Consider the following 57,671-nt stretch of genomic DNA (forward strand, 5'->3'; position numbering starts at 1 on the left):
AGAAGTTGGCCACCTTGTAGGCCACAGATATATAGTTGTAAAGAGGTTAGGTATGCACCCTTCCATTCCTTACGGGCTATACGTTTAAAGCCGTTGGACTTAAACTTTTTAGCTCAACGAATCGCACATCCTGTAGTTTGTGTTTGTACCTCCTGTTCTGGCTGTGTTATGTTATCGGCAGCCTCCGCAATTCCTGCCATTAATCCCACAGCAATATCACTACCCAATCCCGGTCCAGCATCCGAGCCTTTGATTTTTTTAGCAATCAATACGTTACCTTTTTTGCCTCGAATTACCAAAGGAGTTGTGGGAGCATCATTATATCCGGAATTTGTTGTAGGAATAGTTTCCTGGCGTCCGTCGGGATGCACTACAGCCACCACCGATTGAAAAACTTGTCCTGCATCAGAGATAAATGACACCGACACAATTAGCTGACTGCCCTTTTTCAGAGCATGAGTACCATCCGATGCCACAAGAGGTTCAGTTAATTCCACCAAAAACAATCCATCTGTACCATCGATTTCCTGATTCCAGTGCAGAGGTACAACCACCCTACCTTCTGCAGTTGTACCAATAGTAACCTCAATATCCTTGTAGCCTGTAAACTCCGAACTCTGATTAATAATGCCTTGCATTCCTGGTGTCAAGCCTTCCTTGATTGATGCTCCCACAACAACCGAGGCAATAAGATTATTTGTCGGTGCAATTGCGGGGGTTGGTTTTGCTTGTGTTTGAGGAGTTTCAGATTCAGAAACTACTTCTTTCTCCTCAAACTCCTTTCGCTGAACCTGACCAAGTGCTGCTAGTTCTGTCCAGGCGCTCAGATCGTCAAACTTTTCGGGTTCTGGGGCCGGAGTAAGAACCGGAGTAGGTTTGGGCACAGGAGCAGGAGTAGGAGCTGCTCTAGGAGCAGGAGTAGGTTTTGGCACAGGAACAGGAGTAGGAGCTGCTCTAGGAGCAGGAGTAGGTTTTGGCACAGGAACAGGAGTAGGAGCTGCTCTAGGAGCAGGAGCAGTTCTAGGCACAGGAGCAGGTCTAGGAGCTGCTCTAGGAGTAGACTTTGGAGTAGGGGCAGGCTTTGGAGTAGGGGTAGACTTTGGAGTAGGGGTAGGCTTTGGAGTAGGTTTTTGAGAAGGAGTCTCCTCAGTTTTTTCAGCCTTTTTAGCAGTCCTAGACCTTTTAGGTTTCTCTTGGTTTTCCTGTAAAGGTGACTGAAGATTCCTCACAGCCACAGCAGCTCTTTCTTTATATAATTCATCTTGCAGTCGCTTAATTTCTTCAGCACTAGCATCAGTCTCTCCTGCTTCATTCGTGGAAGTTTTGGCTATTTGTTTGTTCCCCGTGGAATTGAATAGCATCACAACAAGGGAAATAGCAACTACCACAACAGCAAACAGCCCACCCACAAATACTGTTTTTGCTAGAGGATTCTTGGTAACGTCCGCTCGTGGTTCTCCCCGTATGGGATGATGTAAATCCTCTGGACTCAATAAAGTGTCAGCATCAGATTCTAATTCTGATACCGAGCTTTTTGAAGTGTCCGCGCTTCCTGTGGTATCTGCAAGCTCTTCTATCGACAGACTATCCTCTTCTGTCCCTGAGATAACTTGAGTCGCATTTTCTTCTTGAATTACACTCACGTCCACTTCTCCTTTTAATCAATCTTCTTTAAAAACTATCTTCAACAACACTCGTGACCATAACTTTATTTCTAAGCAACAACCGCAGACTCTCTCGAAAAGGGCTAGTTTGATCGGCTGGCAATAATACTGAAAACTGTTCTGGTATAGCCTTTAGACTGATACGCCTACTGATAATAACCTGCCCTTGTTCACCTTGATTATTGGTCTCAAAGCGTGCAGCAAGAACTCTTACTTCCCACCTACCCGGGGCAATTTCCACAGGCTCAGAAACCTCATAAATAACAACCGAAGACTCTAGAAATCCATCAAGGACTGCCTTTGGGATTATCTGACTTCCCATTAACTTCAGGAATTCGGTGCGAAATCGAGGTTCCATTAAAAAGCTTCCCATGTATACTTTTGAAGGAACTTTCACACCCACAACTGATACACCCGCATCCTCCTCACCATTCGGCAATTTATTATCCCACTCAAACATGAGCTGGATAAATGATTCAGCCGTAGATTTAAGAACTCCTGGCTCCCGATGTAGTGGATCTACCTGTACAATGTCGTGTGCAGTACCATCACTCATCTGCACATAAGTCCTGTCCATCGTAGCTAAGGAGCGATTATTCAAAGCTAAAATCAAAGCTCCCATAGTACCAAAACACAGGCTGCCTGCGAGCATTAATAATGCTATCAGAAATTTAGGGGTATCTTTTTCTGGAATAAGTATGTTGGCCATGATACTAATTAACAATTAATAATTAATAATTAATAATTAATAATTAATAATCACCTATCCTAAATAATTAACAATTAATAATTATCGCTTGCCGGAGCATTAACAATTAAGCAATTTACCAAATTAATTACACATTTTGTCTGACTAAATTCCTTATATTGTATGCCTAACATCAAATTAGAGTGGGTAAACAATTTTTTCAGCAAATCAACAATTAACAATTAATAATTACCTCTACTTTTTAGGGAGAGGATTGAGGATAAAAGAAAACAATTTCTTTTTTTTTTCAAGGGGGAGGCAGAGTAAGCTAAATTATTTAATTATTAATTATTAATTATTCATTATTAATTATTAATTATGTCTTGAATGCCTGACGGATTCTGCGAGCAAACGCCTTCCCCCTTTTTGATTTAGCTGCTGCTTTTAGCATCGAAACGCCCACCCCCGTTGCAAAACTCCCCACCCCGGAAACAACAGCAGCAGCTTGCTTACTAATAGCCTGGAATAATGCTACACCACCCATCTGCCCTAGATAGACTGCTAGTACAGGACTAGCAACAGCAATGAAAGCAGCAAAAGCAATATCTCGGAAGCTAGTCCCACCCATATCTTGCCCCGCTGCAACTTGAGCTTTTTTGACAACGATAGCCGTTAAACCCACAATAATGTTGTAACTAAGCATGGTGGCAAACATACCCACCATTGCAGAAGCCCAGGCGAAGACAGTTTTGCCTGCCACTGGAAGGATACTAATACCCAAAGCAGGTGGAAATAACAGTGCTGTCATTAATAGTGCAGCTTCCATACAATTAATAAATGCCCACTGAATGGCATACAAAAACATCATCAGGAGGGTAATCAGAGCAGAGCGCAAACCATTTGTCAAGGGATTTCCACCACTCACAGTAGGGGAAGGTACATCAACCCCCGCTTCGTTCGCTGCCTCTTCCCTAGCTGGATCTTCCATACACTGTTGTTGCTCTGCGGGTGGTAGATTCATACAATCCGCGTATATCTCTTGCTCGATCGCCTGTTCGGCATTCTCCTGTCGTATTTCATTTAGGGCAGTTTGAGCATCCAGTGAAGAAGAGCCAATCTGTTGAGTAAGGACAAACTGAACATTGTAAGAACCAATACCGTAAAAGGTTTGCACCACCCCCGCTGCTAAAGAACCATTACCACCTAACAGAAAAACTACTATGAGTGGCATAATCAGCAAATCCGCTAAAGCACTCCAACTTTGTTTCTCAAGCAAAGGCTGAATCTTTTCAATAGCTAAGTACAGTAGTGAGATTCCTGCCAACAATAATCCCAAATCATTCAAGGCTTGCCAGAGAGGACTACTGGAGGAAATAGCTTCACCCCATAGTTCACCCCAAGCTTGAGTGGTGCTTTGGTTCAGTTCCGAACCCAAGTTAATTAGATCGCTTCCGGTTAAATCAGCCATTTTTCACTTACTCGGGTTCCTTGAAAGTGGAAAATTGAGAGCCGTTGGCCAAAGCTCGAATATTGGCAGATTTTTCAACTCGATTTCCAGCATTGCCACCCTGCAAAGTTGTCGAAATATCACTGAGGATTTGATTTCGATAAGCATTATCAATTCGGTTTTGCTGAGTTTCAGTAAATATTGCAGCTTGTTGGGCGGATAAGATGGATAGCTGATTAGATTGAGCTGCCTCTGCTTGTAACTTCAGCCCCATTGCATCTAATTGAAGTCTCTCCAAGTCTTGAGTAACATCCGTACTTTCTCCTTCTGATACCAAAATTTGGCCTTGCTCGGCTAGTTTTTGTGTAGCCGCAGCCATAAGAGCAGAAGTTTGAGTAGTTTGATCTCCAAATTCTATTTTTTCTTTGATTTTTTCCTGAGCGTCCTCTCCCAAAGCTGACGAGGACGCCACAGCTTTTGCTAGTTTTCCCGTCAACTCGACACTTGCTTCATTAAGGAGTAGCAAATTATCCTCGACGCTAGATCCTAATTGCATTCCAAAAGTAAAATCTTCAGTCCCTGCGTTTTTTAATTCCTCCAATAATTTATTAGGATCGGGAATATTCATGTCTCCATAAATACCAGAAATCTCTAAATCCGGAAGATTTAATTCGTTCAAAGCATCATCCAAAAAATCATTAGGATCGATCGCCAGTAATTCGGATATAGGGCCAATTAAATCATTAATCTGATCTTCTATTTTTCCTTGTGCATCACTCAGAATATCTTCAGGATTCGATCCCAAGATATCTTCAAAGCTGAAAGATGCAGCAAATGTTGGTTTGGAAATAGCTATAGTAGCAAATATAGCCCCGCTAACTAATAGTTTGAATATCCGTAGAGTTTTCATCCTTTTCTCCTTTTATTCAAAAAATACTAATTTCCAATTTCTTTAATAGAAATACCTCCTCTTAATACCTTGATATAAGCAGCAGCAAAATCTCTGGTTCCTTTAACAACACCCACCTGATTTTTAGGATATTTATCGATAAATCTTTGCCGAGCAGCTTTTTCATCCTCAGAATTAGCCACCGCAGCTAAAATCATCGCCCCGGGATAATACCTCAAAGGACTCCAATAGCGATCGCCTACTTTTAACAACCACTTAGTAAAATATTCCGACGCATCAGGATAAAATGCTTCAGTCGCGTTTACTCTGATAATATCGGGGTCATACTCACAGTATTTGACATAAGCGGAAGCAGCAGCAGCCGTAGTTTTTCCTACCATCTCAATAGAAGTATTTTGAAAAATTTTACTTGCAGCAGAGCAAGCAGCAATGGCATTAATATCCTGCAATATCAGCAACCCGGAAATTCCGTCTTTACGACCAGTAGCCCAAATTGTCCCTACCATTTCGGCAAACCCCGGCTTACTCAGCAATACACTCAGCTCATCTCCTACAAACAAACTTCTCGGATGGGACAATCCGTTGGTAACACAAGCCATAGCTGCCAACAATGACATAATTTGAGCATTACTGTCATTATTTAAACCTGACAAAGCAAAGATTTTTACCATAGGGTCTGGCGGAATTGTGCTAGGGCGACCAATAGCTTGACCAATCTCTGGATCGTCCAGCTTTGCTGAAATTTGGTTGACAATTTGATTAATTGCCAGTCTGTCGATTTCCTCAAAAGACTTCAATCCCAATTTTTCCTTAGAACAGAAATTAAGCAAATCGTGCAGGGTTGGGATGTTTTGCCAGGCATTAGAATGAAAACCTTGCTCAAAAGCAAAGTTGTAGCGATCGATAATTTGAGGATTGGTGGTAAAAACCTGAATCATCTTTACTACTAAAGCGTTAACTCTTTCTTGCAACTTCGGGTCGTGGATAGACCCCATAGCAATGCCGACTAATGCTTGTTGAAGAAACTGTTTCCAACGATTGAGCCGTTCGGCCACCGTTTTCTTATCCATCCCTCTCAAATCTGGTGGCTCGACAAGGTTGTAGCTTTGATTAGCCATATTGAAAAAAGCAGCCTTGTCCCCCAACATCCGACAAGCAGTTGCAAAGGTAGAATCGCCACCAGTAGAAATATCCATCCCCACTACTGGAATACCTTGAGCAAGGGCATCAACAATAAAGCGAAAACCCAAAACCGACTTACCTCCTCCAGAAGTGGCAGTAATAATAGCCCGCTCTGTCTTCCGAAACAAATCTACATAGATAGGTTGTCCGCCTTTGTCCGTAATAAACTCCACACCACAACCACCTTTGTGAAAAGGTCGATAGCAGGTTAGAGGTAACAAACCAGCCACAGTATCTGTATCCAAGATAATCCGTCTGTTTGAAAATAAACTGGTTTGACACAACAGCTTTAATCTATTAATAGGCAAAGTTTCTACCCACAGCCTCCATGCAATATTAGTTTCTCGAATTACACTTGCTGTGCCAAAACTCCTGCACATCAAAGCACAAGCCTTATCCAATTGAGCTTCTGTATCTCGGTAAATCACATACAACGGAGCGCACATCATAGGTGTAGCACCCGTTACCAGTTTTCTTTGAGCTTCAAAACTTTCCTCCTCTCGGACTACCGAACCTACGTCCAAACCACCACCCTGCTCAACAGTATGCTGATTGCTAGCCTCAGCTTGTTTTGCTATTTTTTCCAAATTATATCGCATCGCTGCCTTTGATCCAGGCTCCATTTCTAGCCAAACTTCGGTGTCGTAAACAAAAGAAGCTGCCAAGCAATCAAACTGCCACCGGAGTTGTGAACGACGATCGCGCCATCCAGTGGGAGCTTCTTCCATTGTTAATACCGCCCCGATAGTATGATTTAAGTAGATATACTCCCGACTGCCATTATGTTGTGGGCAAGATGTTTTTCCGTCAAATCCAGACAGCGCCACTGACAACGTGTCTTTTTGAGTATTCGTTATAATTTGACGCTGAAGACCTTGGCCCATTTCTGAGACTTTAATGATTTGGGGGATTTCAGGAGCAACAGTACATCTTCCATTGAACCTATACCATAGCCAATGCCATAAATCATCATCGGCTGGATTTTCAAGAGAAAGTCCGACTTTTGTCTCTAGGAGTAACCGCCAAGGCAGATACCCATTTTCATAAATATCTTTAGCTAGCTGGCAGTACAGATTTTCTTCCCATTCCCCTTGAGTTCCCATGAAAGTTCGGGTTGTTTTGCCAATTTTCATCGCCACCGAGCGCAGGATTTTATCTGTAAACCCATCTTTCTCGCGATAATTTTTATTGCCAGTCCAAGTACAGAATACCCAAATTTCCCAAAACTTCCGATTACCTATTTCATCTAATTCATCAATCCTAATTTTCTCATTATTTACTAAAACCGATATAGGTAACATTTCATTTTGTAATGCCTTTTCCGCAAGTCGTTCGAGTTCTTTTTTTCGAGGAGCTTTATTTCGGAAGCACCCCATGTGAAATGTGATTTTTTCATCAGAGGGAAATTCTTTGAAAGCTTCAGCGATCGCTTCCGAATATTCGACTATTTCCTCAGTATGAAGCTGTGGATGAAATCCCTGAAGCCTAAATGGAATCACTGCTGACCATTTATCTCCGTCCTCATTCAGCAGCCAGCAGCCGAAACTTTGTCCACCTATGGAAACCCGAAGCGGAACATGAAGATTACTTTCAAGTTGAAAAGGGCGATAAGTTGTAGTTTTTTTTCCATCTACAGAAGCAACCGCTACTTTTTCCTTCATCATCATTTTACATTTTTGCTCAAATTGCTTTTCTTCCGCAGATACCCACATGGTTGGTAAATTTACCCAATCTTTTGAAGGGATAATCCACAAATCGGTATATTTATAGCTCTTCTTGCCAGTCAGGAACCACCAGGAGGCAATCAGCCAGACCGAACTTGCCCCCCATACAGCCAATCCCAGATCCAGCAAGACTTCACAAACGAAGAAACTCGCACCAATTAAGACCCCCCAAGGAACTAACTGATCTGCGGGGACTGGACCTATGGATGCCTCTTGTTGGTAAATTTTAGAGACTTTGACAAAATCTGACTGATTCTCCATATTCAGAAACTCCATAGCTATTTTTTTCAAGAGAAAGTAAGAAATTTCTTGCTTTCTCTGTCTGACAAGAAAAGTCTTGAATAATAAAGCTAGGCACTACCCAGTATGAGCTGTGTCATTACCTCAATCGCCAACACGAAGCCAACACCTATAGCCATCATGTTGCCGATGGGTTTCCAGTCCCCACCCTGCATAGCTTGTGATACCAAAAATATACCCCCTACCAATATCCCCAAAATCACGATCACCCGCAACACAGTAAAAATCAGGGTAACTGTTGCAGGATCGACTGTCGAACCCGAGCCTGTAAGAATCTCATTCACCTTGGCCTCTATTGCATCGAATAATAGAGCATGAGCGGGCATCCCTATGCTGGAAAAAATCATGCAACAAATCAAGACAAGTGCTGCTACATGATGGGCTTTAAACCTTACACCGATTAACTTGCCTAGTGGCGGGAAGTAATCAATCATCATTTTTACACTATGCGCAATTAAGCACACGAATAAATACACTGTCATCATTCCTGGGTTCTGAATACCAACAAAGACAAATCCAGCAATAACAAACGCAAGCAACCATAAATCTCCTTTTTCGATTTGCATTCCCAATGCTTTACTTAGTTTTGATTCAAAAGTTTCTGGGCGACGACGGTAGCTTATAGGATAGTCACCGCTATTTTGTTGTAGGTGCATACATTTACTCCGTTTTCAAAGTTAATTTCACAAGCTGTCAGAGGCTTGACTAACGCTCCATTTGTGGTTTGTTTCCCCGATATTGAGGCTCCTGTATCAGCAAATCATCTACATCTGAAGTAGGAATTTCACACTGAGAGCATCGCACGGAACTATCAGCTTCAATGGAGGCACTAAAAATTTTACGGGGATTACCCCATTCATCGGTTTGCTTTAAATCAAATCCTTCTAATTGATACGATTTGTCTGGCTGCTTTGAAATTTCAAAGACACGATCAAATTCTCCATTAGTATCCGTCCAATGGATAGAGCCTACCTCCGTATTGAACTGTTCTGGGGCATGGCGTTGGAAGTAATCAATTAAATCCTTACTGTCAACATTTTGGGTATACTCTGACTCTGTTTGAGGTAACTGAAGAATGCGATTTTGTTCTTCCGACGATAGAGAATTATCGGAAATCTGCCAACCATCATCGGTTTGTTCAGCCCGAAACCGCACCTGTTTATAAGTGATGGTTCGTTCTTTTTCCTCTGAAGAAAATTGATATCCTTCAGCATCAACTGCCTGATTATCAAGCAATCGTGCCACATTTGCTTTATGTGCCTCAGATAACTCGCTATCGGCCTGCCAGTCCTGTAAATTTTCATCCCAACTTGCTACAGTAACGTTTTGAGTAATACTAATAGTATTCTCATCAGAGTTGAAGTGGAGGACACCTAAGTTAGTTTCAATAGGCTCATCCTGATTCAAGTCATGTGCAGTGGCCCGTACACGCACAAACTGGCTTAATGACTCTGCTACAGCTTGAGGACTTTCCTGAATGTTGGTTGGGACATCGGAGCTTGGGGTTTCAGTGTCAACTTTTACTTGAGCTAACCGTTCATCAAAATGACGTAAGGCTTCCTCGTCATGGAGCCAATCATCATCACCCTCAGATTGAGATATTTCTACTGAAGGCCGAGAATTCTCCTCCAATTGCGTTTCTGTCTCTTGCTCTTGCTCCTGCTCCGAGCCCCAAACTTCTCTGCCAATTTCAACGACTTCTGCCAGGTGCGCCGTCACATCAAGAAACATCCCCGCATAGAACCTGCCATCTATATAGTCACTTTGCTCAAGATGATTAGCCTGTTGCTTCATCCAGACGATTAAATTTCCAGGAGCTACCTCTACATCTATATCTTCTAAACTAAACTGTTCCTCATTTTGAGACGTTTCATCCTGTTCGGAGTTCAATTCAGGTGAATAATCTTTGCCTAAAGAGGGTTCATCGACAGTAAATACATCCTTCATTGACGAAATAGGTGTACTTACTGACTCACTCCTTGGCTCCCAATCTTCAGATTCATCCACCTGTTTAGCCTCCAAACGTTTCAATATAGAGGGTTTCGTGTATTTGCGACCTAGTTGATATCCGGCAAAAGGGATACCTTCATATCGCATCCACCACCCCTGTGATGTAGTATGTACCTCTACTCCTAAAGATTCCATCGCAGCAGTCAAATCTTCAAAAGAGCTTCCCGGTTCTAGGCTTTCATCAATAATATTCTGAAGCTTTTGCCGGATACTGCGCTTAGTTGGCTTGATAGTATTTGACTGCTCTTCAAGTTCTCCAATATCTGGAACAGCTTGCAAGCCATACTTGCGCTCCACAGTCCGCAAGATTTTTGGAATCTTATAATAATCCCAGCTAGTATTAGCACACTTGCCACAATCATCCACCAAATTAATCAATAGATGAGCATGAGTGCGAGTTTTTTCAGAGTCTGGATACTTTACATCGTTATGCAAACCCACCAACACCTGGTTCTTATCAAGATTTAGATCGTCAATAACTTGGCTACAAATTGCTGCCCATTCACCCCGGCTCAAATTATCTCCGGCTGAGGGAGACAAAGACAAGTGATATGCCGGACGTTTGACTCTGCCATTACGACTCGCCACCCATTGCATCGCCGCAGCTTTTTCTGCTACCGTCTTGCCTTCAAACACATTCTCAAGAAGTGCTTCGGCTCCCGGCTTGCCAAATATATAGCTGGCGACACTATGAAAATTAGTGTTTCGTGTGACTTTACCAATCATGATGCTCATCCAACAAGCATTGAATATCTTGAACAACCTTAAGAGTTTGGGGGGAAAACTCTTCAGTAGAGATTAAATCTCGTACCAGATGAAGTAGAGTTTGCAATTCTACTTGCTGTTTCCTAAATTTCACCCTTTGCTCAATGAAATCTGTGAGGCAATTAGGAGTGAACAACTTTTCTCGAGCTACCGAGCTAAGACTCTGTTCACTCCTTTCTGCCAATGCCTGTAGGGCATTGTATTCGGAGAACGTCAACCGAACCCTCAAATGACGATTTCTTTTCATTAGTTAGATTAAATTTCTCCTGAATCATGGAGAGACCTCACACAGTCTTTGAGCTTGTGTTTAACTTAATCGCTGATTTTAGAAATTGCAACCCCTAGAACAGGTCTAAAAAAAACTTGCAAGCAATGGCAAAAGTATTACACGTTCTTAAGTACATCCTGATCACGGCGATTTGAACACAGATTGACCCCGGATTGACCCCCAATAACCGCGATTTGAACACGGATTGACCCCGGATTTTTACGCCTGTTTTTTTGTTTCTTCAGATTTTATTTTCAATACCGATTTACTCACGGCGATTTGAACACGGATTGACCCCGGATTGACCCCCAATAACCGCGATTAAAACACGGATTGACCCCGGATTTTTACGCCTGTTTTTTTGTTAATTTTCATAAACATATTAATATTATTTAACAATGCATTTATTTTTTCGATAGCATTTGCTATCGAAAAAACTGGTTACTTATGCGTCAAATAGCGTTGAACATTAAAAAAAAGTAAACACTATTTCGCTAATCTTTTTTTTGAGGTATCAAGAAATAAAATAAAGACATAAAATCAACAAATAATTAAAAGAGGCAATAGTGGTAAAAGGAATCACGGGGACAAGTGCAACGATCTGTATCGATCTCGGTAGCAGCTTAACGAAAGTTGTTTGGAGTTTGGATTGCTCCGAAGAAAATAATTTTCTTACTATGGAACCGGAGATCATGCAATGCAACGACCAACATTTAGATATATATCGTTCTAGACGCATCAATCTATACAACGCAACTAAGGATGATGCCTGGGTCAAACTTGAAGACAACGAATATAGTTTTGCTATTGGCTTCTTAGCTTCTGGTTTGCTGGCAGAAGCAAATCTAAAGGCCCTCAAATATGAATCGGCTTTGTACAAAATTATGGCTGTATTAGGGGTTATTGCCGAGCAAGTGAAGCCTCAAATGAAGTCTCTAGTGCCCATTAATCTAACTACTCTGTTGCCACGGTCTGAATGGAACGATCAGTCTAAATTAAAAGAACAAATCCAGAATGCAGCTAAATCATTCTGGTTTAGAGGACAGCGGATGAGATTGCGCATTCGGGACTGTAGGTGCTTGCCGGAGGGAGCGGGCATTACCTTAAATCGGTATACTAGCTTAACTCAAAGTACAGCAACCATAATCACATTGGTATTTGGGCATCGAAACACAAGTATCCTCATATTCCAAAGAGGTAGGCTGATCGAAGGCGACACAACCAATCTAGGTTTTCACCGCCTAATTGACAGGATTGTCGAGCTAACTTCTGGTCAATCACGGAAACAATTAAATAAGATAGTCTCTCAATTAGGAGACCCCATAGACACCGATAATCCCCTCCTGAGCCAGTTATGTATGTCACAGTTGGCAGAAAATCAGCAAAGAGAAAGAGAGGAAATTATTGAAGCTATACGCACAGCTCAACAATATTATTGGGAGCTAATCAGCCAATGGTTGCTGGCAAAAGCTCCCAGGCAAATAAATGAAGTTGTAATAGCTGGAGGAGCGGGGAAATACTTATACAACCGACTGCAAGAGCGATTTTGCAACGTTCCTACCTATTGGGGGACTGATTGGCAAGAATTAATTGAAAATTCTCCTCAATTTCAGGAACTAGATTTACATGAAGAATGTAGAGGAATTTTAGCTTTCCGATTAGTAGATGCTTATGCTGCCCATTACTACCAGTCTAAGGGCATACAGCACTCACAGGCTCAAGAACCTGTTTCTTCTCTCGTCTAAAATTCTCTAGACAATACATAGTAACCATTTGCCATGACCAACAACCAGAATACTATAGGTAAGATCAAACTTGAGCGAAAAATTTATGGTAACAGGAGAAACTCTCTATACTATGCCTATCTATATTGTACGCACAATGATTATGTAGGCAATATCAATAGTGCTATCATGGATGCTTTCCAATTGATACATTCTCCTCTTGGATTACATAAATACGGCCCCCATGAGGAAACCATACGCCAAACTATACAATCTATATCGATACTAGAAGGTCATATTAATTACCTTAAAGAAACAATCGGATTAACGTCTCACCATGACAATCCCCCTTCTCTACCACCTGCAATAGTCACATCTCAAAATACTGAGAATACTACCGAAAACACTACCGGGAACACTACCCAGGAACTCTCAAAAGAGGAGGAATTGGCATTGACTTTATTTGATAATTTTAGTCTTGATTAAGGAAGAAACCACATGACATATATCATCCTCGTAGGAGGAATCAAAGGCGGTGTAGGCAAAACTCTCGTATGCCGTACCTGTATAGAATATCTTGAATCAACTGGTAAGTCTGTTATTGCAGTAGATTCTGATAGAGAAGTCCAGGATGTTTCGGGGCTTTACGAATCAGAATCAATTGGATTTTCTGATGACTTGAGACGGGCAATGGAGCCCGATAGAATCCTAGAAATGGCGGAACAAAAACCTGACTACATAGTAGTCAATTTACCTGGTAACACATATCAGCCACTTCAAGAATGGCTGATAACAACCGGGAGTATTCAAACTCGAAAAGCACCTGAAGGTCAGCCACAATTCGTCCAATTTTTTATTACGGATGGTTGTTGGTCTTCTATTCAACTACTCCAAAAATCATTAAGCGATCACAATGACAACCTTCCTCATGTCCTGATCCGTAATTCTGGGCGATTAATGAGTTCCCCGGATTGGAGTTATTTAGATAGTGTACCTGAGTATCGAGAAATGTTTGAGAAGCACTGTATATTAGTAGCTGATTTCCCTTTGGTAGCGACACCCGTACTATTTGAATTAGATCGTAAAACTCTAACATTTCGACAAGCGATAGATACTGCAAATAGTTTGCTAGCAAGACGAGCAAGATTTTTTGTCAATCAGTACAACCAAACCTTTGACCAGATTTTTGAACAGTTACCGAATCTTGTTGAGGGTAAGTTAAAAGTCCCTAAAAAAAGTCAGAAAAAGGTTACTTTAGATGATTTAGCCAATCAACTCAAAAAAGATATCCTATCTATTGAAAAAGCGATCGCCAATACCAAAAATCTGAAAGAATTAGCAGCAAAATTAAATGTGTCTGAAGAGACACTTAACCTGTCCAACGAACAGTATCAGAAGCTTCGAGACAAAATCCCGGCTGAATCTGGATCTAAATCTAACTAATTTCCATACTAAGAGAAACAGCTTATGTCAACCCCGAGTCAGTGGATTGAGCAGAACCAGAAAGCCTTGAATCACCTTTTGGATGGCGAACCAGAAGAAGCAAGACAATGGGTCCATAGTTTTCTTACTCAAAGTGGTTCTGCGCTTGAAGATCCGTTTTGCAGTCAGATTGCAGCAAACGCTTATTTAGCCTATGTAATACGAAACAAACCTGATGAGATCCGTTCTGCTTTTGAAATAGCTGAATCAAATATGTTTAAACGGATTGGGACTGAATTTGATTCAAAAAGAGAAAGTTACCAGCAAGCTTTATCCGCAGAGGTAGAGGCACGAATTAGTCGGATGGCAGAACGGTTGATTGCGGAGCGTTTTGACAGTCCTTCTGAAACAGAAGATAAAGAAGATAAGTCTGTACAGGGTCTCAAAACTGCAACTCATAAATTAGCGCATAGCGCGATTGTTGCTTCAAGTGGAATTATTGGCCTAGTGTTGGGCCTTTTTATCAGTTCTTTTCTGGGCAGCAAAAACCCCATTAGCCCTACTGCTGCTGACAATCATCTTCTTAATTGGGCCAAATCAAAGCAGGGGGAATTCGCCCGGCAATTGATTGAATGGAATGGCGATCGCTTAGTTTCTCTAAAATGTGAGGCTGAAGCTCAACGCGATGCCATAACTCTAGCTATACGAGGTGTTCAAGCTACACGGGGAGTATGTGCGGTTTTTGTCCGCGACCCCCGCGAGAGCAAACCACAGCAAGTTTCCGAATAAATTTTCATTACTGAAGGGAAAATCTAATAATGACGAGGAGACATTATAAACATTGGCCTTTGCTAAGGAGTCAATTAACAGCGATCGCCGTACAAGCTTCCGACCGTCAGTGTTTTTTCAGACAATTTGAGCAGTGGAGCATAGAAATGGGATTACCCCTATACCTATGGAACGCTGCATATAAATCCATCCAACAAATCAAATCCAGTAGAATCACGCCAACGGACCAAATAGTAGAAAGAATATTATTTGAAACTATCTGTGAAACATCTCTGGAGGGCATCTTCTTAGTAGAAGGAATTATTCAGAACATTGACTCAGATAAGGATTTACAACTGAAAAACATCTACGATGCTTTATTTCAGAAATCTCAAAAAACCTTTATTGTGCTGTTTGACGAGATTCTGGATGTACCCATGCATTTGTACCCCTTTATTCCACAACTGGAGAAGCCATTTCCTTCACCAGAAGAACTTGAGTCACTAATAATTCAGTTCTGTCAGGGGCATTCTTTTTTGCAAGAATCCGACCCTCTACCACTACTCCAGGCTTGCACTGGGTTGCCAGAAGGCGAGATTACCCTTATTCTGAATCGCTTGGTGTGTGAAGTGAAAACCCTAGAAGAGTTGGCAGATTCTGTTCTGGAATATGCCAAAGAGAAGTTGGCAGGTAAGGGAGTGAGAATTCTCCCCCCTCCTGACGTACCCAAGGCTGCTGGCTTAGATTTACTCGACAAAGATATAGATAAAATAGCATCACTATTCGATCCTCGTGCATCTTCTTGGAAATTACGCAATCCTAATGGTGGCTTACTTTGGGGATTGCCAGGAACAGGAAAATCCTTGGTGGCAAAGATGATTGCCCAACGCATCCGAGCAAAGATGATAGCGGTTGATTTTAATCAACTTGTAGGATCTACTGTATCAGAATCATTGCAGAATCTCAAGCATCTCATAGATTTAGCAGATAATTCTGGCAATGTAGTCTTATTTTTTGATGAATTTGAGAAAAACTTTGTGGGTTGGGAGTCTGGCGGGAGTGGTGGGGCGATGGCCAAGATGACTGGGGAGTTATTATCTTGGCTGCAAGACCATACTACTCCCGTGTTTATGCTGGCAACAATCAACAGATTAGGATTGCTCCCAGCAGAATTAGTCCGGCGCTTCAAATATGTGTGGTTTTTGGGGAATCCCCATAATGGAGCATTGTATGAAATCTTCAATATCCACCTGGGTAAATATTGCCCTAACTTACATTTCTCTGATTCACAATGGCGCATCTTACTTGATGAGTATCGAGGCTGTTCTCCAGACGAAGTGGGTAAAGCTGTGGAGCGTACCTTAGAAACCAACTTTCACTCGCTAGTTTCTCAAGCGAAGGAGCAGGGGAAACCTTTCAATCCCCGGAAATATTTACCTCAGATTTCTCTAGAGGATTTGTTATCCGAGCGTCGGAATTTCACCCCGGCATCTGCCAATAAAGCCATCAGCGACCAACTTTATGCGATTAGGCAGGATGCCGATTTTGCTCGCCCGACTTCAGGGAGAGATACATCTCGTTTTGCTCGAATTAATCGAGGTATGTTTGAGCAATCTGGAGCGAAAAACCAGGGGACAGGTACGACAAAGCTCAACCGTAAACCTAACTCACTCGAAGTAATTTAATCATGGCTCACACACAAATAGCAACCATATTTACTTGGCTTCTACTACTAACCACAACAGCTGCTTCTAGTATCACAGTGCAGCAGGTGGGGGAGCAGCAAGTGGCTATGCCGGACATAGAGAGCTGGACATTCAATTCTATGCCTAATATAGAGGGTATGGATGCCCCATCCCAACTCCTCAAATTAGGCTCACTATCTTCCCTTGGAGCTGAAGAATTTACTTTAGAACAAACATCTGCTTTTTTAGGAGTGGATATAAATCAACTAACCCTGAATCAATTACCACTAATAGGAGAACAAACCCTTGGTAATTTAGTTTTGGGTGATGGCATTTCATCAGCCGGGGTTCCGTTTTTAGACCAGTATAAAATCAAGCAAATAAAGCCCCTTGCTACTTTTTTTAAGAACAATCCTCAATTTCAAGATATCCAACTTTCACAAAATTTAGGTCAATTTGTGGCCAACAATCCCACTGCTGCCAATATAAAATTAAACGAATTGGGGAACCTCAAAATAGGCAGCATCCCCAACCTGGGAAATACTCCCCTTAAGGATTTTGTTGATTGGGAGAATTTTAGTTTAGACAGCATTCCCGGAATCTCGGATATTCCACTCTCTCAGTTTCCCAATCCTTTGAATTTGAGCAGTATTAGCATCATTGCTAGAATCGACACAGTGAGAGGTCCCGCTGAAGCCAATTGGGGGCGGACTGTTACAGGTAGTTTGGAGGTAGGTTTTGAGTTCCCATGCAATAAAACTTCGGAAAATACAGAGTCCTGTTCTCACATAGAACTCGACGATCCAGAAAACCTGGGTGCGACTGTCTCGTCTCCATTCGAGGGAAAAGCTTGGATTAATGGGCAGCAACAGTGGGTTGATGGTGGTTCTGGATTACTTAAAATGGCAGTTCTGTCACCCGTCGCTAAACCTGGATTAGAACCTACCGGACGATTCCCATTTGGAGCATTTGCAAAGATGGTATTATGGGAGGTTGATGAGACAAACGACTCGGCACAATTTGTTTTATTTTTACGATATTGTAACACTGGAGGCTGCACACCATACAATATTGGCCCTATACCTTTCATGGAGTATAAGCGGGATGCCATGATTCCTATTGGTAGCTTGCGCAGTAATCCTCCAAGTAATCGGCTGCCTATACGGACACAACAACGGTTGGCACAGCAGCAGGTGAGGAGGCAGCAACCAAGTATATCAATGCGAGGCAATATCATTACTGGGGAGGAAGTGGCAGGTGGAATTTCTCCATCTATTTTGGCAGAAGGAATTATCAAGATTCTAAGTGTGGGTAAAAGCAATAGTCAATCTGATTTTCCCCCAATCACTTGTTTGGGCGATCGCTGTGGGAAGTCACTTGGCAAATATTACCTACACTCTACTAATCAAAAAGTAATAGAAAGTATTGCTCTGCTTGATGGGGGTGATAACTTTCTAAGAGATTTAACCAAGCCCAACTATCCTACCCCCGCAAGTTTGCACAATTTCTTTCCTTCAACTAGACAAGACGAAGTAATGCGGTTAGTTATTGGTGAAGCTGCTCTATTAGCCCGCAGCGAAATCGATCCTACTACAAACAAGTATTTTTGTGGCGATCGCTTAATAGAAAGAACTGCTCAAATTTTTGCTGGTGGGTTGTTCACCCCCATTGACTCTAGGGTAGCAAATGCTGATAATAGCCTAACTATACTGAAATTGGGCCAGAAAGTAAGGACTTATTACAACTCTCATGGTGGCACTGTAGTTAGCTGTGCTACTAACTAATTTGTTGAAAAATCATGACACCCTCACAATCAAAAAAATATATTTACCTTATAGTCCCTTTCCTTAAAGGATTTGCTCTGTTTCTCATCCTGAGTGGATTATTCGGAATTATTGGGTGTGGCTCCCATGCTCAAGCTATTAGTGGTTGGAAACCTGCTACTAAAGTCGTTTCTGAAGATACAGCAAAACAAATTATTGCTGATAATTCGTCTCAAAAGGCTGACGGGAACACTTATAAGCAACTAGAAGCAATTCGTCTGACTAATAAACTTACTTTATTTAAGATAAATTCACCATCTTTTTGTGGATATTTTGGATGTCTACATCTTGCCTATCTAGAAGAAACTCCGGGAGAGTATAGACCTATTTTGAGGCGATATATCAATCCGCTCCTTCCTAAAAATACTACTCAAATCCAATTACTGAAAGAGCCACCTAATGGTGTTGTTGCTAAAAGTTCCCTACCTTGCTTGCGATTTTTCCAAGCACATCCCACAAACAATACCCTGCAACAAATTACCGAATGTTTCGACGGACAAGTTTACAAGATTGTGGAAACCAGAAATAGTGTTATTGGTAATTAATAATTAATAATTAATAATTAATAATTAATAATTAATAATTGTTGATTAAATATTTAATAATTATTGATTTCAAAAAATCAGGTTAAAAGCCTCCCTTTTCGATTGAGATTAATAAGTAATAATTGAGTCGCGGATTCATGGGGGGTAATATAGAATCCGGTTGAATAGTTATTGTATAGTTGGGAGTAGGGGAGTGGGGGAGTGGGGGAGTGGGGGAGATTAAATATTTAAGTAATTATAGAATTATCAACATATACTATATAACCGAATTCTATATAATACCAATAAAAAAGTAATGCTATACTTAGCTGATACTTCAGTTGTTAAATAATTAAAACCAACAAATAAATCATTGCCTAATTAGATTTTTTTCATCTAATATTTCTGTTTTTTTCTGCTTTACTCACTCATTTACTTGTTCTTTTAAAAGTATAAAAAAAAATCATAAGATAGTATAACTTATGATTTATTGTTGGCATCATCATTTAATTCTAGATTTTTGTAATTAATTTATTTATTTTCATACAGCGAAATATAAATTTCCTAAACCTTGAAAAACCTTGTTTTATTAATACATAAAATAGCACAGTTAAGAATGAAACTACCCTGCATTGTTGGTTAATTATTTATTGATCAGAGGTGGTTATTAATTGTTAATTATTAATTGTTAATTATTCAGGAGGAAAATCCTAAATTGAAAATCTTAGCACAAACTACTCAACCACCACCATCTAACAATATTGCAGGCGATATAGGCAGCGCCTTTGGCAATGTCTTTGGGGGAGAAAATCTACCTCTAATTCTGACTATGGGAGGGATACTTTTAGTAATGCAACTTCTCGGTGGCGACAAGAAGCAAAAGCTCACCACCGCACATTGGGCAGGAAGAGGAGAAAAAGCTTCTGCTATTGGCAAATTATGCTCCGAAATTGAAAAGCGAAAAGTTTCTGAAATTGGCCTTTACTGTGGGGACTGGAAACGCAGGAAACGGAGTTCTATCGGTACTTTCTTTTCGGGCAATCCTCCTACTATTCCCGTGTGTACAATCAATCGAGGTGTAATGGTTGTCGGAGGTGCGGGTTGTGGTAAAACTTTCGGAGTTTTGAATCCTTTGGCCTCAGCAGCGATCGCTCAAAATCTTGGTTTTCTTCTCTATGATTATAAGGGAGAGCAAAAGTGGGTTGTAGCGACTGAAGCATTGCAGAATGGTTACAAAAACGTGAGGGTTTTTGCCCCAGGAAAACCTTATAGTTGTTGTATCAATCCTATCAAGGATTTCATTCGTAGTGCTACTGATAATTTTGGAGCTAAACAATTAGCAGAAGTCTTGTATCAAAATGGCTCTAAAGATAATTCGGGAGGAGACCCGTTTTTTGAACCCGCCAGTCAACAGTTACTACAAGCTTTAATCCAACTGGCACGGGCTACGGAGTATCCAGACTTGGCTATGTGCTATGCTTTAATTCAACTTTCTGACTTGGAAAAAAGACTATTAGAAGCAACTCGCAAACGGGAAAAATACTCTCCTTTTCTTTGGTATCAATTCAATCAAATAGCTTCTTTAGCTAAGGAGGATGCAGGAAAAACCACTGGTGGAATTATCGCAGGGGCTTATAATTTATTACAGCCTTTGGTACAACCTCAGTTAATGGCTTGTACTATTGGTGATTCAAGTATTCAGACCTACATCGATGATGGCATGATGCTTGTGGTTGAGAATGATATTGCCCGTCAAGATGCTCTAGCTCCCGTACTGGCAGGGACTATCCACATGATTGTTTTGCAAAACTTTGCCAAGCAGCGCCAGAGTGGCTTAGTTTTGATGTTTGATGAGTTACCTACCATAAAAGTCAATGTAGCGCAATATGCAGCAGAGTTTAGGTCTAAGGGGTGTGGTACTATTATTGGTTTCCAGAATAATAAACAGCTAGAACAAAGGTATGGAAAGGAAGGAGCCACAATCATACAGGCGAACATGGCGACCAAGTTTTTCTTTAATCCTGGCCATGTGGAAACGGCAGAGGAGATTTCCAAATACTTAGGAGAGTCGGAAATCACCTATACTACCCAAAATGTTTCTCAAAATTACGGTACTGGTGCTGCGGGGGGGTCACGTTCTAAAAATCAGTCTATTCAGATCGTGCCGTTGATGAGTAAGGAAGTCCTGCTCAAGTTTAAGCGTAGCTGTGTTTTTATTAATCCGGCCGTCGGCAGCTCTCAAGAGGGGAGCGTTCCCTGGCATATCAAACCCGAAATCAAGTTGCCACTACAGCAGGTTAAACGCTTTCAGTCAAACGAAAAGATGTGGCAAGAGAAAATAGAACCTCGCTTAATTGCCTCTGAGTTCAAACGATTAGAAATTAGCAGTTATGATGAGTTGGATGAGCGCATGGCTGAAGAAATGAATAAGCGTATCGCTTTAGCAGAAGAGCTTCTACCTTTGCCCGACGATCCAAAATCTTCCGCAACAATTAGTTCGCGTCGAAGTAACCCTTTACCTATAGATATTTAAGTAAATTATGAGTGAAACAAGCATCGAAATACCTGATACTGTTCAGCGTGCTGTGGGATTTGAATTGACAGCCACAGCACTAGAAAACTTTGGGGATGAATGGGCTGTTTTTGCCCAACAATATCGCGGGTTTTCTGAGCAAATTAAAGAGCAAAGTCTTTCTGGAGGAATGTCTGAGGAATTATGGAACAAAACTCGGCAAACCTTACTTAATGAGCGTGAGGATTCCGCCACAAATTGGGTGCAGATTGATTTTTTTCCTTCAGTTTCGGGTGATAAGAATTCTACTGCTAGTAGTAGTGATGCTGCTAGTGGAGTCACTGTTAATACTATTGATACAGAAACACATCATAAACCTATAACAGCAAATCCGGCAATAAACAATGCCACTGAATTTAGGGACAAAGACGAACCCGACATTTCGGATACTAAGGAACTGGTAGATCAAGAGGAATCTGAGATTACGGAGCTAGTAGACGACGATCCTTTGCAACAAGACTTAGTCCAACGAGCAGTCCCTATCCTTTTTGCTGCCCTAGACCGTTATGGAGCTGTTTCTAATATGGGCCTTGACATCCGGATCGAAGGCGAACGCAATTCTGTTACTTGGTCTATCCTTGATCGCAAACTAACTGTAGAGGGAGAGGAGAATATGGAGATTTTGTTTGATTCACACAAACAAGTAGAATCCTTCAATTCAAGCCTGAGCAAAGGATATGTAGAGCATCTGGAAAATCAAGTCGCTCCACAATTAGAAGCACCAGAACCCACTAAAGCTGTTAGTAAGAACATTAGTCGTTGATAAGAGGAGATATTTTATGATTGATATAAATTTAGATGATATTGATTTTGGTTTTCAAGAAAAGCTTATAGATGAGGTTTCGATTGTAGCCAACAATATACTTAATATTCACGGTACGAACACATTTGATTCGCCTACACATCAAATAGTGTATGAACCAGATCACGCTACCATGTCCATAATAGACCGCAGGACTGGCCAGACTGTGAATAGTGTTCGTGATGGTGATGGATGGATAGATAACGGTTCAAATGCTTCTGCGGATATGTTGCACGAGTTTTTGAGACTGCAAGACCGCTTGGAAAAAGAAGCTCGAGAACAAATGAATTCAAATAGAGGCAGAGAACAACTTAGTAGATAAAGATACTCTCTTAACGAAAAGTAAAATTGTGCAATAGGGAGTAGATATTGCCTATTTCCTTCTCATAACGACCATTTTTTTTTCAGCCTACTTAAGAATATATTATGAGCGAATGTTACCCCGTCTTAAAAATCCCCAAAAAAATACTTGATATTGATGTACACATACCTGAGATCAAAATACCTGAAGCCACAGTACCTTTGCGGACAAAAAAACCTGTCAAACCTTTGATGTCTAAACTAATAAAACCTAAAAAACTCAAATTTATATTAATTAGTTTGGGTGTGTTTTTTCTTTCTATTTTTATACCTATGCCTTATGGAGCAATTGTGCTAGCATTAGGATTTATATTAGGGGTGTTTTTTTATTTTTATAATGAGTTCAATTATACGACAAAAAAAACTGAACATGACTCGGCTTTAAGACAATATGAACAGGCATTAAAGCAATGGCAAAATCAGGAATTGGCAACTACTAATAGCCACAGTCAAATTTTAACAAATCAGATTGATTTTATTCAAAGGAATAAAGTCATTGAACACTATAAACATCGGTTCAACCAGCTCGAAGTATTGTCTCCTACTCCGGGAAGCTCTGCACCAAAAGGTCGCACTGAATTTAGTTTTTATGATAAATTAAATCGTTATTTTCCTGGGCAAATACTAATAGATTACAAGATGGTAAAATATGTAGAATATCCATATACTCCAGACTTTATTTTACATTTGCCAGCGTGGAACTTATATGTAGATATTGAAATAGATGAGCCTTATGATGCAAAGAAAAAGAAACCTACTCACTGTATTGATGTTCCGAAAGATACAAATAGAGATGATTTCTTTTTGGAGAAAAATTGGATTGTAATTCGTTTTGCTGAGGAACAAATTGTAGAATCCCCTAAAAGTTGTTGTAAATTTATTGCATCAGTTGTAAGCAAATTAACTGGTCAAACTTTACCTGGAGAATTAAAAGATGTGCCTAGATTAAAAGATGTGCCTAGATGGAATACAAAAAAAGCGAAACGGATGGCTCGGAAAAAATACCGCAATTATTATTAAATATTTCCAACGCTCCACACATTTTATATGCAAGGAGTCCCATCAAATTATAGCGATCGCATTACATCATATCAAGACCTATACGGCATCATGCAAACCATAGTTTATCCTTTTCTGCCCACTCTCAACATCATAATATTTTACTCCCACCATTATTTGGTGCGATTCTATAATAGGCCATCAACTTTTGACGAAAGCTATAACACGCCTACTAGGCCAAAACGTATCCCCTAAATTTATTTCCTCATTGAACCTGATGATAAATTCAACAAGTCCAATAATTTTCGTGGCCTTTTATTTCATTCAGACTTTTCTGGCTAAAATTTCAGTAAATATAATTAAGCTATTACTAACTAATTTATTTTTTATACAAATTGCTAAAATTAAAGTAATCGTGCTATGATAAAAGATATAAAGCAGTAAAAAAGAAATACATAGACACAAAAAAGTATTAAAAATCTCTCAAAGCCGAGAAAATTCAAAGGTAATAAAAAGAGGATAAAAACTGTGACAAAATAACTCTTGAGAAAAGCGTACTTTTGAAGAGCTATTACATTAATCATGGAAAATCTCTCTATGTGTGGCCCAGACCATCTCGGACTCACTGCCCCTGTCCCTCTTAACCAACATCCTGTGGGGGTCTATTTGGCCTCTTTGAGTCCTGGTTCTGTGGTCACTATGAGACAGTCTCTCAACACTATGGCCTCTCTCTTGACGAGGGGTGAGTGTGATGCTTTTACTCTAGATTGGTCTAAACTCCGCTACCAACACACCACTGCACTCAAAGTTGTCCTTAGACAAAAATATTCCCCATCCACTGTCAATAAAATGCTTTGTGCTTTGAGGCGGGTATTAAAAGAGGCTGTTCGTTTGGATTTAATCGACCCAAAAGACTATTCAAATGCAATTGATTTATCTAATATGAGAGTTCGAGGAAAACCTAGAGGTCGCGCCCTCACCCGTACCGAAATTACACGCATCATGGAGGTCTGTCAGTCGGACTCACCAATAGATGTGAGGGATACTGCAATAATTGCTATCCTACGGGGTACGGGTTTGCGTCGAGCTGAAGTGGTTAATTTAGACTTGGAAGATTTTGACCCCACAACCGGAAAGGTGCAGGTACGTCTGGGGAAAGGAGGTAAGGATAGAATGGTTTATTTGCCAGAAAGTGCGATCGCACTTGTGGAAAATTGGTTACGGGTAAGAGGAGAAATGCCTGGGCCATTATTGTGTCCGATTAATAAGGGTGGCAATTTACAGATACGCAGGATGTGTCCTGATGCTGTGTTGAAGATTTTGAAGAAGCGCGCTCTACAGGCGGGTGTTGAGGAGTTTAGTCCCCATGATTTTCGGAGAACGTTTTGTTCTGACTTGTTGGATGCTAATGTAGATATTGTGACGGTTCAGAAATTAGCAGGTCATGCTTCACCCGTTACTACAGCGAAATACGACCGACGGGGTGAAGAAACTAAAAAACGGGCTGTGCAAAATTTGGAGTTTTAATAATCAACAATAATATGAGCTTTATCAAGCATCTTATTTTTCTTAGCGGGCTAAACCTTTTAAACGACTTTCACCTCGATTAAGTTGCGTGAGATTTCTCCGGCAATAATCTTCTTCATCCACATAATTAATTTATTAAACATAATAAAACTTTTAGATAGTTTATAGTACTTTCTTTGCTATTTCAGGAATTGTTATTGCAAATATTATTATTATTGTACTTGCTCCAATTATTTCTACTAATTTAATAGTTTTTTCTATATCTTCTAATTCTTTATCTATTTCCAATAGCCATAATATCAAATTTCTAAACTTTGTGTTTTCCCATTCTAAGATATCTAATATATAGTTTAATTTCTTGTATAATTCTAATCTTTTACATATTTCTATTAATACTGCTCCAGGAATTTTAAACACTATTAAATCACTAATTACTATAGGTACTATTAGTATATATTTAAAAAAAATCATTACGTCGCTGCTCCAAGTCTTTACATATATTATATTAACGCCAAAATAATTTAGTCAATTCTTTGGTCAAAAAAAATACAATTAAAAAGCCAAGCTGATCACCGATTATTGAATATAACTCTGGTTGAGGTGACTTAGCCACTAATAGTTTTATTGTTTCATAAACAACTAATACCAATATTGCTATAAGTACTATAAGTACAAAAAATGCAGTAGCTCGAGCATATACTAAAGTTATCTCACTAGCTAGCTCTGCTTCCTCTACATATCCAGTTATTCCAAAAAACAACACAAGAAAACGTCCAATCTTTTTACTTTGCCATTCTAATATACACAATATCCAGTCTGATATATACAATATCCAACCTGATATATATACTCCTATATATTGAAATAATATTGATAAGATTATTCCAGGAAAATAAAGCACAAAAAAACTACACACTAAAATAGGACTAACTAAAATAACTTTGAAAATATTAGTTAAATTTAAATTCATTGACTACGTGGCTGCTTCAAGTCTTTACATACATCATATTAACGCCAAAAAATGCGTGCGCGTATTACTCATTCAATTTGCTACTAACTAGAAATAGTATAGTCGGCGAACACATTTCAGGCCGCAAGCTAAACTTTTTACCCAACACGACCGCAAGAAAACATAATTGCAAAAATACAAAAACAAGTTAGTGCGGTGTCGGTTGGGTCGCTGCGCTAAAAAGTTTGCCTGAAATGTTTAGTATTGTTCGGAATATTTAAACCATTTAAAAAATAATATCTACATCTATTTCTTCATCATTGTTTTCAGTTTCTCCCCATAATTTACGATAGTCAGAAGGTAGCCATTTGGGATAACTAAATTTATCCTGTTTCTCTTCCAAAATCAACCACAAAATCCCACCTTTTGCACGAGCTAAACACCGAGTTAGTGCAACATATATCATGTGTTGTTCCTGCTCCTTTTCCTCTTTAGATTGCTTTTCATATTCAATCGGCATCTGTTCAGGATAAATAATAAATGTATAATGACCTTCACCACCTTTTCCACTGTGAATGGTATATAAATCAATAATTTTTTTAGTAGTAATTGATTCATCAAATATTTGATCTATTTCAGTCTTCCAATCATTTAAAGATTTTGGCTGAAATTTAGCAAATAAAGCTACTAAACAGTCTCTATAATCCCTTAACTCAGTTAATTTTTGCTCAATTATCTTTTCTGGTAATTTATTAATAGAATTAGCCTGAAACAAAAACCATTCTTCTACTTTGTTCAAGAAGTTATCAACATGATATTTACCTCGCACAACTTCCTTAACTTTATTTAGTAACTTTGCTCCTAAATTTCTATCTTTAATCCGTGCCGGGTAGCCAGCAGTTAGCAGCCTAATAGCAAATATTAATAATGGGGCATTTTTACGGCTAATACCAAAAAATGATAAACTTCTATCAACTTCCTCAAATATATCTAAAAATTTACTTTCTTTGATGATTCTAATCTCACCATCTGGAGCTACTGGGGATGGTTTAATGTCTATATGTGCGTAAATATTTCTGACTAACTCTAGATGTTTTTTGCCACACCTCCAATTAGTAGTTAGGGGCATTTTATCACAGTTAAATTTTTTACCTATTACATCAATTCCATCTGTTAAGCAACCGCGAAAGTTGTAAATTGCTTGATTTTTATCACCACAAGCAATTACAAAATTTTTAGACTGGTTGTGTAGCAACTTAATAAATTCTATTTGCAATAAATCTGTATCTTGACACTCATCTACACTAATTACTTTAAACTTATTTGACCATTTTTTAAACACATCTTTATACATATTTTGGTCGTGCCAGAGTAGCCAACTTTGGTCGAGAAAATCAATATGTAATTCCTTAATTCCTTCGTCCAAACCCGCTTCTAATACATCGCAAGCAGCTTCCGTTATTTCCGATAGCCTATTCTTGCAGATTTTAATACCGTATTTAGAGGAAATTTCCCATACATTATCTTCGGTTATCTCATCTAGGAAATAACAATGCAACCTCATTTTATCAATTAAATCTAAAAAATCAGTCTGAGTTTCGACGGCTATTTCTTTATATTGATTTTTAGTTTGTAATTGACCTCTAATTTCTTCTCCCCATTGATTGCAGGAGTTTAAATACTTTTTTTGTTGAGCAATTTGTTGATATTTTCCATTATTTAATCTAAATTGTTTGTGAGACTTGCCTAAAGCATCTCTTAGTATTTCATAGCCTAAACTATTTAAAGTTTGTACCGACTTTTCCCATTTTATTTCACTTAATTTATTAGCTAAATCTTGTTTATTTTTCCGACCAAACACAACAAATCGACATTCTAATGGGGATAGCTTTTCGGACTTCAAAACCTTAGCTATTTCAGCTAACATAGTACTTTTTCCCGTCCCGGCAAGTGCTTCAATTAATAATCCTTTCTTCTTAGTTTGTGTGAGGCGAAGGCGTACAGATTTTAGAATATTATATTGCTCTTTGGTTAAGAAGTTACCGTCTGAAGTTTTATAGTCGGAAAACTCAACTGCTGTATCTAGCTTTTGTGGGGTTACATCGGACGTAGATTCAAACTCTGAAATGCCTGGTGTATCTTGTTTTTCTGAGGTTATAGGCTCTAGTACCGACTCCTGGAATTGAAATAGAGGCAAATCTGCTATAATCTCCTGTATGTCTGGCTTTTGAGGTGTGGTATTTAGTACAGGTTCTATTTCTGTTTCGGTAAGATCGATATCTTCCCAATAGCTAATAAAATCATCAGGAGAAATTTTTCCAAATATTTTATCTAATAATTTGATTAAAGAATCATTTAAGAACGCCTTAGACAAGTTATCAGGTAAATTATTGTGTTTTTCTTGCTGCTCTAGAGGTACATTATACAGCAGGAATTTTTCCACACTCTCCCATTTACTGAGGATATAATCAGGCTCTAATTTCTTCGACAAATCATTAATTTTCTCCCCTAAATTTTCTTCAATTCTTATCGTTTTTGTAGGAGCTTTTGCTGGCCTTCCTGCTCCGGTTCTAGCCCCTCCTCTACTATGAAATGTCATGACTTTAGAATGTTGTGACGATTATCTAATATCAGTATATCATATATCATAGACAAGTTTTTCGATAGCATTTGCTATCGAAAAAAAAGATGCAAAAAAAGAGCGATCGCTTTAAAACTAACTAGCCTGATGTTGTGAAAAAAACCGCACCGCTTCTCTGATTAACTCATTTTTTGTGCAACCTCTACGCTTTGCTTCTACGGCCACCCATTCATCCAAATCTACAGGTAATCTAACACCCAAAGTACCAGCTAAAGGTGTGTGATTAGGACTGGCAAATTTACCCTTGTTTCTGGTCTTAGCTACTGTCTCATATCCTATATTTTTAGTCTTTGTGGCCATACCTTCCTCCTGCATTATCTACATTTTTAGTATACCGCTCAACCGTGGTATTAGTTGATATTTTGGCCACAAAAATATTTGCTCTAGTTCCTTGACAAAACCGCTCAACCGCGTTTATAATAGTAAGTATAGAAGGTAATAAAAACCATCTATAAAACAAAGGACACCACCTAGTTACGCCCTGAGAAAGCTCTAGGTGATGTCCCACCCCCTAAGTAAATAGGAAACTGACCTAAGTAAATAGGAGACTAATATGTTACTGAAATCCCAAACAATTATCAAGCAAGAAGAGTTGGTGTCTATCTTAGAGGCTCAACTCAAGAAAGCAAAATCCAGACTGACTGAGCTAACAAAAGCTGATACCAAGATTAAATCAGTTGTTGCAGAACTAGAATCATTACTGACTGAGCATCCAGACTACAAACTGCTGGTAAGCGATCGCCTCAAGCTCGGAGAGAGTGAAGCAGACCAAACAGGGCCAGTGCGAATTGAAATTGAATCAGTAGGCAAAACAGCCGAATATACTGAATCAGAAATAGAAGCTTATGACAGTTTATTCGGTGACGGACCACCACAAACCGCACCCAAAACTGAGGAAATAATTACTGAGCATACCGCACAAATTTTAGAAAATACTCCTGAACCAATTGAATCGCCATACTCATCTGAAGCAGAAATAGCTCCATTAATTGAAGCACATGACCAACTCTCTCAAAGAAATCAGCCTACGGAACAAGAAATTTCCGCATGGGATTCTGGACATGAGCAGGTACAATCCGTAGTATCGCCGATTCAATCCGACGAAGAAGAAAAAATTGCTCTGGTTGAAAAAGTATTGTCAGAACTGGATACTTTTGAGTTTTCAAAGACCCGAGGCATTCCCAAGATAGCTATGTACATAGAAATTAAAGGCAAATCTTTGGGGATGATTTTTACCGACAAAGGTAATCTGTTAAGCACTATCGAGCTTGAAGAAAACTTGATTAGGACTTACGCATTAGATTTGCCTTTACTCCTAAAGGATGTAAACGAAGGTAAATCTATCACTCTTGATAATTATTGCTTATCTAAAAAATCAGAAGTAGGCAAAGTTCAGCAGCAAAACAAGCCTACAGCTAAGGCTACTGTCGAAACTTTAAAAGCTGCTGATGTTGAGCAAGTAGAAGATGAGTCAATGGTTCAAAAACCTGAACCCACGCTCTCGCAACTGAAGGAACAATTGTTGAGCAAAAAGAACAAATCAGAATTAGAGGAATTTAAAGCATCCATAGGTGCACCTATGGCTCTTAAGATTTGGGAAAGCTGCACCCATGCCGAGCGGAATCTCATAAAGTGCATCAACGTCGTCGCGGATTCCAAGCGAGCTGCCTTACCCTTTGACTTAGTTGGTTGGCACAACGCTCTAGGGAAGCTAGAAATAGCCCGGTATGTAGGTTTTTACTTATATGGCAAGCAAGTAGAGGATTCCAAGCGGGTTATCTACTTAGTAAAGCATGACACATTCAAGATAGTAGATAAGCGATCGCTTAAAGGAGTAGATGCAAAGTCTCAAAAACCTTGCCCGACTGACCTTGTGATTAAGTTAGAAGCTGCATTACAAGCACAACCAGAACCAGAGCAACCTACAGCAGAAGAAATAGCATCTAATAACTTTACTGGACTTGAACCTACCCCAAAGCAGAATGGTTCCGAAAATGGAAAACAGCAAGACTTCAGTCAATCAGAGCAAAGCGACGTGGTACAAACAGAACTATATCTTAAGGTTGAGCAACCAGCACCATCTAAAAAGACTGAAGTTATTCCTACACCGTTGTTAGAGACAGTTGCAGGTGAGATCAAAAAAGTCAACCCTGAATTAACTTTTGGCTATGACTCCAATGGTAAATCAACCTTTCTAACCGTTTACCATGGGACATCCTATATAGGTATCTTTGAGGACGACGGTGTGGATTTATATTCTTCTAATACCGCAAAGATGTTGCATCACGGCTTCACAGAAGAAATGATTGATGCCTTAATTGAGATTGAATTATCCCCAAAGGTATAGCATCGTCTGAAGAAGTACTGTCCTCTCCTACTACTGGGGAGGATTCAGATGATAACTATCGGTACAATATCCAGTGGTCAAAAGACTTGCACCCCAATTACGGGTACATCAACGGGCATTATTTTGGATACCACCGGAATGATTACCACGGTGACTATATCCAATTAGTATATCGTAATCAGATTTATATGTCCTTCTCTTGTACTACTCCAGACCATATAAAGCCATACTTTGATAAGATTTGGCAGGAGCTCTTGGAGACTGAATATATACGTCATCCCAAGGAAATCAGGATAGGTTCAAAGGTAGCAAATTATTTACCGGATGGTTTTAAAGCCTATAAAACTGATGATGATAGTCAGTGCAAAGTAGCTCGAAGTAAGGAAAAGTATTGCTACATAAAGCGTTGGCGCGACAATGAATATTACACCAGTTTCTCCACTAATTGGGCACTACACCCTTCTGAGAAAACTAGCAGCTTGACTGAAGCAGTGAGAGCTGCTTTAAGAATGATAGCAGAAATGTAAATAAAAACGCCCCTATCCATTGCAAATAGGGAAGAACAAACAGAAAGAATTAAGGAAATTATACAACAATGACAACAACACTTAATGTATTCGGAACTAAGCCAGAAAATGCAATCCTAGTCGCAGACGACATCCCTAACCTTCGCTGCAATTGCCAGGAAGGCCAATGGAAGCTAGGAGAAGAGGCTCTAGGTAATAAATTAGAATGTAGCATCCTAAAATTCTCTAAGTGGTTTGGCACTCTTGGCCAAACCAAACATACACTTTGGGGACAGATATTTATGATTGCTGAGAACTCCGGGACTAGCCCTGATATATTCCGGGAGTGCCTTATGGTTACATACCAAAAAACACGCTCGCTGAGTAGTTTTTTAAATTTGGTTACTAAATTACAATGTAAAGGGGTTGAGGCTGCCGAGGGAGTATTCATCGCCTCTTTTAAAAAACACTCCGGGCAGAAACCCGATGATACCGGAGTTGTTAAACCTATCAACTATTACTCAATAGAGTGGAGCTGGCGAGAACGGGCAAAGGAAGACAATTCAATAGAACAGCTTTGTGCAACATTGGACGATTCTGGCAAATTTGTCGATCCTCAAAGTACTGCAAAAATGCAATGTTTGGATGGTTTGTCTGCTCCTGAAATCCAGCAAATTATCAGCGTCCGACAGCAAGAGAAATTATTAGTTGGGACTGACTTCTAGTTTGATTCGGGGGTTTGTGAAACCCCTTGAAATTTCCTGATTTTCTTGATAATTACTAGAAAAAAAATGGTTACAGCTATTGGCAAAATCAGTAATATTTCCTCATTTCAAGATTGGTGTAAAAGCAAGCAACGCCTGATGCGTCGGGGTCGATACAAGTTAGATTTTAAAAGAATATTTTTGACTTTAGGTTGGAGTGTGACCCTGGATAAACCTCCTCTCTATCTACCCGCGCACAAAGATGAACGGATGGATAAGCTAGCGAGTAAATATTGTCCAAACTGGAAAATCTCCTTGCTGTGCTATTACGAAAAGGGAGGTGGTATTAAACCACATCGGGACGCAACAGGATACGGAAAAATCGGATATTCTTTAAGTACCACCGATTTTATCTTTCGGCATGATGGTACACCGTACTCTTGCAAAGCTGGTACTATCTATCAGTTTGAAACCAAGAAAGTGCATGAAGTGCCACCACTTCCGCAATCCAGGTATACTCTAATCTGGTGGGAGCCGGACTGGCAGTATTGGAACAAGTACTGGAATCAAATGCAACAACTTGAATTACCTTTGTAAGTAGACAATTAAGTAGACAATAGATGATTGCTAATATTCCTAACTTATCGTGGGACTAGGAGATTTCGATAACTGGCATTATGGCGATCGCTTGCCTGTACATATCGGGAAAAGATAAATTATCAAAAGTATGTAGCAGCAGTGAAATCTAAGATATCTTATTCTGAAAGCTTTCTAGTTCAATCAGAGCAAATTAAATTATACCTAGAGAAACGCCATGACGAATATGCTCCTATAGAATACAATTAGCCTGCCTGTAGCGACCAGCAATGTGCTCTTGCTGTGGCTGATTTAGCTAAGATTTTCTATGATATTACTCAGCCGTTTTTAATTAATTTTTAGCTTTTTATACGTTTATAGAAGCTAAAGAAATCTTCTTTAAACTCAAAGCTTGAAAACTTGAGGGGTTTAGACTTATACAAAACTCCAGCCTTGCAAATAGCAGGAGGCCCAAATTCAACCATAATATTAATATTTTTGTTGTGTGGCATAGCTACTTTGAATGGTACGTTTTGTCTAGAAAATAGTTCCAGATAGAAATCCGACAAAGCTATTGATGCTTGAGATTTGTCCTTGGGAATTTTAAATCTACAGTAATCAATCAATCCTTTTTCAAGAAGAGAAATACACCATTTATTTATTTCATCCAAATAAGAAGTTTTTATTTCTGAATGTACACTTTTAACTTTATTCACTTACTTATCCTGCCTTTTTTATTGATTAAATCCTAACAAGCGCATCTCACACGCTTCCCCTTGGTAATCAAGCTGAACTCTATTCTAACATCCTACCATTACGCAAATAGTAAAATCTATGAACAATATCATAACCAATGTCCTTGACGACATCGATCTACGGCAGTTGGGAGAACGCCTCCGTGAGCTTCGTAATAAATGCGGTATGACTCAAGAGTCGGCTGCAAAAGTCATTAATGCTGCAAGGACTACGATGGTTGCTATTGAAAAAGGAGAACGCCGTCTGAAGGCAACCGAACTAATCAAACTTGCTCGTACCTATGGAATATCTGTAAGTGATTTTGTCCGCGAACGTCCAGTAGTCCAACCTTTTAAAGTTAAGTTTAGGAAAGCTTATCGGCAAAATGAAGTACAAAAATCTCAGATTGAATCTGAGATTCAGGAATGGGAAAAGTTTTGTCAAAATTACCTAGAACTTGAGGAAATTATGAATGCACCGCTTCCACAAAACTACCCTCGTGAATATGAGGTGAGTGGGATGCCCATAGAACGTACTGCCGAAGCTATTGCACTTGAAGAACGTCAGCGACTTGGACTTGGAGATGGGCCTATTCCTTTACTTCGGGACACCTTGGAGCAGAGTGTCGGACTGCGCATTTTCTACTTGAAGATGCCATCAAAATATTCGGGGGTCTATACTTACGATGAAAAGCTTGGTGGATGTATGGCAATTAATGCTAATCATCCTGAAGAAAGAAGACGTTGGTCTCTAGCACATGGATATCTACATTTTCTAGCTCACCGACGTAAGTCTGTGGTTGGCTTAATTGAGGGGCAATACAAAAAAATACCCGAAAGTGAGCGGCTTGCTGAAGCTTTCCCCAAATATTTCCTGATGCCAACGAGTGGTTTACTGAAGCGGTTTTATGATATGTATCGGGAGAGTAAAAATTTTACACCGACTAATTTATTTATTCTGGCTCGTTACTACGGCGTATCTGTGGAAGCGATCGCTAATAGGTTAGAAGAAATAGAACTTCTGCCTTCTGGAACTTGGGAGAGATTGCACTACGGTGGTTTAAAAGTTAGAAAGGTACAAGAAGAACTTGGTTTAGAAGCAATTCTACCACACGCTGATACAACACCCGTTTATTACCAACATCTGGCCATTGAAGCACTAGACCTTGGTCTAATTACAGAAGGTCGCTTTGCTGATTTTCTGAATGTCGATCGCCTAGAAGCACGTCATATTGCTAATACATTACAAGAATATTTAGAATGATTGAACACAACCCAAAACAATTTGTAGATTTGTCCCCAGAGGAACAACAGATGCTTCTATTAGTGTCATTTAGTGACAAAGGTGGATTAGAAGTTATTGAACATATTACTAAGCAAAGTAATGGAGAAATTTGTTTCAAGCTACAATCACTTTTTCTTACTTTAAATAAATTAGAAGATATAGGTCTTGTAGAATCGCATTCTAGAGAAGAACTACTCGTTGGGGATAACAAAATCAAGCTTAAATGTTACTACAAAATTACAAAAGATGGCAAGTGTTTTATTTAAGAAGATACTATTTGATAGCTATCTAAATTTTAGATTACAACTTGAATATATGGACAATTTATATATTGTTTTTGCTTAATTCGATATATATATATGTCCCTATTTAAGCATAACATTATTGTGTTTATCTATATACAGTACAACTCTAACATTAAACAATACTAAAATAACCAAAATAGATTAACTTCTATTTATAATTTCTATTGATAATGTTGGTAAATTCTATATTTGCAACACCTATAATTTGTTCTATATCATTATCAGCATTAAACTTTATATAATGTGTTGAAAATATTATAGTAAATCTGTTATTTGAAATATTGTGATTCCCTTTTATCATCTGAATTATTTTAGTTAAAATAGATGACTTGATTTCAAAGGTAATAGATATGCTGTGTGGATAATCCTCTAAAGAGTAGCATTTACATTTGTAGAATATTTTTATTTCCCTAGAATAAAAAATTTTTATTTTCTTTAATTTTCTGAATAAACTGTTGTAATATATTTCATCCATTGCATAAGGCTTGCCATATTTAGCAAACATTTCTATTGATACAGATGACTCTACAGTTTTTTTACTAAAATTATTGATAATCGACCTTACATAATTTGTATATCTTTCAATTATTTCAACAAAACATAGAATGTTATATTTAACTTTTAGATTAAATAACCTAATCACCTCAAACAAATTGTCAATGTTCATAATTGATAAGTATGAAAACAACATTGCAAAAGGACAATTATATTACAAAAAAAGAGTCACAGTAAGCACTTTTACTCGTGAAAAATTTAGTCACAATTTGTAATTAAATTAACTTCATATTCGATCTGGGTGATGTTCCCAGAGTTTTTCTTCAAAATCATCTATTTTTCCCCTGGGAAAAATAAACTCTTCTTGATTGACAACTATAGTTGCTTTGTCTTCTTTTCTGTTTAATATCATCTTGATGGGTTTTGATGGTTTTTTTGAATTAGTTAATATAACTCCATAATCAGTATGCTCTTGCACTCTCCAGTCTCCTAAAACTTTTTTGATTCTTCCTATCCATATATCAGTCGGAATTCTTGTTTTTCTAATCATTTGTCTGTTGTCCCTAATTTTTCTAATTGCTGTTTTGATTGCTATGCCCGGACTTGAGCTTGTTTGATTGTTCGGCAAGAGACGGTTGTAATCCATTCAGAATGGTCTGATTTATACTTCACTCTGGCAGCTTGCCTTCTGCTATAACTCAGCTAATACAACTCCTTTAGGTTTGACTGGCATTGTTTTTTTAGTCCTTCTGCGTCATTTTTTGAACTTTGCGTTTTTTATCCAACCAACCCTCCCTCAATAGTTTATAAAACCGTGGTGAATTTTTATTACCTAAAACCGGATTTTTTGAATCTTTCCTGTAATTAAAAGGATGATGAGCTATCTCATGACAATCATCACAAAGCGGAAACAAATAACTACCAATCCCCCGAAAATCTGCAATAACTTTTCCGTCACGGTAGGTATACAAAGCATGATGAGTCTGTGTAGCTTCACTTCTACATAAACAACATCGAAAATTTGTTGATTCACGACATTTCCAAGATATTTCTGCCCAATTCTCAGGATACCTGATACTCCAGTCTACATCTTGAATATTGTTCTTACTTTGACTCATAATTAAATTTATCAATTAATTCGTTATACTACAATTTTTTTTTCGGTCGGATGCTCCCGTTATTGTCCCTACAGGAACGTTATAGCAACGGGCTAGCGCGATCAGGTTTATAGCTGTAGCGGGTAGACCGTCTTCAATGCTACGAATATCAACCGTAGCAATGCCTGTAATTGCACTTACGGACTCGATGGACTGTCCTTGTTGTCTCCGTAGAATGCGGAGCCTTTTTCCACATGGAGGCACAAAAGCCAGTAGAGCTATTTCTACGTTTCCTGAGTGTGGATGTCCATAATTGGCTTGCCATGCTGCTAGTAGCGCTACCTGAAAAGTGTAGTAAGTAAAGCAACTTTCCCTAGATTTCAGTTGCTGATAATGACGAAAGTCAGTCTTTTCAAATCCAGGTCTTAAATCCCCGTACACAGGAATTACGTTTTGATACAGGTAAGAGTTACCATATATCTCATGCCGTTTTACACTGTAGGCTTTAAACTCGGTGTATGTGTACACACACACTGAGTTTAGTGCAATAACACTACCGTATGTAGGTATAGTAGAGTACAGTAATTGAAGTAAACTAGCCTGGAAATGTTCTGAATGTGGGATATTCTCAATTAATCGGTTTTTTAATTGGTTGATACCTATATCCATAAAACTTGAGGCGACGCGCTCGCGTTACATTATTTTGATTTTAATCTACAATCAGGAAATATACTACCTGCTATATCACTCAAATGTTCCCTAGCTTTCCTCCACTTCCTAGCACTTTTTTTACCCTCTTTAGTCAGCACATTCCAATCAGCATAAACTGTAGCTACTAACTGCTCAATCCCAATATTAGGATTGTTTTCTCTTAACTCTTGAACATGGTCTAACCTCCTGGCATCATCAGCTAATTTATCGATAGATTCTACGCTGGGAACCGAAACTGAAAAACTTGGAGCTTTTTGCCCCATAGGAGATTCCAGCGGAATCTGGTTTTCTATCTGTTCTCCCTTAAGTTCTGGGTCACTAAAACAATTCGGAGGAGGCAATTTAGCAATGAAGGCTGGTTGACCTCGCATTTTTATTAACCCAATATATTTGTTTGATGAGTCTTGTTCTGCTAAAGCTTCCCATGCTTCTAATTGTTTTCTCAGCCTTTTTTTTGTGCTTAAAATATTATTAGAAACTTCATCTATTCCTTTTTTAATATTCTCTGCACCTAGCCAAGCAGCTATACCAAAATTATCTAAATCAGTCTCTAACATTCCATATCTTGAACACATTGGAGACTGTCCTAGCATAATCATAATATTTCTGGTAGAACGTCCTACCTTTAATGTTTGCAGTATAGGATCTACTGCATTAGGCCCTTTGTTTTTAGCGTTCTTCGGATTTTCAGCTATTAGTCTTTCTGTTTCATCTATTACCCATAGAATAGTATGCCTTTCTGGCTTCTCTTTACCTAGATATTCTGCTTCCCTAGCCTCTTCAAGCCTGTTTTCGACAGACTCCTGCATATCCAGTAAGCCATCTAGCGCACAAGGCTCCTCAATTCCATCTGGATTTGTCCAGGGCTTAAATCCTTTATACTGAGGGATGACTTTTTCATCTTTGATTCGCCATTCTGTATCAGGATATTTAGGATCTATAATTCTTAAATCTATCACTCCTATTTTTCTGAATGCAAAATCCAAAAGATTACACAAGAACGATGATTTTCCTGACCCTGTTGGACCACAAACAAATAGATGGTAGCCACCATGTTCTTGACTAGAAATTTCTCCTAGTGAATTTAATATCCAGTCTTTTGGCGCTGGTTCAATTTCTATCCCCTTGACTTTTTGTGGTTTGGTTACACTAGGGTCAAACAAACTACAATCTATTTGAAATTTCCCATCTTCCCAGGTTAGTTGTGCCGTATAATATCCTTCTACTTTTCCTGGGATATTTTCTATAGCACGTTGTACTTTATATTTCGCAATACCGTAACGAAGATGAAACCAATGGGAATCAAATTGACTCTTAGGATGTGCCCAAGAGTCTACCCAATCTGCTGCCACTTCATGTTCCAATAATATTTCCTGTACTTGCAGCGCAGCGTGATGAATACGTTTTGAGCTTTTTGGTGGTGTCTTGCAGGCGTTACTTTCTGCAAGAAGCTCCCGCAGTTGAGCGATCGCTTCATCCTTCAGATTCAGTTCGTATGTATGCTGCTCTTGTAACTGCTTGATTTCTTGTGCGGTTTGTTCAGTTTGAAGATCGAGTTGCTTCTGCAAAAACTCTTGAGCTTCTGAAATACGGTCATTGACGGATTTATTCTCATCGGAAATTGCCTGGAGTAGTTCATTTTGTAGCTGCTCCTCTTTCTCCATCAAGGCCGTGTATTTTCCTTGATATTCTGTTTCGAGAGCCGCCAATTTTTCTTCAAACCCTGCTGAGAGGATCGCCAATTTTTCTTCATACTCTGCTTTTTGGGCAGTAACTTCTTGGAGTTGGATAGCCAACTCCTGCTCTTGGGTAAGCAATTGTGATTCTACTTTGGTGGTAAGCCTCTCGCAGGAAGCCATACATTTTATGCCTGCAAGGGCACCTAGTATTAATATGGGAGGTGCTAGCACTACAGTCGAAGTAGCCGCGATTATAGTCCCACTTGCCAGGCCAACTCCTGCAATACTTAGGTATAGATATCTGGCGATTGCTGTAGGTACTCCGGCACCAAAGTATTTGGTGTCGGTACGTTGAGGGGGTTCTGCTTGATGACCTGTGGTATTATTTAAGCCATAGTCTGTGCCTAAATCGGCGTGGTTAAAGTCAAAATCTTGCCTACTATCTAAGTTGTTGAAATCTAAGTTGTCGAAGTTTAGATTTCGACCTACATTTTTGACCTTTTGATCTATTTCACTCAGTTCTAAGTTGTGTTTATCATATATGCTCATCATTGGAAATTTAATTCATAAGACCAGAACCCGTAATAGATCATCACTATGCTAATTGCCAACACCAGCCAAGGGTACCATTCTGGGGAATTAAAGTGTGCAGCCCGCTTCCAATAATTAGAAGCCCATACCACCCAAAATATCCATGCTATTACCAATAATCCAACCCATATCCAGTGTACTATTGGCGGTGCTAGCACCCACAAAAATTTTGTGGCAAAACCCGACAGTATGGAGAAAATTGCTACTACTATTAGTTGCGCGAATCGAAATGATACTGACTGGTCGTTCATTTTATTTACCTGACAACTTACCTCCTGACAGCCTGCCCTGCAAGGCTAACAAGGAGCTTTTCTCGGCATTCTGACTTAACAAATCTACCAAATCAAGCTGCTTCCCTTCTATTTGCGCCTGCTTTTGGCGACCAAATAGTTGAGTTTCTACTTGCGCTGCTCCCAGCTCTATCTGTGCTTTGAGATTATGAACTTGAGCTGTGCGCACTCCGATAGCAGCGGTATTAGCGTCGATGGCCTCCTTTTGAGCTTGGTTGCCTAATTTTTGCGCGGTATACATCTCCTTAGTATACAGTAAATTAGCCTGTGTTATTTTTACCCGGCTTGCTCGGGTTTTTATTTGTTCAGCAGTGAGCAGATTTGCCGATTGCTTGTACTTCTCCTGTAGAATAGCAAGATTATTTGTGCGTATTCTGCCTTGTATCTGTTCAGAGGCTTGTGTGAACTGGCCGGGGGTTGTGTACCCTGCTAATTGAGTTGATGCCATAATATATATTTCTTGTGGATTAACATCCGACTACACTACTATATGCTATTTATGCTTCTTTCTGCTGTGTTGGCAGTTTCAGAATATTACTTGGGTTTCTAGGTGTCAGGCGTTGCGCACCGGACTGTTGCGCAGCTATAGCGTTGCCGTTAGCCACAATACCCTCTACGTCCACGCCTCCTCTGTCCTGGGGATTAAGAAGTCGTTGGAATCTAGCTGCGAGTGCTTTCTTCCTACTATCCAAACTAGATACAATCTGGGCTTCATTCTGAAGTACCAACTCGTCTGCTTTTGCATCCATTGGAGATGTAAGGAAGTATTCATAGAACTGTGCTGTTGCCTCAGCTTTCGCCAGGAATGCTGCTTCCCGCAGATGAGGATCAATTTGAGTTAGGGTTTTGTCGATCAGTTGATCGACAAAACCTGCGTCGCCTTTTCGTTGTGCTTCTAGAAATAGAGTCACGGCTTCATTAGGTGTTACGCCATTTTGAGTCATCAAAAGGACTAATGCAGTCCTTACTTGATTATTGACTTCAATATTAGCCTGCCGTGCTGCGTGTACCAGCAGTTGAACATCGTAAATCTCAAGCTTCGCTAGTTGGTACTTGCTCTTAATCCAGTTTATGAATTCTCTTATTTCTTGGTCGTTATCAGTATGATTTTGATTCATATCCCTGTCCTGTTGTTATTGCATATATTCCATCAAACCGTTTGCTTTCGGTTTAGTTGAAATATTCCTCTGTCGTATCATTCAAATTTGCATAATTTTCGCTATCGGCAGGATCTAATAATCGGTATTCTGTGAAGTCCAATCCAGCATAATTTTCGTCTAAATTGGGATCTATTAACTTAGGTTTTTTGGAAAATTTCAGCGCGGTAGTAACATGGTCCCACAACCAGAGCGCCAGATTCTCCCAAAAACCAGGTACTTTACCCTTATACTGATACTTGCCAGTACCTACTCCGCCTGGGGGCGTTGTTAAACGATTATCCATAAAGCTCCTATTATTTCCAAATAAATTTTATTATGTATAATCCAAAAACTACGCCTCCAACAAGCATAATGCCATCCATCATATCATCACTAATTTGAAACTCTGGTGTCGCCAAATCTTGATGATTTTCTGTTCTGGTCTTGTGTATAGGCTTTTGCGTATCGTCAGTTTTTGCTTGATAAGCAGATGCCAAAACACAATTCACACCACCACCATTCAGCAAGCAATTATACTCTGAAATGCTGATATTTTTTAGGTACAATTCTGAGTCTTGGTTGTGAAATTTAATCACTACTTCAGTCTTGTCTCTAGTCAGAAAAATAGTGGATGCTGCTGGAGGTAAAGATGTTTCTTCTACAGTTACCTCGGTCTCATTGATAGTTTTGTTGCCTATTACGGCTCCATCAACGGCGTTATCAGTTGTTATTAAAGGGTATATAGACAATCCGGCGATCGCTAAGACAGCAGAACCAATACCAATAAATTTTACAGCCGTTAGTATGGATTTTATGGATGAGTTTGATTTAGTCAAATCACTATTCATCATAATTATCTCCCCCGTTAAAATAAATCTTGTTTTGATCGTCTTTATTTGTTGCCCAAAATTCCATTTTTTTTCTTAAATAAATTTAATTAAATACAACAAAATTCCGACAATTCGTGCGTAGGTATGAATAAGTTTTTGAAAGGTATTTGGGTATCTGTTTTTAGGGTTTTTGTTTTGCTGTGATACTCCAATTTCTCTCCAAGAACCAGCTAGCAATCCATGTATAAATTTGTGTGCTACTCGTGAAACTACTATGCAGTCTATATTCCACTTTTCACATCCTAATTTTTTGTATGTAGTATGGTGACTACTTTCTGCTTTCAACCAAGGAAATATTTGACATTTATATCCTGTTTTTCTTTTAAATTTCCTTGATTTATTTTTCCATTCGTAGCTGTTAATATAGTAATGGTAATTGATTTTTTTCTGCATTTTTTATTTAGCACCGACCGAATATCTCCATGACTATACTGAAGTTTTTAGTACATTCTTGGCTGAAAATTTCACCTAAAAAGCTCTGAAATTGTTGAGAAATAATTTGAAAAATTTTACTGATTAGTTCCATAGGATACCCCTTGTTTTTTGTAGATTTTATGGTAATGGAACTGGAACTTTTAAAGCGGAATCTATTGATATGACTAGCATTTCGCTGGAACTACACCTTGATGAAAGTTCCGATTAAGTTCCAGTATTTTTTGATGAATTTGGTCGTTTATTTGTCATTTCAGACTTCTGTCACTTCCCAGTTTACTAATATTGAGCTTGGAGATTTTTTATTAGTATTCTGGGTTGTTATTTTGTGATTTTTAAAACATTCCTGGAAATCCTGTTGTTAGACAAATTGAATCTTCTGATTGAGTTTTTTTCTCCCTTACTAATTGGTTTAATTCTGGTGCATTTAACTGCTCTTTTTGTTGTGAAATAACCTGCTTTTTCTGATTTTCATACTCAGTAATTTTACCTCTATTTTTACGCAGCCATACCTGAACTTTTGCTAGTTCTAACTGAAGATTGAAAACCCTCTGTTCGAGTCTGGTAGCCTTTTGACCTCGAATCCTTTTAGTGACTCTAAAGGGTCGGTTTCTTCTGCCTCTAATATTTCCGACACATCGGTGGCAGCGTTACTAAATTCTGATAGTTTGTCTAGTTGTTCTGCCAGGTCAAATGTTTGGGTGACTTCGTGTTGTGCAAGTTCGTCTAGCACTCCCAATTGTTCACCAATGATGATGTCTTGGGTTTTAGTTCGACCTCGTTTTACTCCTGTTTGAATACGGGCTTTTTTACTGAGATTAGCACTTTCTACTAATTTTTGAGCGTTTCCTGCTACTGCGTTTTCTAGAGTTTCTGAAGCTGTGGTTATGCTTCCTTGTACTTCTGTTGTTGGCTTTTTATTTACATTTTTACTGCTGTTATTAGTCGTATTTTTCTTCCCTTGGTTGTGTGCTTGCTGTATCAATTCTTCGGCGGTTAGCTCGGTAGCTAAATGTGTTCCGTTGTTGATTGTTTTCGTAGTCATTTTTTACTTTTTGAAACTCCTGTTCTATGTCGATTTGATGGTGTTGAAGAACTGCTTTTAGTTGTTTTTCTCCTAGTTTTATTAGTTCTAAATATGTTTGACGGCTATATTTTGGGTCGCCTCTTCCTATTGCTAGGAAGAGTTTTAATCCGATTAGTTTTCGTACTGTTTCCCATGTCCAGGGATAGGTTTCTTCACCTATTGCTTTGAGGTCGTCTGAGATGGTTTTCTTGGCTTTGATGCCTAATATTTTTCTCAGTTCTTTTTTCTGGAATCGCTGTTCGCCATTCACTTGATAACCGTTGATGTAGACTATTGTTGCACCTTTTTCGGTTGTTACTGGCACCTCCTTTGCCTTTCTCCTCCTTGGTAGTGGGTTAAGATGTTTTCTTGTGTGTATGCTTATATTAAAAAGCACATCCACCGGGATGTGCAAGGAACCTAAGCAACTATTTGGGAACGTAGGCAATTAATACGCAATCAGACTTCAAAAAGGGGTCTCCCGTTATAATCAGGCGATTTAACGGGAGAGAACTTCACATTTGTAGAGTCGGGAAAAGGATATTATGCCACTTTTGAATTAGGAATTTTCTCAGGTTTATAATACTTAGGAACATCTAAAGTTGGCTCTCCAAGTAGTTCCATAAATCCCCATTGTTCTCTACCAGGTAAAAATTTAGCTTTAATTTCCACAAAGTAGCGATCGCCTTGTTGATCTTTCTCCAACTTAGGATTAAATCTGAACGGTTTTACTGGAGCATCCCTCCACAAGACAGGGACATGATTGGCTCTAGTAATTTGTTTATTTAATTTCTCATTATCAAATTTTTTCTTTAATCGTGAGACGCGATCACCTTTTCCTTTTCTATTCCTGTGAATAGAAATTACAGGACATTTACAGACCGCTATAAATTGCCACAATCCTGATAGTTTAAACTCGTTAACTTTTAAATCTAAATGAGGAGTATCATTAGCTGCAATTATTGTAAAACCTAGTTTTGGGGGAGTATTTTTGTTAGGGAAATGTGTGAGGTAAGGATAAACAGTTACATACCTATCTTTGTCAGGATTGTAGTCTAGCCTGAGAAATTCTTTTACCTTGGGGCTATTATAAATTAATCCATAAGTTTTTCCTTCTGAAATCAGATTGTAGTAAGCATCATTATCCTCATATCGCCTGACTATTTTGCCATATAAAATTCCTATACCTTGGAAAGCATAATCTTGTTTTGGTGGTAGGCTTTCTTCTTCTTTATTTTCTAATTTCTCTTCTTCTTTCACTTCTGAAGTAGCTACTTTTTGAGATTCAGATTTAGGCTTTGATTCTGTCTGTTTTTTAGTTTCAGTTTTGGACTGCTGAGTTGATTGAAATGTTTTCTCTTTATCTGAAGGTTTATCTACTTTTAAATCCTCAGCTTTAGTCGGATTTAATTTAGATTTTTCTGACTCTAATTGCTTAGTTAAATTATCAATAATATCTTGGAAAGTTTTCTTTTGTACTTCGTTTTGTGCAGCATTAAGGAGCTGCTGCATTTTTGCTAAATTTTTTTCTAGGTCTGGGATAGAAACCATATTCACAATCTCCTTTTTTGATTTTTTCTCGCATTATCAAACTCGAACAAAAGCTAGGATAAACTACCGCTAATTGATTTCCATCAAAAGGCAAAAAAGTATTTCCGATATTTCTGGAAATATATCTAAAGTAATTTGCTGCTCTTTAATACAATCATCAAATAATTTATGGCCAGCTTTGACTCCACCTTGATTAGTTCTTAGATTTTTTTGTTATACTTTTTATATAGTATAATTATAACAATTCCTATTAAAAATATCAGGTTTTGTGGAGAGCGTTCGTAATACATTTAGGAGGATTTTTGTATGGGTGAAGCAAAACGTAGAAAAGCATTAGACAAAAATTATGGCAAAATCCCTAAACAGCAATTAATAACCGATGCAGACTATAATTTTTCAAAAAAGTCTATACAAACTTTGAGACTTGAACATATTAATAAGTTGTGGCAACAAAACAGTTCTATAAAAAGAGATGCACTAACAAGCTTAAACACTTTAAAAACAAAACGCCCATACAAGATAAATAACAATTATATATCTTGGGATGAACTAGCAAATATAATTGTCTATTACACTACTATTGGTGCAGGTCGTATGAATTATTTAAGTATAAAAAAAATAACCGATCCTGTTTTTATGAATAACAGTCATGCACATAATTCATGGTGCTTGACTAAAGCAGCGCCAATTTATTATGTAGATAATAAATTGATGACCCGCTATCAAAATCAACCATTAACAAAAGAAGTGAAATTATTTCAAAATCAACAAATCCCCGTTGAAAATTTTATATTATTGTTTGAAAAAAATCATGCTTTATCTACTGGATATGGAATAGGTTACGCAGATTACTGTGTTGTAAATTGTTTTTTAAGAGGGTACGAAAATACTTCTCGCGAATATTTAAAAAAACAGGGAGAATATGTTCTACGTATTAGTGATATTAATGAGAACTGGGAAGATCAAAATGATTATGATATTATGATTCAAATTGCTTTTTTTGATACAATTGGTCAGAATTGGTGTTCGTGCATCAAATATCGAAATTATGTACTTGATGAAAGACATGAATTAGTAAGCCTTACTAATTCAGATCGAGAGTTAATATTTAAAATAAATAACCTTGTATGTCATAGTTTGAACATCATCAATAACCAAGCTATACCAACAAAAATTGATTCCGAACGAGGGTCATTAGAGCCGATACTACTACCAGTTTAAAGTTTTAGTAGAGTTATTAGAGTTGCAACAAAAACATCTCGGAATTGGTATCAGAAATGATCAATTAGCGTTAATTTTGTCGCCAATAGTTAGACAAATCAACCAAACCCTACGCCTGATAAACTGTGACGTTGCTTATATATGCCAAGCTCATCAATCCAAGATATTTCCAGGAACATCTTGCAGAAATTAACGGCAGCTAAAATCTGGAGTTCTTCCAATAATTTAAGGACAGAATCCTTATAATCTGCATCATAGGATATATAGAGTTGATTTTTTTCATACTCAAGGGAACATATCTCCTCATTAAATACCCTTACCATTGACATCCTCCCGACGCTGCTCTATGAGACAGCGCGGGATTCCCGCTCCATCACTGTTAGGGGCTTTCTGTTTCTGCCGCACCTGCATAAACGGGATTTACTCTCTTCGGGTCTAAAGGCGCGCTCCACAGACTGACACTGCTCCTCCCGCAGCAGAAATATTTATACTAGCGTTTATGTCCCGGTCATGGTGGCTACCACACTCTGGGCAATCCCACTCTCTAATATTTAGAGGCTTTGTTGCACAAAGAAGCTTTGTTGTAGATTAGCCTTACGCACCCCAATGTTCTCTGCAACAGGTTTTCCTGCGACTGAGTTGGGTAGAATCTAAATTTGTACGCTTTTTCGACCATCTACTGTTTTCTTCCCAACATTTACATTTTAGCAGATCATGTGTGATGCCGCTCTTATTGATTGGCATTCCCATACGACGCTCCCCTACGGGAGAGCGTGGGTATAAATGTCAACATTTAGATAAAATCTCAACCTAGCCCGCTACCCAATCATCAGGCGGCCCCAAAGCCAACCGCAACCCCTCAAAAAACTCCACAGGCATCACCCCCAACAACCCACTCAACAAACCAACAAGCGTATCAACAGATACAAAATCCAGGATTTTTCGGCCAAAAATCTTAACTACCTCCACCACTTCAGTCGCTAATTCCTCCGCCGTAATCAAATTATTCTTCAAATCCTGCAACAAAGTAGGTATCCAAACCTCCAAAAAAGTCCAAGCATCCTCAAACTCAATATCCACATCAGTTTCACTGATGTGCATTTTGTTATTATCTAATAAAGAATATATAACCATTTTGCACATAGACTCAATTCGCCTTAACCCTTCTGGAGTAATAGTTTTTGCCTTTCGCCCTACACCACTACGATCTATACCAATTATTTTCCCTAATTTCTTTTGAGTAATCTCCTCGCCTTCTTTTACCAAATTAAACACAGCCTCAACCAACCGACGCTTAACCTGCTCACCTTTAGGAGCCGCTTGTGGACAAATATCAAAACTACTCACAACATTAACCGTTGCCCCCGGATAATTCCGGATTATTTCAGCAATTTCCATTTCATTGAAAGGAGCAACATGATAAATAGTTAATCCCTCATTCTGACGACGGTTCGCCCTTAGACGAGCATAAGTCTGAATAGTCTCATTCATATTCTGGCGAACCACCCACTCCCCATACCTACCTGTCAACTTATTAGGCACAACAGCACATCCTGTAGTTGCTTGCCATTGAGCCGCCATAGCAGACAAATTACGAGTCTGCTTACCCACACAAATCAATAAATCATCCTTTTGAGATTGATTACTAGCACGGTTATCCCGGAAATGATACCCCAAGCGTCCAATATTTTCTATATCCTGATATTGCTCAATATGTCCCTGGAAATCAAACAAAGTAGACGAATTAGGTTTATTCTCTTGATCAGCGATCGCCTGCACCAAAAACTTAATTCGATTACCATTAGCATACCGAGAATCATAACGACGCTGAGTACCACAAGCACCCATATCAGTAATTAAGTTGATGGTAAGATTACTATAGTCAGGCAATTCCATCTCCACCACCAAAATATACTTACCCGCCTCATCAAACTTAGCCTGCTCCAATTCTTCACGAATTGCCTCAACAGTTCTAGATAAATTTTGATACCCTTCGTCTTCAACAGTTCCCGGCCAATGAAGAAGGAAACCCTCAGCAATAGCCAACTCTTCAGTAAGTGATGAAACTCTTTCAGGTGATGGTTTACCCAAGCCAGTAAGTCGCTGTAAGTCCTTCACATCAGCAGTAGCATCAATATAAATATTAAACGCCGAATTCTTGACTAACTGTTGTGGATGACGACTTGGACGAGTAAATGTCAATTCTTTATTTGGTGTAATTCCCAAACTAATTTTTTTGTTACCGCAAAATACATCAAGCAGAGGGGAAAGCCAATTGAGATGGACTTTTTGTTGAATCAGCATTTGTTTCTCTGCTGGAGTTTGAGTAGCAGAGAGCATAGATAAACTTTTCTCCAACCATGAATAGACCTCATCTCTGATATTCTCTAAGCTAGGGATAACCCATTGATTTTTACATCCAACAACTATGGGGTCTCCATCTTCATCAAACTCATTAGTATAAAGCCATTCATTTTTCCCCCAAATATCACTTCCAGAGCGCTTGACATTTGTAGTTGTATTTGTATTTTCTGGCCGTGAGATTTTTTCTATTTTCTGGGAAAGAATTTTCTGATAATTCACCTGGTTTGTTGTATCCCAATAAGAATAATGAGAAACTGAACCTGTGATTAAATCGAATGATTCTAGTAGTAAGTTATTTAGTTTTTGTAGATGGACTTGTTTGTGTAAAGAAAATTGACCATCTATGATTGGAGATGTAGCTAAACAGTCCTTAGAATATTTTTTGAGAATTTTTTTGTCTAGTTTGTCTCTGTCTGAATTTTTCAATGGGAGAGAGAGAGTCAACCACATTTGAGAATAAGCTTCAAATATTGCCCCGTCTAATTCGGTGCGAGTAGGTAATTTGGCCATCACATCAATATGAGAATCACCATATTTTTTATTCTCTGCATTAATAGAAGTGATCGCTTTCTGGAAAGGAACTAATATGGCCTTTAATGCCAATTTCAACTCATCAGGCAAACCAGCACCATCAACTTTATCTGCGACAAACTTCTGAATTTCAGTCAAACTTACCTTCAGAGTCTCAAACGGAACAATATTAGCCTCAGCTTCTTCAATCACCAAAATATCCGAATGCCGAGATTTACCAAAACCAGGTACAGATGAACTGATATAATTTTCCTCTTCTTGAATGCGTTGCCTTTCTAAAATCAGAGGACAGCCAATATCACCATTCTTATCATACAGCAAAGGGCAAGTTTTACAAATAGGTGAATCTTTGCCTGCAAAGACTTGTATACCTTTTTTCTTGGTTTCCAGAAAAGTATATGTTTCAGGGCAATTAGGGGGTATGTCAGGTATTTCATCTTTTTTGACTCGGATTAAATGAGGATTTCCTAATGCTGTGAGTCTATTCTCATCTTTTTTCAATCCTAAATGTTTGCCAGGAAGAGGTATGAATTTACGTTCAATACCAGCGACAGAGGGATTTCGATAATTAGCATCTAAGTAAATAATTCTTGGGTATTTTTCATCAATGACATTACCCATTTCATCAAATTCGATATCAGGTTCAATACCAAACAAGGATAAGTCTAATTTATCTACACTCCAAGACTTACCACCTCCGGCGTAGATATTCCACAGAATATTTCTGAACCCGTTCAAATAAGCTTCAGCAGTGAGAAGTGGTAAATCTGCACTACTGCTGATAATTATTTGAGGACAACCCATCTCTACCCATTTCTGAAACTCTGGTAAATTTCCTGGTTCATATTTTATTGTGTTCTTCTCCAGATTGCCTTTTTTGTCAGTGCTTTCCGTTACCGATTTTAGTTTAGACTGTTTGAATGGACCAAATAACTTCCTGGTTTTACCTGCAACCCAGTCAGCAAAACTTTTGCCCGCTTTAGTTTCTCCGATTTTATCCCACCATTGCTTTTTTGTTATTGGCTTTGATTTATGTTGTGGTTTCCACTCCGGCAGTTCTACGCCAGCATCGTCAGCCAACTCTTCAACTATCTCCACAAAATCCTTGCCTGTAGGTGTGCCATGCTCACCTTTTGAAAACCAACGATATTGCACCGCACCCCCGCCTTCCTGACAACTATGACAATACCAGGAATTGTCTTTTGTATTTACTTGAAATGCCGTACCGCTAGACCCGTTGTGTTGTGGGCAGTAACCAACTAATTTATTGCGCCCATGCTTTTTAAATTGATGCTCGCTCCAATTATATATATCTTCTGTATTTAGTCTGGGGAGGATGTCCAGCTCTAGGATATCGGCTAAGGAGTCAGCAGTGCTGAGAGTAGGTAAGGCTTGTCTCTCTAGTTTACGTTGTTCTAAGTATCGCTCCCGTTCAGCTTTCTTCTCTTCAGCTTTTCTAGTAGCTTTTGCTTCCTTATCGGCTACTTCTAGGAGTACATCTAGGATAGGTTGTGGAGCGATCGCTACCTCTGTATCTGCCGGAGAATTAATCCATACATATTTACCAGTTGTTGGATGGTAGGAGGGTGGCAGAACGGACTGACAATAATTATAACGAAATTCTAAAAGTTCGTCTGTGTCAGTTTTTAAGCCCTTCCACTCTCGGATTACAGCTCTGGTAAAGTTGGCTAATTTTTCCCTATACTCCGGCGGGATTTGAAATGCTATTTGATACCGTCCTGGTTTTCCTGATGTCCAACTTACAGATTTAGGTAAATCTGGACAAATAGCCTTGAGAATGGGTTCGGCACTAGCACCATCTACATCTATGGCCAGCAGTCCATCGGATATCTCACCTAGTCTTACCCCATATCCAGAATCAAAAGCTGTATATGGTTTACCTTTTTTGCTGATTAATTTTTGTCCTTGGGTTATTGCAGTAGCGATCGCTTCCCTACTAACTGGCTCTTCATGTTGCCAGTTACTTCTATAGGGGCGTTTTTCCCTTACTGGTGTCAATGCCAAGTTAGCAGGGATAATTCCTAAACCTTCTGCTATTTCTGAGGCTCTGGGGTGGCGATTAAATATTTTCCAATCCATTTTACACCTCCTCCACTAGCGAAGTTTGTACAGTGGAAATTAGGGTAGTAGTTGCAGAATTTTGATGTTTGTGTAATAATTGATTCATAAGTTTTTTTTTCAAATAATTTTGAATCTACAGGGCTGTGAATTCTGTAGGTTTTTTCTTTTAAACCTGAAATTCACACGCGATAGCGTAGCTAAACGTAGTTATCGCGGAGCGGAACGGATGATAAGATCGCCAAAAATCATCTTCATGTGGTGTTCAACCCAACCTATGCACTGACCGTCGGCTTTCATCAGGCGGAGTAAATATTTTTGATACGCAACTTTGTCAGCCACAGTAGGTTGCGAACCAAATATGGCACCGTGCATCCATTTGTAGGGAGGCCAGTATCCATAATGTATTTGGTATTGTTTATCTGCCCAATTAGGTTTGAGTCCTTGATGGTAAGCTTCTGTGAGCAATTCGTGATAATGGCGATATTGCTTGACCTTATCTGCTGTGCAGCGTAGGAGTTTAAATGTTGTGTCTGTGGTGGAGGAGAGTTTGGAAACAGAAAATTGGTAACCGCAACAGCCACAAACCTTATCAAAGTTGTAAGTAATCGCACTGCATTGAGGGCAGATTTTTGTAGGAGCTTCACTTGGCAATGAGTGTTTTGATTGTCCAAGAGTAAATGTTTTTACATCTTCAATGAATCCAAATTGTTTAATTAATCCTGCTTGGTCTAAAATTAGGCAGTCATATTTTCCTGGGGATATCCTTAACCCACGCCCTATCTGTTGCCATGCCTTAGCCTTAGATTTAGTGGGACGACATAATAAAACGCAAGAAATGGCAGGGACATCAAAACCTTCTCCCAATGCTTCACAACTTGCTAAGACTTTGATAAGTCCTGATTGTAGTTGGGAGTAGATTATTTCTCGCATTTTTGTGGGCATGGTGCCGTCTACACTTGCTGCGGGGATGCCAGCTTGATTGAAGGCAGTAGCGATCGCTTTGGCATGATCCACATTGATAGCAAAGGCAATGGTTAACCGATTGAGTGCTAATCTTTTCCATTCAGAAACTATGGAATTAACTACTTCGGGTACATTGCAACGCACTTCTAAGTCAGAGTTGTTAAATTCTCCGGCAATAGTCCTTACGCCTTTGAGGTCAGCACCATCAACGCTGTAGTAGATTGGGGGTGCAAGATATCCTTTGAGGATAAGTTCTCCTGGAGTTGGAGCTGCTATGAGGGTATCGAATAGGTCAGACATTGCTTCCCTTTTTGATAGTCTCCAGGGAGTAGCGGTTAAACCTATAAAGGTAGTGTTGTTAGATTCATAATTTTCTAGTTGTCTCTGTACGACTTTGTTCCAGGCGGTTTGATGTGCTTCGTCTATTAATACAATGTTGGGGGTAAACCAGTTAATTTTCCTTCGACTGAGAGTTTGAGCGCTGGCTATTTGAACAGGAGCATTGCGAGTTTCTTTGTAGCCTCCAGCAATGACTCCACATTCAATGCCGAAGTTAGCAAATTTATTTAGTGTTTGCTTGATCAGCACATCACGATGGACGATGAACAATATAGTTTTGCTACTTGAATACTCTTGATAGATGAAGGAAGCAGCAATTATAGTTTTTCCAGCTCCAGTAGGGGCAACGATAAGTATGCGACGATAATTTTTCTGCCGGAGTTGATATAGATCGTCAATGACTTGGAGTTGGTAATCTCTGAGCTGAGGAATCTGTGATGGTGCTATAATTAGCCTCAGAGATAATTGTTTATCTTCTTCCATTTGAGTATGTTGCTGTAACCATGAGGGTTGCAGCAGTTTTGTTTTTGTTATGGATGCTATTGATGGTGTTGTCATATTATTAGTTAATTTTGATTTAAAGTTCGGTGGTTGCGTTGGTTGTGTATATGAAAACTATGTAGGGGGAGGTGTAGGATTTTCCCCCTTGATTATTTCTAATATTTGGCGATACGGTAATTTAGCAGCGAGCGCTCTCTCTACCGCGCGAACTTTTTTTTGTGGACATCCCACACATTCAATTACTGGCTTGCCTTTTTTATATATTTGTTGGCCATTTTCTCCTTGCTGATACCAGCAATAGCGCCAATACCAATGTTCAGGATTATTAGGGCCTCGCTTCTCTTTCCCTTCTTTGATGCGGGGGTACTCAACAAGTCCAGTTTTGGTTTCTACTGATTGTGTGTACTTATTCAGCCACCCGCTGCCTCCCACTGGCTTATACTGGGATTTTTCGATAGTATTTGCTATCGAAAACCTAGACTCTTTGTTGGGCGGGTTTCCTGGAGTTTGAATATTTTCATTTTTTTGATGGCCATTATCTAGCTGACGCTTTAATTTAGATTCATTGAGATTGAAAGGATGGCGTTTGTTTGGTGGTAAGTCACCACCATTATTAGGTGTACTCTCAGCTACATATTGTTGTGGGCTGTAAGTAATAGTTTCTTGTCTTGCGAACGCACTCTGTTGATGATATAGTTTCATGATTTAGAAAAGGATGTAATTTATTAATGATGAGAAGTTTGAGCCTCAAGAGTGACTCAAGTTAAAATACGTTTTGCTCGTTGTCGTTTGATTTTGGATAGTCTGGCTTCTTTCCACTTGTGGAGCCAGTCTGGGGCTTTTTTACTTGTTCTGAGGTCTGAGTATCAGAGTGTTGAGTTGTTGTCACACCAACAACTGGTTTGAGGTGATAGAACTTATAAGGGATATTCTCTGCCACTAAAAATGCTTCTAGGTCAAAGTCATATTTAGCTAGTTCGCCAATTAATTTTTGTTCTATTTCTAGTTCGTATTTCTCGTTGTGGTGAATACTGCCTACAACTGTGCCGTAATGAGTTACAGTGAGGTCTACTTCATCATGCGTAACTTTAAAGCCTTCAAGTTTTTCGACTTCAGCTTTAATGACATCCATCCAGGTAGGATCGTCGTCATCTGCTTCACTGAAGAAGTTAAAGTCGTCTTCTTCCTCAACTGTAGGTTCATTTGCTACAAGTGTATTGCTATCAACAAACTTCTCTTCACTTGGTTTCAGAAATTGTTGATTTTTCACGTCATTCAGTTTGTTCCAAGCAGGAGAGTAGTAGAAAAGTTCACTGAGTAGTCGTTCGGCAATTTCAAACTCTTTATCGTCCCAATTTTCTTTGGTAATTAATTCTTTGATGTTTTGATTAGAGATGATATAATTTTTGGGATTATCTTCATATTTCTCATTGAAAATATCCGTAATTAAATCCTCTGCTAATATTGAATATTTTTCAAATAATAGATGATTTAATTGTTCATCTATCACTATGTCTGAAGAATCAATAACCTTGATAGTTCCTAAGTCATCACCGAGCCAATCTCCCAATCGTTCATCATTATAAAATTTGAATATTTTTCCCTGACGAACTATTACTAAATCATTCATGTTTGATAAGGAGTGTAGAGCATTTTGGATAATATCTGCTTTGGTAAATTCCACTCCTAATTTACCTATACCCATTAGGTAATCATTTGGATTTATTTCTCCTTGAGATTGAATATCTTCTATTAAGTTGTCAATGTCGATACTATATGTATCTCTGAGTAGTTGTTTTTCCCGTTCTGCTAGTTCTAATCTTTCATCATCTTTAAAAAATACTGTGCCAAATAATTCTTTGTCTTGGTGTATATATGCTGTAGTCGAATTATTTCTGGTGGCAATTAAGTCGGTATTATACCCGTTCAGGATATCAATAAAATCATCTAAACTATCGATGACTTCTTGATCGAACCACCATGCTGCTCTTTCTACAGCCTCTTCTATAGTTTTTGCATGGTTGGAAAATGCTGTTTCATGGCTTATGAAGAATAGACCTTGACTTTCGTATAGGTCGGTGATTTTTACCCAGTCACTACTATTTTTATCATCTGTTTCATAGAGCATTACTTGGCTATCATCAATAGCTTCTAATACCCATTTTTCTGATACTAATGGTTCGAGTTTTTTGATGATTGGTATAGTAGTTTCAACTTCTGTGGGTTGACTATTTGTTGAAGTTTTTACCTCTCCATATTTGCTAAAAACTTCATTAAATTTGTCTGCGTTTTCTCCCCAATAAACTAGACAATGGGATTGTCGTGCGGGTAGTTTTGGTTGGTAGTTCGTATCTAAGAATTTGATGCGTCCTTTCCAAAAACAGATGGGTTGGTTCCATAGTGGGGCAAACCATTTAGTATCTGTTGATGCTGGCAGGAGGGCGATCGCTTCTGTTGTCCTACCATCATTAACTTCTGAAATTAGTTTATCGACCCATTTACCAGGACAGCTATAGGGTGGGTTCATGAATACTTTCCCAAACCATGCACAAGCAAGTCCATCTTCTCTTATGGTTTTGTGGTATTGTGCTGGTATGTGTCTTCCGTCGTCAGAACAGGGGTCTAGGTCTATGCTTCCTAATACTTTTTCAACTAATTCAACAATTTCGCGTGGTGTGTACCAACAGTCGGAAGACTTTGAGGAGGTTTTGTTTTTGTTAGGTTCACTAGCACTTTCTGTTTTTGCTAAACCTTTTAAGGTTTCAGCAAACTCATGCATATCTCCCGTGCAGTAAACTTTTTCATACCCAGGGCGAAAATACCAATAACTACCGTCGTTATAGCCTACTTCAATACTTTCTTGATTTGGGATATAAAAAGTGCCCAAATTACCTACAGTACAGCTTGAATGGCTTTTGACAAACTTACCTCCTACTTCTTCTGGCACATCGTACAATCTCTGTAGAATGGCTTCTGCTGCATCGGGTTTACCTGCTTTGAATTCTTCCCAGATAGCCTCCGCAAATAGTTTAGTAGAGTTATCTGGTTGAATCCACTTTCCCCCCTCGGCAGATTTTTTAAACTTGATTTCATGCTCATCTTTGAGATCGTCCGGAATTATCCGGAAATACCTTTTAAAAGAACCTTTTTTTACTTCTCCGGTACTACTGTTGTACCAAGTGACAGTAGGAACCGTAGCTACATCTACTATCTCAGCAGTGTCTATTTGGGTATTTTCTGCTGTCTTAAGCGGAGGAGTTATGCATTTCTGCTCCGCTAAAACTAAATCCGTCTTTAAACCTTTCAAGATTTCAACAAAGGCAAGAACGTGGCCAGAACAGTAAACTTTGTTGCGACCTGGACGGATATACCAAAAGTTACCTTCGCTATGACCTACCTCGATATCTTCATTTAAGATCTGGAAAACGCCAAAAGTTTCATTTAGATGGAAAGTACCGTAAGTACCTAAATTACATAAAGAGCTAGTAAACTTACCTCCTACTTCCTCTGCTGCTTCGTACAATTTCTGTAGAAAAATTTCTGCGGGCTTACCTGCTTTAAATTCTTGCCATACCGCATCTATCAAGGGTTGAGTGGTGGGATTGATATCTTTACTCCACCTCTTGGCGGATTCAGATTTTTTGAGACCTACTTGATGTATATTGTGCTTGCTGTTCCAAAGTAAGCGGAAATACCTTCGTTCGTTCCCTGCACTTACTTCTCCGCTGATGGAGTTGTACCAAATGACGTTGATATCGTTATTGTCATCCGTGTCAGATGTAGGGGGTGTCGATGCGTTTTCCTGTGTGGAGTTGGTTTCGATATTATTGTGATGTTGTTCAAAGAAATTGTGAGCAATTCGACACAATACGCCAAGAAAATTTAAGCCTTGAGAGGCAGACGAGTATCGTTTTCCGTCGAAAGTGGTGTATAGACATTTCCAGCCACCGGGGTGATTATGAATGCTTAATGTGGCAATAGAATATAGTTCTCCACTATAGCTAGGTTCTCCACGTTTACGTTTAGGGTGCGGGGCAAAAAGTTCTGCTGTTAGATTTTCAAAATCTGCATTAAGAACTAGATTTTTAATTAGGCAGAATGAGACAAGTTCTCCGAGTTTCGATTGCAGATACATCTGAGAACCTATTTTTTTGTCTAGACTATTATCATCTAGACAATTACTACTTTTACTACTTTCGGCGTATTTTGAGTTCTTTGTATCCGAGGATACTTTTTTTTGTTCGTCATCACCATCAATTTCAATAACTCGCGGTGTTGGTGATATTGGCATTGGCAGGATAAATCCGAGTAGATCGGCAACTTCGGATCTATACACGGGATATTTTGTGAGTATTGGAGCCAACTCTCCTGTTAATGCAGAAATTTGCGTATCCGCATTTCTCATGTCTTCAAGACGCTCTTGCTCTTGCTGTAGCTGGATTTGAAGAATCCGCACCAGCTCTTGTTGGCTTTGTAGATGTAGTACCATAATCAATTTTTTTGATATTGTTTGCAGAA

Annotated in this window: 53 protein-coding genes; 19 read left to right on the forward strand and 34 right to left on the reverse strand. The window is 39.0% G+C overall.

Annotated elements, in window-relative coordinates:
• Positions 1–113: 113 nt before the first annotated feature.
• The 9 genes from F6K54_RS05460 to F6K54_RS05500 form a co-directional block, all read right to left on the reverse strand.
• The gene (locus tag F6K54_RS05460) at positions 114–1,643 is read right to left on the reverse strand and encodes a hypothetical protein (RefSeq protein ID WP_293075406.1); all 1,530 of its coding nucleotides are present in this window, start codon (positions 1,641–1,643) and stop codon (positions 114–116) included.
• 28 nt (positions 1,644–1,671) lie between these two features.
• Positions 1,672–2,373 (reverse strand): hypothetical protein, encoded by a 702-nt coding sequence (locus F6K54_RS05465; RefSeq protein WP_293075408.1) that lies wholly within the window; start codon positions 2,371–2,373, stop codon positions 1,672–1,674.
• Positions 2,374–2,447: 74 nt separating this feature from the next.
• On the reverse strand, positions 2,448–2,594 hold the full coding sequence (locus F6K54_RS05470) for a hypothetical protein (RefSeq protein ID WP_293075410.1): 147 nt from the start codon (positions 2,592–2,594) through the stop codon (positions 2,448–2,450).
• 134 nt (positions 2,595–2,728) lie between these two features.
• A complete protein-coding gene (locus F6K54_RS05475) occupies positions 2,729–3,820 on the reverse strand; it encodes a hypothetical protein (RefSeq protein WP_293075412.1) in 1,092 nt (363 codons plus the stop codon).
• A 7-nt stretch (positions 3,821–3,827) separates the two neighbouring features.
• On the reverse strand, positions 3,828–4,709 hold the full coding sequence (locus F6K54_RS05480) for a hypothetical protein (protein WP_293075414.1): 882 nt from the start codon (positions 4,707–4,709) through the stop codon (positions 3,828–3,830).
• Between the two features lie 26 nt (positions 4,710–4,735).
• The gene (locus F6K54_RS05485; protein ID WP_293075416.1) at positions 4,736–7,891 is read right to left on the reverse strand and encodes a hypothetical protein; all 3,156 of its coding nucleotides are present in this window, start codon (positions 7,889–7,891) and stop codon (positions 4,736–4,738) included.
• Positions 7,892–7,965: 74 nt separating this feature from the next.
• Positions 7,966–8,571 (reverse strand): hypothetical protein, encoded by a 606-nt coding sequence (locus F6K54_RS05490; protein ID WP_293075418.1) that lies wholly within the window; start codon positions 8,569–8,571, stop codon positions 7,966–7,968.
• A 49-nt stretch (positions 8,572–8,620) separates the two neighbouring features.
• Positions 8,621–10,651 (reverse strand): relaxase/mobilization nuclease domain-containing protein, encoded by a 2,031-nt coding sequence (locus F6K54_RS05495; protein ID WP_293075420.1) that lies wholly within the window; start codon positions 10,649–10,651, stop codon positions 8,621–8,623.
• A complete protein-coding gene (locus F6K54_RS05500) occupies positions 10,641–10,937 on the reverse strand; it encodes a hypothetical protein (RefSeq protein ID WP_293075422.1) in 297 nt (98 codons plus the stop codon). The genes F6K54_RS05495 and F6K54_RS05500 overlap by 11 nt, the downstream gene beginning before the upstream one ends.
• Before the next feature lie 587 nt (positions 10,938–11,524).
• Between F6K54_RS05500 and F6K54_RS05505 the strand changes: the two genes are divergently transcribed.
• From F6K54_RS05505 to F6K54_RS05560, 12 genes are all read left to right on the forward strand, one after another.
• Entirely contained in the window at positions 11,525–12,703 is a 1,179-nt protein-coding gene (locus tag F6K54_RS05505; RefSeq protein ID WP_293075424.1) for a ParM/StbA family protein, read from the forward strand.
• 33 nt (positions 12,704–12,736) lie between these two features.
• On the forward strand, positions 12,737–13,168 hold the full coding sequence (locus tag F6K54_RS05510) for a hypothetical protein (RefSeq protein ID WP_293075426.1): 432 nt from the start codon (positions 12,737–12,739) through the stop codon (positions 13,166–13,168).
• Between the two features lie 12 nt (positions 13,169–13,180).
• Positions 13,181–14,125, forward strand: coding sequence for a hypothetical protein (locus F6K54_RS05515; RefSeq protein ID WP_293075428.1), 945 nt, complete (start codon positions 13,181–13,183; stop codon positions 14,123–14,125).
• A 24-nt stretch (positions 14,126–14,149) separates the two neighbouring features.
• The gene (locus F6K54_RS05520) at positions 14,150–14,893 is read left to right on the forward strand and encodes a DUF6753 family protein (protein WP_293075430.1); all 744 of its coding nucleotides are present in this window, start codon (positions 14,150–14,152) and stop codon (positions 14,891–14,893) included.
• 29 nt (positions 14,894–14,922) lie between these two features.
• Positions 14,923–16,557, forward strand: coding sequence for an AAA family ATPase (locus F6K54_RS05525; protein WP_293075432.1), 1,635 nt, complete (start codon positions 14,923–14,925; stop codon positions 16,555–16,557).
• A 2-nt stretch (positions 16,558–16,559) separates the two neighbouring features.
• Positions 16,560–18,341 carry a hypothetical protein gene (locus tag F6K54_RS05530; protein ID WP_293075433.1) on the forward strand — a complete coding sequence of 594 codons (1,782 nt, stop codon included), beginning with the start codon at positions 16,560–16,562 and terminating at the stop codon, positions 18,339–18,341.
• Between the two features lie 14 nt (positions 18,342–18,355).
• A complete protein-coding gene (locus F6K54_RS05535; RefSeq protein WP_293075435.1) occupies positions 18,356–18,925 on the forward strand; it encodes a hypothetical protein in 570 nt (189 codons plus the stop codon).
• 694 nt (positions 18,926–19,619) lie between these two features.
• Entirely contained in the window at positions 19,620–21,437 is a 1,818-nt protein-coding gene (locus F6K54_RS05540) for a type IV secretory system conjugative DNA transfer family protein (protein WP_293075437.1), read from the forward strand.
• A gap of 7 nt (positions 21,438–21,444) precedes the next feature.
• The gene (locus F6K54_RS05545; RefSeq protein ID WP_293075439.1) at positions 21,445–22,239 is read left to right on the forward strand and encodes a hypothetical protein; all 795 of its coding nucleotides are present in this window, start codon (positions 21,445–21,447) and stop codon (positions 22,237–22,239) included.
• Between the two features lie 16 nt (positions 22,240–22,255).
• The gene (locus F6K54_RS05550; protein ID WP_293075441.1) at positions 22,256–22,600 is read left to right on the forward strand and encodes a hypothetical protein; all 345 of its coding nucleotides are present in this window, start codon (positions 22,256–22,258) and stop codon (positions 22,598–22,600) included.
• A gap of 104 nt (positions 22,601–22,704) precedes the next feature.
• Entirely contained in the window at positions 22,705–23,658 is a 954-nt protein-coding gene (locus tag F6K54_RS05555; RefSeq protein WP_293075443.1) for a hypothetical protein, read from the forward strand.
• Between the two features lie 561 nt (positions 23,659–24,219).
• Positions 24,220–25,164, forward strand: coding sequence for a tyrosine-type recombinase/integrase (locus F6K54_RS05560; RefSeq protein WP_293075445.1), 945 nt, complete (start codon positions 24,220–24,222; stop codon positions 25,162–25,164).
• Positions 25,165–25,326: 162 nt separating this feature from the next.
• Here F6K54_RS05560 and F6K54_RS05565 read toward each other — a convergent pair whose 3' ends face one another.
• From F6K54_RS05565 to F6K54_RS05585, 5 genes are all read right to left on the reverse strand, one after another.
• The gene (locus F6K54_RS05565) at positions 25,327–25,581 is read right to left on the reverse strand and encodes a hypothetical protein (RefSeq protein WP_293075447.1); all 255 of its coding nucleotides are present in this window, start codon (positions 25,579–25,581) and stop codon (positions 25,327–25,329) included.
• An 88-nt stretch (positions 25,582–25,669) separates the two neighbouring features.
• On the reverse strand, positions 25,670–26,134 hold the full coding sequence (locus tag F6K54_RS05570; RefSeq protein ID WP_293075449.1) for a hypothetical protein: 465 nt from the start codon (positions 26,132–26,134) through the stop codon (positions 25,670–25,672).
• Positions 26,135–26,399: 265 nt separating this feature from the next.
• Positions 26,400–28,712, reverse strand: a complete 2,313-nt coding sequence (locus tag F6K54_RS05575; protein WP_293075451.1) for a UvrD-helicase domain-containing protein — start codon at positions 28,710–28,712, stop codon at positions 26,400–26,402.
• A 117-nt stretch (positions 28,713–28,829) separates the two neighbouring features.
• Complete coding sequence (locus F6K54_RS05580) at positions 28,830–29,054, reverse strand: CopG family transcriptional regulator (protein WP_293075453.1); 225 nt, start codon at positions 29,052–29,054, stop codon at positions 28,830–28,832.
• Positions 29,038–29,214: a hypothetical protein gene (locus F6K54_RS05585; RefSeq protein ID WP_293075455.1), complete on the reverse strand. Its 177-nt coding sequence runs from the start codon at positions 29,212–29,214 to the stop codon at positions 29,038–29,040. Before F6K54_RS05585 ends, F6K54_RS05580 begins: the two co-directional genes overlap by 17 nt.
• 93 nt (positions 29,215–29,307) lie before the next feature.
• On the opposite strand from F6K54_RS05585, the gene F6K54_RS05590 reads away from it, so the two are divergent.
• The 4 genes from F6K54_RS05590 (at position 29,308) to F6K54_RS05605 (ending at position 32,908) form a co-directional block, all read left to right on the forward strand.
• Complete coding sequence (locus F6K54_RS05590; protein ID WP_293075457.1) at positions 29,308–31,101, forward strand: hypothetical protein; 1,794 nt, start codon at positions 29,308–29,310, stop codon at positions 31,099–31,101.
• 188 nt (positions 31,102–31,289) lie between these two features.
• Positions 31,290–31,628, forward strand: a complete 339-nt coding sequence (locus F6K54_RS05595; RefSeq protein ID WP_293075459.1) for a hypothetical protein — start codon at positions 31,290–31,292, stop codon at positions 31,626–31,628.
• 68 nt (positions 31,629–31,696) lie between these two features.
• On the forward strand, positions 31,697–32,332 hold the full coding sequence (locus F6K54_RS05600; RefSeq protein ID WP_293075461.1) for a hypothetical protein: 636 nt from the start codon (positions 31,697–31,699) through the stop codon (positions 32,330–32,332).
• 66 nt (positions 32,333–32,398) lie between these two features.
• Positions 32,399–32,908 (forward strand): hypothetical protein, encoded by a 510-nt coding sequence (locus F6K54_RS05605; RefSeq protein ID WP_293075463.1) that lies wholly within the window; start codon positions 32,399–32,401, stop codon positions 32,906–32,908.
• Positions 32,909–33,246: 338 nt separating this feature from the next.
• Here the strand turns inward: F6K54_RS05605 and F6K54_RS05610 are convergent, their stop codons facing one another.
• Positions 33,247–33,603: a hypothetical protein gene (locus F6K54_RS05610; protein WP_293075465.1), complete on the reverse strand. Its 357-nt coding sequence runs from the start codon at positions 33,601–33,603 to the stop codon at positions 33,247–33,249.
• A 118-nt stretch (positions 33,604–33,721) separates the two neighbouring features.
• Here F6K54_RS05610 and F6K54_RS05615 point away from each other — a divergent pair, with 118 nt between their 5' ends.
• Together F6K54_RS05615 and F6K54_RS05620 are read left to right on the forward strand one after the other, a co-directional pair.
• Positions 33,722–34,885, forward strand: coding sequence for an XRE family transcriptional regulator (locus F6K54_RS05615; protein ID WP_293075467.1), 1,164 nt, complete (start codon positions 33,722–33,724; stop codon positions 34,883–34,885).
• The gene (locus F6K54_RS05620) at positions 34,882–35,172 is read left to right on the forward strand and encodes a helix-turn-helix transcriptional regulator (protein WP_293075468.1); all 291 of its coding nucleotides are present in this window, start codon (positions 34,882–34,884) and stop codon (positions 35,170–35,172) included. The genes F6K54_RS05615 and F6K54_RS05620 overlap by 4 nt, the downstream gene beginning before the upstream one ends.
• A gap of 187 nt (positions 35,173–35,359) precedes the next feature.
• Here the strand turns inward: F6K54_RS05620 and F6K54_RS05625 are convergent, their stop codons facing one another.
• The 13 genes from F6K54_RS05625 to F6K54_RS05685 form a co-directional block, all read right to left on the reverse strand.
• A complete protein-coding gene (locus F6K54_RS05625; protein WP_293075470.1) occupies positions 35,360–35,878 on the reverse strand; it encodes a hypothetical protein in 519 nt (172 codons plus the stop codon).
• Between the two features lie 114 nt (positions 35,879–35,992).
• A complete protein-coding gene (locus tag F6K54_RS05630; protein ID WP_293075472.1) occupies positions 35,993–36,256 on the reverse strand; it encodes a hypothetical protein in 264 nt (87 codons plus the stop codon).
• A 190-nt stretch (positions 36,257–36,446) separates the two neighbouring features.
• On the reverse strand, positions 36,447–36,824 hold the full coding sequence (locus F6K54_RS05635; protein ID WP_293075474.1) for a hypothetical protein: 378 nt from the start codon (positions 36,822–36,824) through the stop codon (positions 36,447–36,449).
• 15 nt (positions 36,825–36,839) lie between these two features.
• Positions 36,840–37,472 carry a helix-turn-helix domain-containing protein gene (locus F6K54_RS05640; protein WP_293075476.1) on the reverse strand — a complete coding sequence of 211 codons (633 nt, stop codon included), beginning with the start codon at positions 37,470–37,472 and terminating at the stop codon, positions 36,840–36,842.
• A 29-nt stretch (positions 37,473–37,501) separates the two neighbouring features.
• Positions 37,502–39,745, reverse strand: a complete 2,244-nt coding sequence (locus tag F6K54_RS05645; RefSeq protein WP_293075478.1) for a hypothetical protein — start codon at positions 39,743–39,745, stop codon at positions 37,502–37,504.
• Between the two features lie 291 nt (positions 39,746–40,036).
• A complete protein-coding gene (locus tag F6K54_RS05650; RefSeq protein WP_293075480.1) occupies positions 40,037–40,522 on the reverse strand; it encodes a hypothetical protein in 486 nt (161 codons plus the stop codon).
• A 49-nt stretch (positions 40,523–40,571) separates the two neighbouring features.
• Positions 40,572–41,192 (reverse strand): hypothetical protein, encoded by a 621-nt coding sequence (locus F6K54_RS05655; RefSeq protein ID WP_293075482.1) that lies wholly within the window; start codon positions 41,190–41,192, stop codon positions 40,572–40,574.
• Between the two features lie 52 nt (positions 41,193–41,244).
• Positions 41,245–41,517 carry a hypothetical protein gene (locus F6K54_RS05660; protein ID WP_293075484.1) on the reverse strand — a complete coding sequence of 91 codons (273 nt, stop codon included), beginning with the start codon at positions 41,515–41,517 and terminating at the stop codon, positions 41,245–41,247.
• Positions 41,518–41,527: 10 nt separating this feature from the next.
• Complete coding sequence (locus F6K54_RS05665) at positions 41,528–42,064, reverse strand: hypothetical protein (protein ID WP_293075486.1); 537 nt, start codon at positions 42,062–42,064, stop codon at positions 41,528–41,530.
• Positions 42,065–42,136: 72 nt separating this feature from the next.
• Positions 42,137–42,496 carry a hypothetical protein gene (locus tag F6K54_RS05670; RefSeq protein ID WP_293075488.1) on the reverse strand — a complete coding sequence of 120 codons (360 nt, stop codon included), beginning with the start codon at positions 42,494–42,496 and terminating at the stop codon, positions 42,137–42,139.
• 568 nt (positions 42,497–43,064) lie between these two features.
• Entirely contained in the window at positions 43,065–43,520 is a 456-nt protein-coding gene (locus F6K54_RS05675) for a hypothetical protein (RefSeq protein WP_293075490.1), read from the reverse strand.
• Positions 43,477–43,926, reverse strand: a complete 450-nt coding sequence (locus F6K54_RS05680; protein WP_293075492.1) for a hypothetical protein — start codon at positions 43,924–43,926, stop codon at positions 43,477–43,479. Before F6K54_RS05680 ends, F6K54_RS05675 begins: the two co-directional genes overlap by 44 nt.
• A gap of 218 nt (positions 43,927–44,144) precedes the next feature.
• Positions 44,145–45,152 carry a hypothetical protein gene (locus F6K54_RS05685; protein ID WP_293075494.1) on the reverse strand — a complete coding sequence of 336 codons (1,008 nt, stop codon included), beginning with the start codon at positions 45,150–45,152 and terminating at the stop codon, positions 44,145–44,147.
• Positions 45,153–45,458: 306 nt separating this feature from the next.
• Between F6K54_RS05685 and F6K54_RS05690 the strand changes: the two genes are divergently transcribed.
• Positions 45,459–46,373, forward strand: a complete 915-nt coding sequence (locus tag F6K54_RS05690; protein WP_293075495.1) for a hypothetical protein — start codon at positions 45,459–45,461, stop codon at positions 46,371–46,373.
• Between the two features lie 435 nt (positions 46,374–46,808).
• Here the strand turns inward: F6K54_RS05690 and F6K54_RS43710 are convergent, their stop codons facing one another.
• The 6 genes from F6K54_RS43710 to F6K54_RS05715 form a co-directional block, all read right to left on the reverse strand.
• Positions 46,809–46,922: a zinc ribbon domain-containing protein gene (locus F6K54_RS43710; protein WP_375341954.1), complete on the reverse strand. Its 114-nt coding sequence runs from the start codon at positions 46,920–46,922 to the stop codon at positions 46,809–46,811.
• On the reverse strand, positions 46,918–47,049 hold the full coding sequence (locus tag F6K54_RS42700; protein ID WP_366558063.1) for a helix-turn-helix domain-containing protein: 132 nt from the start codon (positions 47,047–47,049) through the stop codon (positions 46,918–46,920). Before F6K54_RS42700 ends, F6K54_RS43710 begins: the two co-directional genes overlap by 5 nt.
• Positions 47,050–47,183: 134 nt before the next feature.
• Positions 47,184–51,368, reverse strand: coding sequence for a bifunctional DNA primase/polymerase (locus F6K54_RS05700; protein WP_293075497.1), 4,185 nt, complete (start codon positions 51,366–51,368; stop codon positions 47,184–47,186).
• A 189-nt stretch (positions 51,369–51,557) separates the two neighbouring features.
• Positions 51,558–53,210, reverse strand: coding sequence for a DEAD/DEAH box helicase (locus F6K54_RS05705; protein ID WP_293075499.1), 1,653 nt, complete (start codon positions 53,208–53,210; stop codon positions 51,558–51,560).
• Between the two features lie 57 nt (positions 53,211–53,267).
• Positions 53,268–53,855: a hypothetical protein gene (locus F6K54_RS05710; protein ID WP_293075501.1), complete on the reverse strand. Its 588-nt coding sequence runs from the start codon at positions 53,853–53,855 to the stop codon at positions 53,268–53,270.
• 61 nt (positions 53,856–53,916) lie between these two features.
• A complete protein-coding gene (locus F6K54_RS05715; RefSeq protein WP_293075503.1) occupies positions 53,917–57,642 on the reverse strand; it encodes a DNA N-6-adenine-methyltransferase in 3,726 nt (1,241 codons plus the stop codon).
• Positions 57,643–57,671: the final 29 nt, after the last annotated feature.

Origin of the sequence: Okeania sp. SIO3B5 (genome assembly GCF_010692555.1) — a bacterium.
Taxonomy (GTDB): Bacteria; Cyanobacteriota; Cyanobacteriia; order Cyanobacteriales; family Microcoleaceae; genus Okeania.

Bases quoted from the DNA above. Each gene is read 5' to 3' on its own strand.
- F6K54_RS05465 (WP_293075408.1), bottom strand. From the start codon at position 2,373: ATGGCCAACATACTTATTCCAGAAAAAGATACCCCTAAATTTCTGATA.
- F6K54_RS05475 (WP_293075412.1), bottom strand. From the start codon at position 3,820: ATGGCTGATTTAACCGGAAGCGATCTAATTAACTTGGGTTCGGAACTG.
- F6K54_RS05480 (WP_293075414.1), bottom strand. From the start codon at position 4,709: ATGAAAACTCTACGGATATTCAAACTATTAGTTAGCGGGGCTATATTT.
- F6K54_RS05485 (WP_293075416.1), bottom strand. From the start codon at position 7,891: ATGGAGTTTCTGAATATGGAGAATCAGTCAGATTTTGTCAAAGTCTCT.
- F6K54_RS05490 (WP_293075418.1), bottom strand. From the start codon at position 8,571: ATGCACCTACAACAAAATAGCGGTGACTATCCTATAAGCTACCGTCGT.
- F6K54_RS05495 (WP_293075420.1), bottom strand. From the start codon at position 10,651: ATGATTGGTAAAGTCACACGAAACACTAATTTTCATAGTGTCGCCAGC.
- F6K54_RS05500 (WP_293075422.1), bottom strand. From the start codon at position 10,937: ATGAAAAGAAATCGTCATTTGAGGGTTCGGTTGACGTTCTCCGAATAC.
- F6K54_RS05510 (WP_293075426.1), top strand. From the start codon at position 12,737: ATGACCAACAACCAGAATACTATAGGTAAGATCAAACTTGAGCGAAAA.
- F6K54_RS05515 (WP_293075428.1), top strand. From the start codon at position 13,181: ATGACATATATCATCCTCGTAGGAGGAATCAAAGGCGGTGTAGGCAAA.
- F6K54_RS05520 (WP_293075430.1), top strand. From the start codon at position 14,150: ATGTCAACCCCGAGTCAGTGGATTGAGCAGAACCAGAAAGCCTTGAAT.
- F6K54_RS05525 (WP_293075432.1), top strand. From the start codon at position 14,923: ATGACGAGGAGACATTATAAACATTGGCCTTTGCTAAGGAGTCAATTA.
- F6K54_RS05530 (WP_293075433.1), top strand. From the start codon at position 16,560: ATGGCTCACACACAAATAGCAACCATATTTACTTGGCTTCTACTACTA.
- F6K54_RS05535 (WP_293075435.1), top strand. From the start codon at position 18,356: ATGACACCCTCACAATCAAAAAAATATATTTACCTTATAGTCCCTTTC.
- F6K54_RS05545 (WP_293075439.1), top strand. From the start codon at position 21,445: ATGAGTGAAACAAGCATCGAAATACCTGATACTGTTCAGCGTGCTGTG.
- F6K54_RS05550 (WP_293075441.1), top strand. From the start codon at position 22,256: ATGATTGATATAAATTTAGATGATATTGATTTTGGTTTTCAAGAAAAG.
- F6K54_RS05555 (WP_293075443.1), top strand. From the start codon at position 22,705: ATGAGCGAATGTTACCCCGTCTTAAAAATCCCCAAAAAAATACTTGAT.
- F6K54_RS05560 (WP_293075445.1), top strand. From the start codon at position 24,220: ATGGAAAATCTCTCTATGTGTGGCCCAGACCATCTCGGACTCACTGCC.
- F6K54_RS05570 (WP_293075449.1), bottom strand. From the start codon at position 26,134: ATGAATTTAAATTTAACTAATATTTTCAAAGTTATTTTAGTTAGTCCT.
- F6K54_RS05575 (WP_293075451.1), bottom strand. From the start codon at position 28,712: ATGACATTTCATAGTAGAGGAGGGGCTAGAACCGGAGCAGGAAGGCCA.
- F6K54_RS05580 (WP_293075453.1), bottom strand. From the start codon at position 29,054: ATGGCCACAAAGACTAAAAATATAGGATATGAGACAGTAGCTAAGACC.
- F6K54_RS05590 (WP_293075457.1), top strand. From the start codon at position 29,308: ATGTTACTGAAATCCCAAACAATTATCAAGCAAGAAGAGTTGGTGTCT.
- F6K54_RS05595 (WP_293075459.1), top strand. From the start codon at position 31,290: ATGTCCTTCTCTTGTACTACTCCAGACCATATAAAGCCATACTTTGAT.
- F6K54_RS05600 (WP_293075461.1), top strand. From the start codon at position 31,697: ATGACAACAACACTTAATGTATTCGGAACTAAGCCAGAAAATGCAATC.
- F6K54_RS05605 (WP_293075463.1), top strand. From the start codon at position 32,399: ATGGTTACAGCTATTGGCAAAATCAGTAATATTTCCTCATTTCAAGAT.
- F6K54_RS05615 (WP_293075467.1), top strand. From the start codon at position 33,722: ATGAACAATATCATAACCAATGTCCTTGACGACATCGATCTACGGCAG.
- F6K54_RS05620 (WP_293075468.1), top strand. From the start codon at position 34,882: ATGATTGAACACAACCCAAAACAATTTGTAGATTTGTCCCCAGAGGAA.
- F6K54_RS05625 (WP_293075470.1), bottom strand. From the start codon at position 35,878: ATGAACATTGACAATTTGTTTGAGGTGATTAGGTTATTTAATCTAAAA.
- F6K54_RS05630 (WP_293075472.1), bottom strand. From the start codon at position 36,256: ATGATTAGAAAAACAAGAATTCCGACTGATATATGGATAGGAAGAATC.
- F6K54_RS05635 (WP_293075474.1), bottom strand. From the start codon at position 36,824: ATGAGTCAAAGTAAGAACAATATTCAAGATGTAGACTGGAGTATCAGG.
- F6K54_RS05640 (WP_293075476.1), bottom strand. From the start codon at position 37,472: ATGGATATAGGTATCAACCAATTAAAAAACCGATTAATTGAGAATATC.
- F6K54_RS05645 (WP_293075478.1), bottom strand. From the start codon at position 39,745: ATGATGAGCATATATGATAAACACAACTTAGAACTGAGTGAAATAGAT.
- F6K54_RS05650 (WP_293075480.1), bottom strand. From the start codon at position 40,522: ATGGCATCAACTCAATTAGCAGGGTACACAACCCCCGGCCAGTTCACA.
- F6K54_RS05655 (WP_293075482.1), bottom strand. From the start codon at position 41,192: ATGAATCAAAATCATACTGATAACGACCAAGAAATAAGAGAATTCATA.
- F6K54_RS05660 (WP_293075484.1), bottom strand. From the start codon at position 41,517: ATGGATAATCGTTTAACAACGCCCCCAGGCGGAGTAGGTACTGGCAAG.
- F6K54_RS05665 (WP_293075486.1), bottom strand. From the start codon at position 42,064: ATGATGAATAGTGATTTGACTAAATCAAACTCATCCATAAAATCCATA.
- F6K54_RS05670 (WP_293075488.1), bottom strand. From the start codon at position 42,496: ATGCAGAAAAAAATCAATTACCATTACTATATTAACAGCTACGAATGG.
- F6K54_RS05685 (WP_293075494.1), bottom strand. From the start codon at position 45,152: ATGGTTTCTATCCCAGACCTAGAAAAAAATTTAGCAAAAATGCAGCAG.
- F6K54_RS05690 (WP_293075495.1), top strand. From the start codon at position 45,459: ATGGGTGAAGCAAAACGTAGAAAAGCATTAGACAAAAATTATGGCAAA.
- F6K54_RS42700 (WP_366558063.1), bottom strand. From the start codon at position 47,049: ATGGTCGAAAAAGCGTACAAATTTAGATTCTACCCAACTCAGTCGCAG.
- F6K54_RS05700 (WP_293075497.1), bottom strand. From the start codon at position 51,368: ATGGATTGGAAAATATTTAATCGCCACCCCAGAGCCTCAGAAATAGCA.
- F6K54_RS05705 (WP_293075499.1), bottom strand. From the start codon at position 53,210: ATGACAACACCATCAATAGCATCCATAACAAAAACAAAACTGCTGCAA.
- F6K54_RS05710 (WP_293075501.1), bottom strand. From the start codon at position 53,855: ATGAAACTATATCATCAACAGAGTGCGTTCGCAAGACAAGAAACTATT.
- F6K54_RS05715 (WP_293075503.1), bottom strand. From the start codon at position 57,642: ATGGTACTACATCTACAAAGCCAACAAGAGCTGGTGCGGATTCTTCAA.